At 67.8% G+C, this 55,137-nt stretch carries 54 protein-coding genes and 10 pseudogenes (1 of these 64 only partly in view); 32 read left to right on the top strand and 32 right to left on the bottom strand.

Annotated elements, in window-relative coordinates:
• Both ACFV8T_RS38435 and ACFV8T_RS38430 read right to left on the bottom strand, forming a co-directional pair.
• Positions 1-780, bottom strand: partial view of an MFS transporter gene (locus ACFV8T_RS38435; protein ID WP_385336563.1) — the 5' portion only. The gene continues 555 nt to the left of window position 1, outside the view; only the first 780 of its 1,335 coding nucleotides appear in the window; it begins with the start codon at positions 778-780; the stop codon falls past the left edge of the window.
• Complete coding sequence (locus ACFV8T_RS38430; protein WP_385336560.1) at positions 777-1,442, bottom strand: ArsR/SmtB family transcription factor; 666 nt, start codon at positions 1,440-1,442, stop codon at positions 777-779. The genes ACFV8T_RS38435 and ACFV8T_RS38430 overlap by 4 nt, the downstream gene beginning before the upstream one ends.
• A gap of 327 nt (positions 1,443-1,769) precedes the next feature.
• Here ACFV8T_RS38430 and ACFV8T_RS38425 point away from each other — a divergent pair, with 327 nt between their 5' ends.
• The 4 genes from ACFV8T_RS38425 to ACFV8T_RS38410 all read left to right on the top strand — a co-directional run bounded on the left by ACFV8T_RS38425 (position 1,770) and on the right by ACFV8T_RS38410 (position 4,205).
• The gene (locus tag ACFV8T_RS38425) at positions 1,770-2,054 is read left to right on the top strand and encodes a hypothetical protein (RefSeq protein ID WP_385336557.1); all 285 of its coding nucleotides are present in this window, start codon (positions 1,770-1,772) and stop codon (positions 2,052-2,054) included.
• A complete protein-coding gene (locus ACFV8T_RS38420; RefSeq protein ID WP_385336554.1) occupies positions 2,051-2,230 on the top strand; it encodes a hypothetical protein in 180 nt (59 codons plus the stop codon). The genes ACFV8T_RS38425 and ACFV8T_RS38420 overlap by 4 nt, the downstream gene beginning before the upstream one ends.
• A gap of 592 nt (positions 2,231-2,822) precedes the next feature.
• A complete protein-coding gene (locus ACFV8T_RS38415; protein ID WP_385336553.1) occupies positions 2,823-3,227 on the top strand; it encodes a nuclear transport factor 2 family protein in 405 nt (134 codons plus the stop codon).
• Positions 3,228-3,413: 186 nt separating this feature from the next.
• A complete protein-coding gene (locus tag ACFV8T_RS38410; RefSeq protein WP_385336550.1) occupies positions 3,414-4,205 on the top strand; it encodes a transposase in 792 nt (263 codons plus the stop codon).
• 61 nt (positions 4,206-4,266) lie between these two features.
• Here ACFV8T_RS38410 and ACFV8T_RS38405 read toward each other — a convergent pair whose 3' ends face one another.
• Entirely contained in the window at positions 4,267-4,713 is a 447-nt protein-coding gene (locus tag ACFV8T_RS38405; RefSeq protein WP_385336618.1) for a transposase, read from the bottom strand.
• A 991-nt stretch (positions 4,714-5,704) separates the two neighbouring features.
• Between ACFV8T_RS38405 and ACFV8T_RS38400 the strand changes: the two genes are divergently transcribed.
• Positions 5,705-6,901, top strand: a complete 1,197-nt coding sequence (locus tag ACFV8T_RS38400; RefSeq protein ID WP_385336548.1) for an alpha/beta hydrolase family protein — start codon at positions 5,705-5,707, stop codon at positions 6,899-6,901.
• Positions 6,902-7,524: 623 nt separating this feature from the next.
• Here the strand turns inward: ACFV8T_RS38400 and ACFV8T_RS38395 are convergent.
• Positions 7,525-7,704, bottom strand: coding sequence for a hypothetical protein (locus ACFV8T_RS38395; RefSeq protein ID WP_385336545.1), 180 nt, complete (start codon positions 7,702-7,704; stop codon positions 7,525-7,527).
• A gap of 650 nt (positions 7,705-8,354) precedes the next feature.
• On the bottom strand, positions 8,355-8,936 hold the full coding sequence (locus tag ACFV8T_RS38390) for a GNAT family N-acetyltransferase (protein WP_385336543.1): 582 nt from the start codon (positions 8,934-8,936) through the stop codon (positions 8,355-8,357).
• A gap of 95 nt (positions 8,937-9,031) precedes the next feature.
• Here ACFV8T_RS38390 and ACFV8T_RS38385 point away from each other — a divergent pair, with 95 nt between their 5' ends.
• Complete coding sequence (locus ACFV8T_RS38385) at positions 9,032-9,475, top strand: hypothetical protein (protein WP_385336541.1); 444 nt, start codon at positions 9,032-9,034, stop codon at positions 9,473-9,475.
• Positions 9,476-9,965: 490 nt separating this feature from the next.
• Here the strand turns inward: ACFV8T_RS38385 and ACFV8T_RS38380 are convergent, their stop codons facing one another.
• Positions 9,966-11,609: an alpha/beta hydrolase gene (locus ACFV8T_RS38380; protein ID WP_385336539.1), complete on the bottom strand. Its 1,644-nt coding sequence runs from the start codon at positions 11,607-11,609 to the stop codon at positions 9,966-9,968.
• 371 nt (positions 11,610-11,980) lie between these two features.
• On the bottom strand, positions 11,981-12,250 hold the full coding sequence (locus ACFV8T_RS38375) for a cupin domain-containing protein (protein ID WP_385336615.1): 270 nt from the start codon (positions 12,248-12,250) through the stop codon (positions 11,981-11,983).
• A 246-nt stretch (positions 12,251-12,496) separates the two neighbouring features.
• Between ACFV8T_RS38375 and ACFV8T_RS38370 the strand changes: the two genes are divergently transcribed.
• The 6 genes and pseudogenes from ACFV8T_RS38370 (at position 12,497) to ACFV8T_RS38345 (ending at position 18,146) form a co-directional block, all read left to right on the top strand.
• Positions 12,497-14,194 (top strand): amidohydrolase, encoded by a 1,698-nt coding sequence (locus ACFV8T_RS38370; RefSeq protein WP_385336612.1) that lies wholly within the window; start codon positions 12,497-12,499, stop codon positions 14,192-14,194.
• Between the two features lie 31 nt (positions 14,195-14,225).
• Positions 14,226-14,999 carry a LuxR C-terminal-related transcriptional regulator gene (locus tag ACFV8T_RS38365; RefSeq protein ID WP_385336537.1) on the top strand — a complete coding sequence of 258 codons (774 nt, stop codon included), beginning with the start codon at positions 14,226-14,228 and terminating at the stop codon, positions 14,997-14,999.
• Between the two features lie 50 nt (positions 15,000-15,049).
• A pseudogene (locus tag ACFV8T_RS38360) lies at positions 15,050-15,334 on the top strand (transcriptional regulator); the annotation flags it as partial.
• 1,137 nt (positions 15,335-16,471) lie between these two features.
• Positions 16,472-16,900 (top strand): DUF6083 domain-containing protein, encoded by a 429-nt coding sequence (locus tag ACFV8T_RS38355; RefSeq protein WP_385336534.1) that lies wholly within the window; start codon positions 16,472-16,474, stop codon positions 16,898-16,900.
• A gap of 157 nt (positions 16,901-17,057) precedes the next feature.
• Positions 17,058-17,330, top strand: coding sequence for a DUF6225 family protein (locus tag ACFV8T_RS38350; protein WP_385336531.1), 273 nt, complete (start codon positions 17,058-17,060; stop codon positions 17,328-17,330).
• A 528-nt stretch (positions 17,331-17,858) separates the two neighbouring features.
• Positions 17,859-18,146: a hypothetical protein gene (locus ACFV8T_RS38345; protein ID WP_385336529.1), complete on the top strand. Its 288-nt coding sequence runs from the start codon at positions 17,859-17,861 to the stop codon at positions 18,144-18,146.
• On the opposite strand, the gene ACFV8T_RS38340 is transcribed toward ACFV8T_RS38345, so the two are convergent.
• Positions 18,089-18,517: a hypothetical protein gene (locus tag ACFV8T_RS38340; RefSeq protein ID WP_385336527.1), complete on the bottom strand. Its 429-nt coding sequence runs from the start codon at positions 18,515-18,517 to the stop codon at positions 18,089-18,091. The two genes, ACFV8T_RS38345 and ACFV8T_RS38340, sit on opposite strands and share 58 nt — an antisense overlap.
• 51 nt (positions 18,518-18,568) lie before the next feature.
• Here ACFV8T_RS38340 and ACFV8T_RS38335 point away from each other — a divergent pair.
• Positions 18,569-18,757 (top strand): annotated as a pseudogene (locus ACFV8T_RS38335) (transposase family protein); the annotation flags it as partial.
• On the opposite strand, the gene ACFV8T_RS38330 reads toward ACFV8T_RS38335, so the two are convergent.
• The 3 genes from ACFV8T_RS38330 to ACFV8T_RS38320 all read right to left on the bottom strand — a co-directional run bounded on the left by ACFV8T_RS38330 (position 18,690) and on the right by ACFV8T_RS38320 (position 20,864).
• Positions 18,690-19,097: a hypothetical protein gene (locus tag ACFV8T_RS38330; RefSeq protein ID WP_385336626.1), complete on the bottom strand. Its 408-nt coding sequence runs from the start codon at positions 19,095-19,097 to the stop codon at positions 18,690-18,692. The pseudogene ACFV8T_RS38335 and the gene ACFV8T_RS38330 sit on opposite strands and share 68 nt — an antisense overlap.
• Positions 19,098-19,174: 77 nt before the next feature.
• Positions 19,175-20,008: a HEAT repeat domain-containing protein gene (locus ACFV8T_RS38325; RefSeq protein ID WP_385336525.1), complete on the bottom strand. Its 834-nt coding sequence runs from the start codon at positions 20,006-20,008 to the stop codon at positions 19,175-19,177.
• A 232-nt stretch (positions 20,009-20,240) separates the two neighbouring features.
• On the bottom strand, positions 20,241-20,864 hold the full coding sequence (locus ACFV8T_RS38320) for an SRPBCC family protein (protein ID WP_385336523.1): 624 nt from the start codon (positions 20,862-20,864) through the stop codon (positions 20,241-20,243).
• 245 nt (positions 20,865-21,109) lie between these two features.
• Here ACFV8T_RS38320 and ACFV8T_RS38315 point away from each other — a divergent pair, with 245 nt between their 5' ends.
• From ACFV8T_RS38315 to ACFV8T_RS38305, 3 genes are all read left to right on the top strand, one after another.
• Positions 21,110-21,763, top strand: coding sequence for a TetR/AcrR family transcriptional regulator (locus ACFV8T_RS38315; protein WP_385336521.1), 654 nt, complete (start codon positions 21,110-21,112; stop codon positions 21,761-21,763).
• A gap of 785 nt (positions 21,764-22,548) precedes the next feature.
• Complete coding sequence (locus tag ACFV8T_RS38310; protein WP_385336519.1) at positions 22,549-23,169, top strand: ArsR/SmtB family transcription factor; 621 nt, start codon at positions 22,549-22,551, stop codon at positions 23,167-23,169.
• Positions 23,166-24,482: an MFS transporter gene (locus ACFV8T_RS38305; protein WP_385336517.1), complete on the top strand. Its 1,317-nt coding sequence runs from the start codon at positions 23,166-23,168 to the stop codon at positions 24,480-24,482. The genes ACFV8T_RS38310 and ACFV8T_RS38305 overlap by 4 nt, the downstream gene beginning before the upstream one ends.
• Before the next feature lie 448 nt (positions 24,483-24,930).
• Here ACFV8T_RS38305 and ACFV8T_RS38300 read toward each other — a convergent pair.
• The 5 genes and pseudogenes from ACFV8T_RS38300 to ACFV8T_RS38280 form a co-directional block, all read right to left on the bottom strand.
• Positions 24,931-25,317, bottom strand: a pseudogene (locus ACFV8T_RS38300) (RidA family protein); the annotation flags it as partial.
• A gap of 85 nt (positions 25,318-25,402) precedes the next feature.
• Positions 25,403-26,584 carry an alpha-hydroxy acid oxidase gene (locus ACFV8T_RS38295; protein WP_385336515.1) on the bottom strand — a complete coding sequence of 394 codons (1,182 nt, stop codon included), beginning with the start codon at positions 26,582-26,584 and terminating at the stop codon, positions 25,403-25,405.
• Entirely contained in the window at positions 26,581-27,402 is an 822-nt protein-coding gene (locus ACFV8T_RS38290) for an amino acid ABC transporter ATP-binding protein (RefSeq protein ID WP_385336513.1), read from the bottom strand. Before ACFV8T_RS38290 ends, ACFV8T_RS38295 begins: the two co-directional genes overlap by 4 nt.
• Positions 27,399-28,346 (bottom strand): amino acid ABC transporter permease, encoded by a 948-nt coding sequence (locus ACFV8T_RS38285; RefSeq protein WP_385336511.1) that lies wholly within the window; start codon positions 28,344-28,346, stop codon positions 27,399-27,401. The genes ACFV8T_RS38290 and ACFV8T_RS38285 overlap by 4 nt, the downstream gene beginning before the upstream one ends.
• On the bottom strand, positions 28,343-29,221 hold the full coding sequence (locus tag ACFV8T_RS38280; RefSeq protein WP_385336509.1) for an ABC transporter substrate-binding protein: 879 nt from the start codon (positions 29,219-29,221) through the stop codon (positions 28,343-28,345). The genes ACFV8T_RS38285 and ACFV8T_RS38280 overlap by 4 nt, the downstream gene beginning before the upstream one ends.
• Positions 29,222-29,364: 143 nt before the next feature.
• Between ACFV8T_RS38280 and ACFV8T_RS38275 the strand changes: the two genes are divergently transcribed.
• Positions 29,365-31,023: a PucR family transcriptional regulator gene (locus ACFV8T_RS38275; RefSeq protein WP_385336507.1), complete on the top strand. Its 1,659-nt coding sequence runs from the start codon at positions 29,365-29,367 to the stop codon at positions 31,021-31,023.
• Between the two features lie 272 nt (positions 31,024-31,295).
• Here the strand turns inward: ACFV8T_RS38275 and ACFV8T_RS38270 are convergent, their stop codons facing one another.
• A complete protein-coding gene (locus ACFV8T_RS38270) occupies positions 31,296-31,757 on the bottom strand; it encodes a cupin domain-containing protein (protein WP_385336505.1) in 462 nt (153 codons plus the stop codon).
• A 185-nt stretch (positions 31,758-31,942) separates the two neighbouring features.
• Positions 31,943-32,128: a hypothetical protein gene (locus tag ACFV8T_RS38265; RefSeq protein WP_385336503.1), complete on the bottom strand. Its 186-nt coding sequence runs from the start codon at positions 32,126-32,128 to the stop codon at positions 31,943-31,945.
• A 1-nt stretch (position 32,129) separates the two neighbouring features.
• Here ACFV8T_RS38265 and ACFV8T_RS38260 point away from each other — a divergent pair, with 1 nt between their 5' ends.
• Complete coding sequence (locus ACFV8T_RS38260; protein WP_385336501.1) at positions 32,130-32,576, top strand: LysR substrate-binding domain-containing protein; 447 nt, start codon at positions 32,130-32,132, stop codon at positions 32,574-32,576.
• A 226-nt stretch (positions 32,577-32,802) separates the two neighbouring features.
• Here the strand turns inward: ACFV8T_RS38260 and ACFV8T_RS38255 are convergent, their stop codons facing one another.
• Entirely contained in the window at positions 32,803-33,081 is a 279-nt protein-coding gene (locus tag ACFV8T_RS38255; protein WP_385336499.1) for a hypothetical protein, read from the bottom strand.
• 386 nt (positions 33,082-33,467) lie between these two features.
• Between ACFV8T_RS38255 and ACFV8T_RS38250 the strand changes: the two genes are divergently transcribed.
• Together ACFV8T_RS38250 and ACFV8T_RS38245 are read left to right on the top strand one after the other, a co-directional pair.
• Entirely contained in the window at positions 33,468-35,081 is a 1,614-nt protein-coding gene (locus ACFV8T_RS38250) for an FAD-dependent oxidoreductase (protein ID WP_385336497.1), read from the top strand.
• 53 nt (positions 35,082-35,134) lie between these two features.
• On the top strand, positions 35,135-36,406 hold the full coding sequence (locus ACFV8T_RS38245) for a cytochrome P450 (protein WP_385336495.1): 1,272 nt from the start codon (positions 35,135-35,137) through the stop codon (positions 36,404-36,406).
• Positions 36,407-36,583: 177 nt separating this feature from the next.
• Here ACFV8T_RS38245 and ACFV8T_RS38240 read toward each other — a convergent pair.
• The 5 genes and pseudogenes from ACFV8T_RS38240 to ACFV8T_RS38220 all read right to left on the bottom strand — a co-directional run.
• Positions 36,584-36,857, bottom strand: a pseudogene (locus ACFV8T_RS38240) (IS630 family transposase); the annotation flags it as partial.
• A 40-nt stretch (positions 36,858-36,897) separates the two neighbouring features.
• On the bottom strand, positions 36,898-37,263 hold the full coding sequence (locus ACFV8T_RS38235) for a S26 family signal peptidase (protein WP_385336493.1): 366 nt from the start codon (positions 37,261-37,263) through the stop codon (positions 36,898-36,900).
• 594 nt (positions 37,264-37,857) lie between these two features.
• Positions 37,858-39,648 (bottom strand): glycoside hydrolase family 3 protein, encoded by a 1,791-nt coding sequence (locus tag ACFV8T_RS38230; protein WP_385336491.1) that lies wholly within the window; start codon positions 39,646-39,648, stop codon positions 37,858-37,860.
• Positions 39,649-39,688: 40 nt separating this feature from the next.
• The gene (locus ACFV8T_RS38225) at positions 39,689-41,014 is read right to left on the bottom strand and encodes an MFS transporter (RefSeq protein WP_385336489.1); all 1,326 of its coding nucleotides are present in this window, start codon (positions 41,012-41,014) and stop codon (positions 39,689-39,691) included.
• Positions 41,011-41,862, bottom strand: coding sequence for a tyrosine-protein phosphatase (locus ACFV8T_RS38220; RefSeq protein WP_385336488.1), 852 nt, complete (start codon positions 41,860-41,862; stop codon positions 41,011-41,013). Before ACFV8T_RS38220 ends, ACFV8T_RS38225 begins: the two co-directional genes overlap by 4 nt.
• A 189-nt stretch (positions 41,863-42,051) precedes the next feature.
• Between ACFV8T_RS38220 and ACFV8T_RS38215 the strand changes: the two genes are divergently transcribed.
• Positions 42,052-42,837, top strand: a complete 786-nt coding sequence (locus tag ACFV8T_RS38215; protein WP_385336486.1) for a GntR family transcriptional regulator — start codon at positions 42,052-42,054, stop codon at positions 42,835-42,837.
• A gap of 136 nt (positions 42,838-42,973) precedes the next feature.
• Here ACFV8T_RS38215 and ACFV8T_RS38210 read toward each other — a convergent pair.
• Positions 42,974-43,175 (bottom strand): annotated as a pseudogene (locus ACFV8T_RS38210) (IS21 family transposase); the annotation flags it as partial.
• 5 nt (positions 43,176-43,180) lie between these two features.
• Here ACFV8T_RS38210 and ACFV8T_RS38205 point away from each other — a divergent pair.
• From ACFV8T_RS38205 to ACFV8T_RS38180, 6 genes and pseudogenes are all read left to right on the top strand, one after another.
• Positions 43,181-43,585 (top strand): annotated as a pseudogene (locus tag ACFV8T_RS38205) (ABC transporter substrate-binding protein); the annotation flags it as partial.
• A 622-nt stretch (positions 43,586-44,207) separates the two neighbouring features.
• Complete coding sequence (locus tag ACFV8T_RS38200) at positions 44,208-45,782, top strand: N,N-dimethylformamidase beta subunit family domain-containing protein (protein WP_385336484.1); 1,575 nt, start codon at positions 44,208-44,210, stop codon at positions 45,780-45,782.
• Between the two features lie 187 nt (positions 45,783-45,969).
• Entirely contained in the window at positions 45,970-46,401 is a 432-nt protein-coding gene (locus ACFV8T_RS38195) for a hypothetical protein (RefSeq protein ID WP_385336482.1), read from the top strand.
• 40 nt (positions 46,402-46,441) lie between these two features.
• Positions 46,442-47,209, top strand: a complete 768-nt coding sequence (locus ACFV8T_RS38190; protein WP_385336609.1) for a transposase — start codon at positions 46,442-46,444, stop codon at positions 47,207-47,209.
• A 66-nt stretch (positions 47,210-47,275) separates the two neighbouring features.
• A pseudogene (locus ACFV8T_RS38185) lies at positions 47,276-47,440 on the top strand (IS110 family transposase); the annotation flags it as partial.
• A gap of 87 nt (positions 47,441-47,527) precedes the next feature.
• A complete protein-coding gene (locus ACFV8T_RS38180; RefSeq protein WP_385336480.1) occupies positions 47,528-48,076 on the top strand; it encodes a hypothetical protein in 549 nt (182 codons plus the stop codon).
• A 102-nt stretch (positions 48,077-48,178) separates the two neighbouring features.
• Here ACFV8T_RS38180 and ACFV8T_RS38175 read toward each other — a convergent pair.
• Positions 48,179-48,244: pseudogene (locus tag ACFV8T_RS38175) on the bottom strand (hypothetical protein); the annotation flags it as partial.
• A 185-nt stretch (positions 48,245-48,429) separates the two neighbouring features.
• Between ACFV8T_RS38175 and ACFV8T_RS38170 the strand changes: the two are divergent.
• On the top strand, positions 48,430-48,834 hold the full coding sequence (locus ACFV8T_RS38170; protein WP_385336478.1) for a hypothetical protein: 405 nt from the start codon (positions 48,430-48,432) through the stop codon (positions 48,832-48,834).
• Positions 48,835-49,372: 538 nt separating this feature from the next.
• A complete protein-coding gene (locus ACFV8T_RS38165; protein WP_385336476.1) occupies positions 49,373-49,999 on the top strand; it encodes a DinB family protein in 627 nt (208 codons plus the stop codon).
• On the opposite strand, the gene ACFV8T_RS38160 is transcribed toward ACFV8T_RS38165, so the two are convergent.
• The 6 genes and pseudogenes from ACFV8T_RS38160 to ACFV8T_RS38135 form a co-directional block, all read right to left on the bottom strand.
• The gene (locus ACFV8T_RS38160) at positions 49,938-50,591 is read right to left on the bottom strand and encodes an ATP-binding protein (protein ID WP_385336607.1); all 654 of its coding nucleotides are present in this window, start codon (positions 50,589-50,591) and stop codon (positions 49,938-49,940) included. The genes ACFV8T_RS38165 and ACFV8T_RS38160 overlap by 62 nt on opposite strands.
• A gap of 121 nt (positions 50,592-50,712) precedes the next feature.
• Positions 50,713-50,799 (bottom strand): annotated as a pseudogene (locus ACFV8T_RS38155) (hypothetical protein); the annotation flags it as partial.
• 125 nt (positions 50,800-50,924) lie between these two features.
• Complete coding sequence (locus ACFV8T_RS38150) at positions 50,925-52,061, bottom strand: hypothetical protein (RefSeq protein ID WP_385336604.1); 1,137 nt, start codon at positions 52,059-52,061, stop codon at positions 50,925-50,927.
• A gap of 222 nt (positions 52,062-52,283) precedes the next feature.
• Positions 52,284-52,346 (bottom strand): annotated as a pseudogene (locus ACFV8T_RS38145) (hypothetical protein); the annotation flags it as partial.
• A complete protein-coding gene (locus ACFV8T_RS38140) occupies positions 52,325-52,669 on the bottom strand; it encodes a hypothetical protein (protein WP_385336474.1) in 345 nt (114 codons plus the stop codon). The gene ACFV8T_RS38140 and the pseudogene ACFV8T_RS38145, both read right to left, overlap by 22 nt.
• Before the next feature lie 299 nt (positions 52,670-52,968).
• Entirely contained in the window at positions 52,969-53,289 is a 321-nt protein-coding gene (locus ACFV8T_RS38135; protein WP_385336472.1) for a hypothetical protein, read from the bottom strand.
• A 705-nt stretch (positions 53,290-53,994) separates the two neighbouring features.
• Here ACFV8T_RS38135 and ACFV8T_RS38130 point away from each other — a divergent pair.
• The 3 genes from ACFV8T_RS38130 (at position 53,995) to ACFV8T_RS38120 (ending at position 55,046) form a co-directional block, all read left to right on the top strand.
• Positions 53,995-54,066 (top strand): hypothetical protein, encoded by a 72-nt coding sequence (locus ACFV8T_RS38130; protein ID WP_322110728.1) that lies wholly within the window; start codon positions 53,995-53,997, stop codon positions 54,064-54,066.
• A gap of 30 nt (positions 54,067-54,096) precedes the next feature.
• Positions 54,097-54,378, top strand: coding sequence for an Lrp/AsnC family transcriptional regulator (locus tag ACFV8T_RS38125; RefSeq protein ID WP_385336470.1), 282 nt, complete (start codon positions 54,097-54,099; stop codon positions 54,376-54,378).
• A 284-nt stretch (positions 54,379-54,662) separates the two neighbouring features.
• On the top strand, positions 54,663-55,046 hold the full coding sequence (locus ACFV8T_RS38120) for a peptidase inhibitor family I36 protein (protein ID WP_385336468.1): 384 nt from the start codon (positions 54,663-54,665) through the stop codon (positions 55,044-55,046).
• Positions 55,047-55,137 lie beyond the last annotated feature (91 nt).

Below are 55,137 nucleotides of genomic sequence, written 5' to 3'. Positions count from 1 at the left end.
CAGGAGCACCGCAGTGAATCCTGCGTCCAGCAGGTTGGTAATCCCGACCACGACGATGACGGTGAACAGCAACGGCTCGCCACGCAGGAAGGTGAAGCCCTCGCTGAATCGTCGCCAGTAGCCCAGCCCCGCGCCGGCTCGGCCGGGGGCTTCCTCGGCTGAATGACCCATGCCACGAGGCAGGGCCAGTCCGATGATCACGGATCCCAGGGCAAAGCAGGTTGCGTTGACGATCAGCCCTGTCAGGGGGCCGACCAGTGCCACCAGGGAACCACCCGCCGCCGGGCCGATGGTGGAAGCGAGCCGCTCGGTCACGCCGGTGAGACCAGTGGCCCGCTCCAACGGCACCCCACTGCGCTCGGCCGCCTCCGGAACCATGACCTCCTTGGCGAGATCGCCGGGGCCGCGGGCCGCGCCAATCAGCGCGACCAAGGCCAGCAGCAGCGGATAGGACAGCAGGTCCAAAGCATGCAACAAGGGAACTGCGGCGGCGGCAGCTGCGCTGGCCAGATCGGTGGTCCAAGAAATGGCCCGCGGGCCGATCCGGTCCACCAGTGGCCCAGTGAACGCCTTGACCGCCACATAAGGAGTCATCTCACAGAAGGCGACCAGCCCGGTCTGGGTGGCGCTGCCGGTTGTGACGAGCACGAACCAGGGCAGAGCAACGGCCGAGACACGAGTGCCGGTCAGCGATACGGCCATGGCGGCCAGTACCCCGCCCAGCGGTCGTAAGGAGCGTCGGCCGGGTATGCCCCCGGTGCCTGGAACATCCGCCGTCACGGTGTCCCCGTTCCTACTGCTTGCTGAGGGGCGTATGTAACCGCTGACACGCTGGGCGCATCCAGTTCAGGAAGAACGTGTGTGATCACACCGACCCGCTCGGCTTCGGCTGGGGCACTTACTGCTGCCTCAGGGGTATCCGGCCGATAGCGGCTGAGGACTTCCCCCAACTCCAGGCGGAGGGCAGCAGTCTCCTCAGGGGTGAGCCGCAGGGCCCAGTCGCTCAAGTCGAGGTTGTCCCGCCACCTGCGGGGCATCGTCTGAAGCTCGTTGAGTGTCTGCTGGATACGCAAGGTGTAGGTGGCGGCGACCGACTGCAGGTAGGCCAGTACTGCCTCGGGCTCCCGGTCGGCCAGATTCGTATCGCTGAACCAGATCCTTTGGTGCACCGAACGCCACCAGCGCTCCCGTGCGTTGCCACGTTCGGTGTCTTCCTCGACGAACCCCGCCGCGCCGAGCTGGCGGAGATGGTAGCTGGCCGTGCCGGAATTGACACCCAGTCGCTCCGCGAGGCGGGTAGCTGTCGACGGGCCGTGCTTTCGCAGCAGCCCGATCAGTTGAACTCGTACCGGATGTGCCAGGGCGCGGAGGCCCTTGGCGTCCAGAACAACCGCATCCGCTTCGAGGTGGAGGCCATTCCGGCCCTCGCTGGTATCTGTCATACCCACACGCTAGACCACAAACAGTTCTTCGCAAAGACTACTTCGCGAAGAACTCTTTGCGATTTTCTCTGATACGGGCTCCGACGTCCACCCGGCATGCGGCGAGCAGTGCGGCCGACGGCCGAGTCGGGCTGGGCTTGGTCTGCTTGCCGACGCAGGACGCGATAGCCGGCAGGCAGCAGAGTGGCGGGCTGCGCGCCAAGGACCAAAGACGGCTCGTCGCTGCCGGTGACGGCGGTAGTAGTGAGTTCCGTGATGCGGGTGATCGGTGCCCCATGGGGCAGCATTACGGCGCCGGCCGCCCGGACGTCCGACAGGGAGCGTCTCGTGCGGCAGGAAGTGTTGCAGGTGTGCCCAGTGGTCGGCCTCGTCCCACCAGCGGTGGGGATCATCTCGGGGCCGGTCGGGGACCTTGTGGTCGCCGGTCAGGTTCCGATGATGCGCCCAGCGCGGAGAGTTCCGCAGTTGCAGGCGTCCCGGATGCTCGGACAGCCACCGGTCGACATCGACCTGCATGAGGTCGGCCAATCGGAGGTCCTGGTCGTTGAGCCAGGTGAGGAAGGCGGCGGCGCGGCGGATGGTTTGGAGCCGGGGCTGCAGATGTTGTCATGAAGGCCTGGGACCGGGGCGGCAATCTGGTCGACAACGACACTTTCACCGCCGGCCAGAACCACACGTTCAACCTCGGCACTTCCGACGGCAGCGGGGACATCACCGAGGGGTTCAAGGTCAGCCTCATCCTCGCTGCTGGAGCCTGCAGAACGCCCCCGATCGTCGGCATCGCCTGAACCCACACCGCTCGCCGTGACGTGGTAGGAGGGTCAGCTTCTCGATCGTCGAACAGTGCTCGACGACGATGCCCTCACCAACGGGCCTCGCGCTCATCCCTTCTCCGCGATGGAATTCGAACAGCACCACCACGGGAAGGCTGAACTCTCACTCGCAGCATGAACTCCGGTGTCCACACTCCGGGGGCCACCTAACTTGCTCACCCGGAAAGTGCCGCCGACCGGGGTGGGAACAAGGACCTGGACAATCCTCATCCCCGCTGATCAGAGGCCCTTTCTGTATTCTTGGTCACCCGCCGGATAGCCTGCTTCACGAAAGATCGAGGCCAGGCAGCGCAGAAGGTACCGCTCGACCCCATGCCGCGAAAGCGTTCTCGCCTGAACGTGTCGCCGGACTGAGCACCAAGCATTTCCACGCATCACGAGTTGTCCGATCTTGATCCGCAGCTGTCGTAAAGCCGACTCGCTGCGTTGGGCGTTCTACGCTGTCACCGTTGCCCATTACGTTCAACGGCCCAGCGACCTGGGAGGAAGCCTTGAAGCGTTCCCAGGTCCCCGGATCGCTCCGACCACTTGCAGAAGGGACAATGCGATGGATCCTGATATCCGGACCAGGGCTGCGATCGAGGAGCACTGGCAGGCATCGGAACGTGGGGATACCGAAGCCGAGCACGCCATCTACGCGGCGGACGCGATCCTCGACTACCCCCAGTCAGGTGAACGATTCCGGGGCCGCGCAACGATTTCGGCGCAACGTGGCGGGCACCCTGCCAGTCGGCACTTCACGGTCCACCGGATCGTTGGCAGCGGGGATCTGTGGGTGAGCGAGTGTGTCATCACGTACGACCGGGCGCCCACCTACTCAGTGAGCATTATGGAGTTTGCCCATGGGCATGTGGTGCACGAGACGCAGTACTTCGCGGACACTTTTGGTGCGCCTGAATGGCGGACAACACTCGCGGAGCCGATGCCGGGCAGGAATATCGCCAGGGCCTGACATTGACACTCGTAGCGGGTTCCGGTGGTCGTGGCTCAGGGTCTGACTGACGTCCTGCTGGGCTGTCCTGCGGCTGTTCTGTCCGACTGCTGGAACCCGTTCTCCATGGCTCCGGCCAGGTTGATCATGACCTGATTGGAGCTTGGCCAGAGGCCCCCTCAATGTCCTGTCTGACTCACCCGGCCGGTGCCACCTCCGGCCCGGGAGGGCAGCTCACAGGATGACAGCGATGACCATGCCCAACGCAGAACTGGATGCGGTGTTCGGCGGAGTGGACTCCCATGCGGACACGATCCCGGCTTCGCGCCCTTCCCTGCCTCCAGTGGCAGGACCAACCGCCACCGACTCTCCCGAGGAGGCGACCGCGGGGCCAACGCCGCCCTCTACCGGATCGCTCTCGTCCGCATGTCCAGCGACGCCCGCACCCGCGAGTACGTCGCCCGGCAGACCGCCGCCGGACGCACGAAGAAGGAGTTCATCCGCCTGCTCAAGCGGGCGATTGCCCGGGAGATCTTCCGCTACCTCACCACACCGGTCACCGTCCCGGACGTCTCCGACCTCCGGCCCGCACGCCAGGCCAAGAACATCACCCTCACCGCCGCCGCCGAGCACTTCGGCGTCTGGCCGGCCGTGATCTCCTGCATCGGACGCGGCACGCGCCGCGACGACGACCTCGTCAGAGCCTTACCGGGACCGGCTCACCGCGACCTGACCGCCCCAGAGGCGGATTCACTCATAGACGGTGGCCGCTTGAAGGGCTCTGGCCAGGAAGGTCCAGTCCCCTTCCTCGGGGAGCTGCTTCCCGAAGTTTCGATACCAGCCCGGCGAGGCATCCATCCACGCCGCGAGGGCCTCAAGGAAGTGATCAAGGCTCTGGTTCTCCCATTCGTGCCCCCGGCGGAGGTAGTCCTGGTGCAGTTGTCGGACGAAGGCGACCAGCTCGTCGCGGCTGCGGACCTCGCTGGCGGGAGTAAGTGACATGGAGTGAAGGTACCTTGCGCCTGCGAGCGGCTCCCCACGCTGACGATCAATAGGAGCATCAGGGTTGGCCTCGATCGTTCATGAGTCCTCGTCGGTTCGCTGACGGGGACTCTGCGGCGGGGTGCGGCTTTTGCGGGATCACGGCAGGCTGAGGGCCCGGTCGTCGCATCGGGTGGTCTTCGGATTCCACATCCCGGTGTAGTCGTTCGGGTTGTTCGGACGGACGAATTGGCTGGTCAGCCGGGTTCGGCAAGGCCTGGAGCCTGTCGATAGCGTCGGTGATGACGTCGGTCCGGGGCCATCGGGCGGGCAGGTGGATCCAGCGGCGGCGGCCGGTGCTCACGAGTTGTGCGGGGGCGGAGAACAGCCGGAGCTGGAGCTTCTTGGGTTCCCAGTGGCGGGTGTCGCCGGTCAGAGCGAGCATCGGCATCCGGGCCAGAAGGTCGAGCGCGTGGGAGACGGTCTCCAGCCGGACCTGGGTCTGCGCGCTGTCGTGCGGGGACAGGTTCCGCAGGCCGGTGTCGCGGGCGTTTCGGATGCGGTCCTCGCAGCGGGTTCGTCCACGTGACGCAGTTCGAGGTCGGCGAGTCGGCCGCCCTTCGTGTTGGTCGCGAAGGAGGTGAGACGGTTGCCATCGATGTCGGTGAAGCGCAACTGGGTTCCGGGGTGCGGACGTTCAGGCGCAGTCCTTTCGGCCAGGTACTCAGGTCAGGCATGTCTGTGATCTCCGCGAAGGCGCCGGGCCGCTCGGTGCCGCCCGCGTCACAGGCCGGCGTCCACGCTCTCTTCGGGACCTTCAGCTACAAGTAGCACCGCCCCGGCCTGCGAGACCACCGAGCGGCCACTGCCCTCGACACGGACAGACGGGTACGACCCACTACGCTACTTCACCTGAGGAGTGCAGCTTCCTTGACGACGATCAGGACCCTGGACAAGTCCCATCAGCTCAGGTCAGAGGCGCTCCTCGCCTCTTTTGATCACGCGTCGGACCAACCCGCTCGTGAAAGCCCGAGGTTGGCCCCGCCCCGGAAGACGGTGCGAAGCTGGGATGCTGTCCGTCGGACGGGCAGGCTCCTCGCTCTCAGGGTGAGCACCTCGAACCGGACCCTGTTCTCCCACACCGCCTCGCCCGCCGGCAGGCCAACATGCCATGCGCGTCTGGACGTTCGAATTCCGGTGGCGAGACGCGGTGCAACATGAACGGAAGCGTCCCGGCCAGTCGTGCGACCAGGCGGGGCGAGTCCTGTGTGTCTGCCGCTGCGCGCATGCCCGAACTCCTTCTGTGCGACGACGTGAGTGACAAATGTCAGCGAAAGAGATGAGAAAACACAGCAGGGCACCAACAGTGCGCTACCTAGCCTTTTGGTAGGGCACCACGTGCCTGTGCACCGCGCGCACCATCCGCGAAGGAGATAGCCATGCCGCGTCCGGCCTCGTTCCCATCGAGCAGCACCCTCACGACCAGCAGGACCACGGCAATCAGCAGGAGACGGATGATGACCACGGGCACCGCGCTCGCCGCGGGTCTCGGTGTGACCGCCGCTCTCGGCACGCCCGCCCTCGCATCGTCGCTCCGCCGGACGCCGGGTGATGTCCAGCCGCCCGTACGGCTCGTCCTTCCGCGACCGAGCGGTCCTCATTGCTTCGGCACCGTGACGCTGCATCTCAGCGACCGCAGTCGCCGGGACCCCTGGATCGCTGCAAGGCCGGTTCGGGAGCTGATGGTTCAGCTCTGGTACCCCGCACGCGCAGCCGCCGGCCTGCCCCTGGCACCATGGATGACCGAACAGGCCGCCAGGGTCTTCCAACAGACGGGGTATCTCCTCCCCGAGTACGTCACGCTGCCGGACACGCACGCCCGGATCGGCGCAGCGGCGGACACGCGTGGTGGCCGGCGTCCGATGATCGTCTATTCCCATGGACACGGTCAGCACCGCAGCTCCAGCACTGCGCTGGTCGAGGAACTCGTCAGCCACGGATACGTCGTGGCCGCCATCGACCACACATATGACGCCGGACAGGTCGAGTTCCCCGACGGCCGGGTCGAGAAGTACGCGATGCCACCTCTCACAGGGGAGGACGACGACCCGACGATCCTCAAGGCGGTCGAAGTGCGGGTGGCCGACACCCGTTTCGTACTGGAGGAGCTGTCACGGCGCGTACGGAGCCGCCGGGGCCCGCTTCCGCACGGACTCGGCGACATCCTCGACCTGTCCAGGACGGCCATGCTCGGCCACTCCCTGGGCGGTGCGACCGCGGCCTCGGCGATGGCGGCAGGGGTACCGATCGCAGCAGGCGCGAACCTCGACGGCAGTCTCTTCGGTCCGGTGGTTACCCAGGGACTGCACAAACCGCTCCTCCTGATGAGCGAGGACGCGGACAGCAATCCGAGCTGGGCGGAGATCTGGCCGCGGCTGCGGGGCTGGCGCCGGCACCTCCGGTTGACCGGTACCCGGCACTTCTCGTACACGGATTACGAGACGTTCATGCCGCAGGCCGCCGCGCGGCTCGGCGCGACCGACGAACAGCTGGCCGAGTTCATAGGCCCGCTCGACGGGACACGCGGAATCGACATCCAGCGGCACTTCCTGCTTGCCTACTTCGACCTTCACCTGCGCGGCCGTCGCGCCCCGATCCTCGAAGGACCGTCTCCCCGGTACCCGGAGGTGCGCTTCATCGGCGGTGCCGGATGATCAAGAGAGAATGCGCACCGTCGGTTTCGTACGCAGGGTAGAGCGCGACGTGTGTCCCGGGACCCGCGTGACGGAGAAGCACTTCTTTCTGAGCAGAGGTCAAGTCCGGCGTGAACCGGAACGCCGAAGCACCTCGGACTGCACGTGAACCACCGTCGCGCACTCGCCCGGTGCAGTTCTTCGAGCGCCTCGCAGCCGTCGCCGAACCGCTTCTCCGGTTCCCTGGCCTGCTCCTGGTTCCGCTGCTCGACGGCAGCCTGGATCGCAGGGGCCACGGCGGTGGTCTTTCTGGTGGCCCGGTGGGCTTCGAGCGCGCGGCGGTGGCCGACCGACGCGGTCTCCCGGGTCCGCACCGGGCGCTCGGGCGGGGCGGCGGCCGCTGTGGTGCTGGTGACCGGGTGGGGAGCGGGCGGCGGACTGTGGATCGTGAGGACCTGCTGGCAGTTGTACCCCGCTACCACCCATCTCTTGCCGGCCTGGATCGGGGCGGGGACGCCCTTGGGCCTTCTCCGATGGATCGGTCACATCCTGGGGAGTCAAACGACGGGCGGCTCGGCGTGGTCGGGGCCGGCCTTCATCAACGGTGTCTCGGCCGGGTCGCCGACGTACGACGGTCCGGCGGGTTACCGGGTGCTGATGTTGACGGCCTTGAGGTCGGCGAGGGTGATGTGCTCCGTTCCCGGCACGATCTGCTGGACGGCGGTCGTGCAGATGAGCAGGGACACGAGCGCGTTGTGGCCGTCGGGGGTCTCGTGGAGCTGCGTGGCATGGCGGGTGAGCGCATGACTGTCGAGCCTGTGCAAGGTCAGATTTTCCTGGAATCAGACCAGGACCTGGGGGAATGTCTCCGGATCTTCCTTGTCCCCATTCCGGGGGTCACCTCAGGTTGAGGGCATCGCGGTGCTTCGGTCCTTCGCAGAGAACTGTGCACCAGCTCAGGCAGCGCACCATGGAACACGGCAAGTGTGGGGGGCCATTCCTTCCGGACACAAGGTCTTGATCACTGCCTTGCGGATCGCTCGCCATGTCCGCAGGGAACACGCCAGGTGGACTCGCAGCTCAACCGCTTCCCGCTCGCCGCTGTTCTGGCCAGGATGTTCGAAGGCCCACTGTTCCACCAGACAGTCATAACTTTCAGCGGTCGTCAGGTCGCTGTCAGGGTAGGTGCGTGCGATGTCGGCCCTGACAATCCGGGCGCTCCGGGAATCCACAGTCCCGTTGACGAGTTCCCTGACCCATGCCAGCCCCTGCTCGTCTGCGTACAAGCCGAACCTCAGAATTCGCGTCCTCATGACGACACACACCTACTGATAGTTGTCCTTCAGTGACAACCCTTATCTTCCAACGCCGCAGGACATGAGCCGGGCATTCCGAGAGTTCCAACACCCGAGTGAGCCCTTACTCGGCGAGCAAGAGGCGCCCGAAGCGTCTTTCGACGCCGCCTCCGAGCAGGTCAAGTGGCTTTGGCGGCGACCCTGGCCCGCAGCCTGTCGCGAACGATGGGCCACTCGTCTGCGAGCAGACTGTAGTACAGCGAATCGCGGCGAGTGCCGTCCTGGCGCCGCATATGGCTGCGCAGAGTTCCTTCGTGAACCAGGCCAAGCCGCGACAGGGCTTGCTGGGAACGCACGTTGAGGTTGTCAGTGCGCAGGGCGAGCCTGGCGAGGCGCAGGTCATCGAAGGCATGGCCGAACAGCAACAGCTTGGACTCAGCGTTGTAGGGACCGCCCCAGCAGGAACGATCGAACCAGGTCGCGCCGATCTCAGCACGGCTCTCGGTCAAGTCGAGGTCGTACAGGCTGGTCGAACCGATCACGGCGTCGTCAGCGCAGCGTTGCACTGCGAAACATCGCCGCGCAGGATCCACGATCATCTCGCTGAGCAGCGCGTGCATCTGCGTCACGGTTTCAGGGCGCGGTCGGGGCATCCATCGCCATACCTCCGGGTCGGACGCAGAGGGCAAGAGTGCTTCGGCATGGTCGGTGGACAACGGCACGAGGCGGACAGCGTCACCGAGGAAAGAGTTGTTGTTCACCGCAACACGGTAGTGCCAGCGATCACCCACAGACCTGTCGGATCAGAAACAGGTACGGACTTTGCCGTTCAACCTCGTCTCCGTTGGAGGTGGGGATGGAGCAGGCGGTAGTGGAGCAGGCAGTTTTCGAATCCGTCAAGTACTCCGCTGCGTGCCAGGACTGCGGTGTGGAGCTGGAGTGCTGGGGGGTTCAGGGCCTGGTGGACGGCCGGTTGCGATGGGACGTTGAGTCAACCTGTTCCGCCTGTGGATTTGCGGTAGCCGTGTGCGGTGGCGACGTGCCGGTCGAACGGCGGGATCAGATGCTCTCCGAGCATGGACCCGCGAGGCTGCAGGTGAGCAGTGCGCCGGCGAAGAGCGTCGCCATCATGCGAGTGCTGCGGGCTGAACTCGGCATTGACCTGTTGAACGCCAAGGCTGTGCTGCGCCGCGTGCTGGACGGTGATTACTCAGGGACGCTTCCCGAGATGGAATACCTGGCCCGCACGCTTCGGGAGTCCGGCATCGCTGCTGCCGCTACTCGCTCTCAAGGCGTCTGATCCGGTGGCTCCGTGACGGTTCGCCTGGGCTTGGTGCCCTTCTTGTGGTGAGCGGGCCAGCTGTATGCCTTGCCGGTGGCGAGGACGCGGCCCAGGTCATGCCGGGTGGCCGGGCAGTGGTCCTTCGAGCCTGCTGGCCTCCTGGGGGCCTGGCCGTGAGGGCTTCGATGCACTGACCGGGGAGCCGGTATCCGTGCACAGGATCCTGAACACCCGGCGGATCCGGGCGGGCGTGAGGTTGTTCAGCGGAGCCGGTTTCTCCCAGGGCCCCGGAGATCGGTGGCGAGCGGGACGGGCGAGCTGGAGCGATCACGTACGAACCGTCGTCTGCGTCACCTGCGTCCGCTGGAACAGGAATCTCACGCAACGGTCCACTCTCGTCTGTGCCGCGAGCTCAGCCGGTCGCATTCACCAGGGAGGGCGGGACCCCGCCGGGAGGTCCCGCCCCCATTTTCAACGGGTCATGCGGAAATGGGCCACGCGACCGGGCTCAGAAACGGTCCGGGGCACGCTCCGTGAGCGGAGACCCGGGGAGCACGTCCCGCTTCTGGTTCTTCCGTGCCTCCGCGTTCGAGTCGGCCGTCGCCCTGCACGTCACGTCCTTCGCCGGGAGCTTGCCGGTGAGCAGGTAGGCGGTGACCGTGCCGTCCGTGCACGCGTTGCCGTTCGGGTAGACGCCGTGGCCCTCGCCGCCGAGGACAGTGACCATTTTCGAGCCCTTCAGGTCGGCGTGCAGGGCCTGACCGCTGGGCAGCGGAGTCTGCGAGTCCCACTCGTTCTGGACGACCAGGGAACCGACCTTGTTGTTCACCTTGGTTGCTGGTTCCATGGACTTGTCCCAGAATGCACAGGGCTTGATGCTGGACGCAAAGTCACCGTAGAGCGGGTAGCGGCGCTTGTCTTCGATGGCGTCCTGCCGGTAGCTCTCAGGATCGCGGGACCACGCCGCCGAGTTGTCGCCGCACACCACGGCCCAGAAGCTCGCCGTCATGTTGTCGGACGGCACCTCGGCGGCATCGGAGGCGCCTGAAGTCCCGGTCCCCTCCGATCCGGCGAACGCCGCGAGCTTCTTCGCGGAGGCGGGCTCACCGGCCGCGGCCCTCTTCAGCTCCACGATCCCCTCGGTGGCGTACTCCGGGCTGAAGACCGCCCCGCGTATACCACTCCGGATGTCATCACCGTTGATCGGCTGCCCATCTATCTCGATGGGCTTCTCGTCTGCCTGTGCGACCAGGTCCCAGAAGGTCCGGGCGACCTGCTTCGGGGTGTCACCGAGGCCGTACTTCTCTGAACGCTCGGCGGCCCACTCGGTCCACCGGACGAACGCGGGCTCGGCGCCCTCCGCCCACCACTGGATCATCCCTCGCCAGGCGCGCGCCGGATCGACCGCGCTGTCCAGCACGAACCGGTCGGTCCGGCCCGGGAAGAGCTGGGTGTAGACGGCGCCCAGGTAGGTGCCGTACGAGTAACCCACGTACGAGATCTTCTTCTCACCGAGGATCGCCCGGAGCAGATCCATGTCGCGTGCGGTGTTGCGCGTGGTGATGTGCGGGAGCACGTCGCCCGCTTTCTCCCTGCACTTGTTCGCGACATCGCGTGCCCAGGCGACGTCCTTGTCGAACGTCTCCTCCTTGTACGGCCGCAGCCAGTTCTCCTCCTCCGGCTCCAGATCGCAGGAAACCGGGCTGCTCTGCCCAACACCGCGCGGGTCGAAGCCGATGAAGTCGTACTTCTGCCGTGCGGACTCGGGGAGCCTCTCCTGCATCCCCAGCGGCATGTAGAGCCCCTGTCCCCCCGGGCCGCCGGGATTGGAGAACAGGACACCGTGCCGCTTGTCGGGCGCGGTGCTCTTGATCCGGGATATGGCTAAGTCGATCCGCTTGCCCCCAGGAACCCGGTAGTCCAGCGGAACCTTGATCGTGGCGCACTCGAACTCCGCCGGAGAGGCGGCTTCGCACCGCTTCCACTGCGGCTTCTGCTTCACGTACCGGTTCAGCGGGCCCGTGGCGGCGGACGAGGAGACGGTCGACGGGGTGGCGGCCGGAGCGGCGGTGGCCGTCGAGGTGGCGAGCGCGGGAGCCAGCGTTGCCGTGACACTCACGGCCAACAGGGGGGCGAGACGTCGTCTGCGCACGATATCGTTCCTTCCGGTCGAACGTTCGGACAGGAAAGATCTTTCAGGAACCCGCCAGGCCTGCGGATCCCTCGCCGGGCTGCACCTCTCTCCACCCTGGGGATGACACAACAGCCGTGGGTGGTCCCCGAGTTGTAGGGGGCGGACCGCCCTCGGCGATCCATCAGCCGATCGGGTGTCACCCAGGCGACCCCGACAATTCGGCCCCGGTGCCGAACCTGGTCCTCAGGAAAACAACCCTCTCGACCTCGACCAACCCGCCCGCCGCAACGCCGGTTTCGAATGCAACGCCCGCAGGGTGGCGGCCGTCATCCGGTCGCCCAGTGCGCCGGGCCAGGCTCCGCTGGTGGTCTCGGTCATCCAGGAGCGGATCATGTGGACGAGGAGGAGGTCGAGCAGGTTCGGGAGCGCCGGACAGGAGCCGGGCACTCGAAGGGCAGGCACCGCCTCCTCCCGGCCGCCGCATCGACGGGGGAATCGGCAAGCACATGGCCTGTGCCGTGAGGCGGCAGCGATGCGTCACCCACGCCGAGAGGCATGGGGGTGCCGCCGTGGGTCAGTGGCCAGCAGCTGCCCTTCAGTACGACGTAGAAGCCCGCGCCGTCGTACGGGTCCAGCCGCGCATGCCGGCTCCCGCTCATCCGCTGGTTCTGCTTGAGCCGGCGGATGAGTTGCATGTGCGCCGGTCAAGCCTCTGCTTTGCCTCCGGAAACCGTGTTCCCGAAGCCTGACGCGATCCGGAGGAAACGACATCGGCCTGCCATGACGAGAGTGCGTATCGGTGGGATGACCGATGTGCGGAGGGTAAGGGCACCGCCATAGTCCTTGGGAGATCGTTCGCGGGTGGCCGTGGTGCCCCCGATCCTTGAAAGGACCCTTCTGTGGACATGTATGCGGATCTGGTGTTTCTCGGTGGACGGGTGGTCACGGTCGATGCCGATTTCTCCGTCGCCTCGGCCCTGGCGGTGACCGGTGGGATCATCAGTGCCGTCGGTGGGCGGGACGACGTCGCGCCGCTCGTCGGACCCGGCACCCGCGTCGTCGACCTGCGGGGGGCGACACTGCTTCCCGGCATCAACGATTCCCATCTGCACGGATGCGCCTTCGGCATGGCGACGCCGCCGCTCTCCCTGGACCTCGGCCATCCCGCCGTTTCCTGCCTCGCGGACGTGGCCGAGGTGGTACGGGAGGCCGTCGGGCGGGTTCCCGGTGGGCAGTGGATCACGGGGCACGGCTGGGACCCCGGTTACCTCGACGAGTGCGTCTCCGATCCGTCGCGGCTGCCCTCTCGGCGCGACCTCGACGCCGTGAGCCCGGACCACCCCGTCGTCCTGTACTCCTTCTCCGGGCACGCCACCTGGGTCAACTCCAAGGCACTGGAACTCATAGGGATCGACCGGCACACCGTCGCGCCGCCCGGCGGAGCCATCGTCGTGGACGAAGCCGGGGAGCCGACCGGGCTGCTCCACGAGGGGGCCCAGGCACTTGTCCAGAACGCGCTGCCGCCGCTCAGTCGGCAGGAGCGGACCGACGCGATCCGGTCGGCCCTCACCACGCTCGCCCGCCTCGGTGTGACCAGTTACACCGAACCCGGGCTCGGCCCCGGCGGCGACGGCATCATGCGGGGCGCGCTCGGTGCGGAGACCCTCGATGTCTACCGTCGGCTGCTGACCGACGGCGAACTGACCGCCCGCCTCGGCGTCCTGCTCCTGCCCACCGGCATGGCCAGCACCGCCGAGGAGTTCACCCGCACCCTCGTCGCCCTCGGCGATTCCGGCGATGCCGATCCGCGCCGCCTCGCGATCCTCGGGGTCAAGATCTTCGCCGACGGCATCGTGCCCAACAAGACGGCCTGGATGCACGAGCCGTACGTCGGCGGCGGCTGCGGCTCCCTGTGTGTCGGCGGCGAGACCGACGTCGAGCGGACCGCCGAGATCGACGCCATGATCCGGTATGCCCACGCCGCCGGGCACCAGCTGGGCGTGCACGTCACTGGTGACCGGGCCATCGACACCGTCGCGGACGCCTTCGCCGCGGCCATGGCGGAGCACCCGCGGCCCGACGCCCGCCACTACGTCATCCACGGTGACTTCCTCACCGCACACAGCATGAAGGTGCTGGCCGCACATGGCTTCGGCGTCAATATGAACCCCACCATCAAGTGGACCGTCGCCGACATGGAGGAGGAGTTCGTCGGCGCCGGACGGGCCGCGTACGCATGGCCCTACCGTGACGCCATCGACGCCGGTGTGCGGGTCGCGAGCGGGTCCGACGCCCCCGTCACATACCCGGACTGGCGCCAGGGCGTCGCCACCATGCTGCTGCGCGAGTCGAAGGCCGCCGGCCGGGTCAGCGGCCCCGAGCAGTGCATCGGCCTGGCCGAGGCGATCCGTACATACACGATCGACGCGGCCTGGCAGGACTTCGCCGACGACTGGAAGGGCTCCCTGGAGCCGGGCAAGGTCGCCGATCTCTGTGTGCTCGACGGAGACCTGCTCACCGCCGACCCTCACGACATCCCGGAGATGCCCGTCGTCCTCACCGTCATGGACGGGCGGGTCGTGCACGACACCCTTCGCGATTGACGTATTCCGGGCATGTGATCATCCTTGGACGATGACAGCGGAGCAGAGTACGGCGGACATCCTGGACGCGGCCGTCCACGTCCGCGAGGCCGCCAGGAGCGCCACGAGCGGCGTGACCGGCGTCGACACGGTCCTGGCGGCGCTCTCGGAGGTGATGGAGTACGACCACGCTTCCCTGACCCGGTGGGACCCGCTGCGCCGGCGCCACACCACCCTGGCCGGGAGCTACCCGGACGAAGCCACGGCCTACATCGAGACCCGTCTCCACCACGATCCGATGTTTTCCGTGCTCCGCAGCCCGGCCCGAGGCGGTCTCTGGCTCAGGGACGTCCCCTGGCACCTCCTGGCTGCGTCCCCGGGCTTCCAGGAGGTGTTGTGTCCGCTCGGCATCGAGGACGGCGTGGCCCAGTGCCTTTTCGCCGCCGACGGCCGGTACGTCGGCATGCTGAACGTCAGCACCCGCAGGCCGCGGCGCACGTCCGATCCGGCGCGCGCCGTGGTCACCCTGCTCACCGAGGCCCTCGCCGCAGCCGTCGGCCCCTGCGCGGGCCCGCCACCCGGAGAGATCACCACAGCCGTCCCCGCCGTGGATGAGCGGCGGCCTGGCGGACTCTCGCCACGGGAGCTCCAGGTGCTGGCCGAACTGACCGTCGGCCGTACCAACCGGGAGATCGCCGCGCGGCTGCACATCACGCCGCGCACCGTAGGGACCCACATCGAGCACATCCTCGCCAAGCTCGACCTCCCCAACCGTGCGGCTGCCGCCGCCCGAGCCGCCGCCTGGGGAATCGAACCCTCCTGCTGACGCGGGCCCGGGGGCGCAGAAGGCTTGGACCGCGGGTGTGTTCCTGCGGCGCAGACATCCACCTGAAGCACGCCCGACAGCTCGGCGATCAAGTCGCGCGCGAGGGCGTCTGTCCGGGCACCGCGTTCGGCCCGGACTCGGTCCGGATCCACGAAGTGTCCGTCGCCGCCAGCCCTGGCCGCGACCACGTCGACCGCGCGCTGCGCGTGGCTACCGAGTGGAAGCCGCCCACTGATCTGCCGGCCGAGCGCCGCAGCGGTTTCTGCATCGAGCCGGCCCGCGCGCAGGACTGGTCCGGGCTCCGGGCGGATGCGTTCGAGAGCCTCAAGGTGGCGCACTGCGGTGCTGTTACTCGCCGTTGCGTGCCGGCTGGATTCGTCGTCCTGCCGGGCCAGACCCAGCAGCGGTCGATCGTCTCCTGCGGCTGCGTTCCTCCCACCGGCCAGGGAGCCGGTCGTGGCCACTGCTGAGGTCACTGTGGCGGATCCGGCGTCCCTGTCCGATGCGCAGCAATGCGGCGCGCATTGTGTCTGGTGCGGCACCCCGCCGTCCACCGGAGCGGCGCACGACCTCGGGCCCCGCCCGGTCGACACCCGCCCACGGAACGGCAGCCCACTGGTTCCGCCGATGCTGCTGAACCTGCTGGAACGCCCACCAGCGATCACCCTGAAGAAGCCGGCGTCAGATGCCGCATACCGCGTGCTCCTCGGCCACACCGTCACCCGTGCCGCCTGCCGTACAAGAGCCGCATTCGCCACAGCAGTCCGCCTCACCCGCACCTGGCGGGAGGCCCGTCGGCGATGTGGGAGCGCTGCCAGCAGCCCATGACGCCTGAGGAGTCGAACTTGTGCGAACTGCCCGGCGCGACCGGCCTCGGCGTCACAATCCACCTGCGCAGACAGCTGTGCTCGCTGCCTGCCCCCTCGCCGACACCGTACCCGCGCGAACGGCGGTTCTGATCTCCCGCCCGTACCCGAGGCTGTCGGCGGCAGGGGTCCGGGCGGGCACTACTCGCCTATGCGGTCGGCGAGCGGGACTTCGATCGCATCGGCGATGCGAATCAGGGTGTCGATGAGTGCGGCAGCGTAACCCTGTTCGATCCGGGGATCACCTCCGCAGGTGCGGAGACCTGCGGTCCGGTCTTCCCATGCGTGCTCATGGCACGATCACCGCGTGGCCTCCGTGACCGGCCGAGAGCCCGCTTGCCCATTCCGAGCCGTACGGGCAGGACGACGGCATCATCCGTACCGTTGCCCGAGGACGTGTCACCGCCGTCATCCTTCTCGGCCACGACACCCACACGCTCACCGCGCTGGCCGTTGCGTACGCCGGTTCAGCCTGACGCCGCGAAACCCCTGCGCCGACGTGCGCCTCGCAAGGCGCTCCACAACACAGTGATCCCGCTGTGCCCCATCCGGCACGGCTGGATTGTGCCTTACCCGCCCTGATGGCCCGTCCGGACCCTGAGAACCATGGGGGACACCGAAAGCACATCAGGTCCGTACAGTACCGACAACGCGTTCCACGCCCTCCTGGAAGGCGCTATCGCTCCACGACCGCCCACCCCACCGGACTGCCCGTTCTGCGACCTGCCGCAGGACCGCTATTCCACCCACTACGAAGGCCACTGGGTTCTCCTCGAACCCCGCATCATCGTCCCCGCCCACACCGTGCCCCCGCGTCGGCGCTGGATCATCACCCCGGACGGAGCCGCCATGAACCTGTGGGACGCCGAACCTCTCCCCGGTACCCAGTGCCGGATCGCGCACCGCACGGTCTGCCCCTACCTCCAGCCCGAAGACCCCTGGCCTTGGACCACCGCGCTCCGACAGGAGAACGAACGACGGGCACAGCGCCTGTTCAACCTCCCTGAGGACCAGGGCCTCTCCGGCACCGGCTGACCACAGGTTCAGCCGGTGCTGTGTGGCGCGGCTGGGTTCGTTCACCTCCGGTGATGCGTCCTTCACCCCGGCCCCCTGTACCCCGGATCAGCGTTCTGGCCCGGGGTACTGCCGTGTCGTCGCCAGGACTCCGAGCCTGGTCCTGCATCCTGTGCCCATGGCCGACACCTTTGACCACGCCCCGCATGTATGGAACGCGGCACAGCTCCGCGAAGCCATCAAGGACCTGCCCGACGACACACCCATCCACATCGGTGTCGCCGACGACCCCGGTGACTTCGACGGGTACCGGGAATCCGTCCTCGTTGACGCCCACCACGTCGAGAACTGGTGGCCGGCCACCCCCACCACACCCGAGCGCGCCGAGACGGAGAATGCGATCACCTTGTTCGCCGACTGGACAGCCGGCGAGTACAGCATCCTCGACTGAAGCGGCTGGTCGACGAGCGGGCCGGCCGGCCGACCAGGAGAAGGACGTGAAGTTCTCCGCTCTGGTGGTGAACTGAGTGACCTTCCACAACACCGTCGGCATCGCCCACGCGGTGCGCCGGCTACAGGCCGAGGGCCGGAACGTGGAGCCGGCAGAACTGGCCCAGGTCTCCCCAGTACCTGACCGAGCACGTCAAGCGCTTCGGGGAGTGCTCCACCCACGAACTCGCCGCCACTCCCGACGCCTACGAGACGCGGTGGACGTGGACTTCAGCGAATTCCACCCGGACGAGGAGGCGGCCTGACCGGGACACACATGGGTGCCGGACGTGGCGGAGCCCGGCGGTGCCCTCGGGGGAAGGACGTCCGCCGGGGCGGCTCTCGGCAGCGGCAGCCGCAGGCCGGGTAGAGCGCCGACAGTCGCCGGAGGCCATGCGTTACGCCTCAGCGACGGCTTCCAGCGGGCTCAGGGCGGCTGCTCGGCGGGGCGCCGCGAAGTGTTGCGGCCAGCCGCACGGTATTCGGACCGATGAACACCGAACTGCATGCCGCGTCCGTCGAGATGACCGTTGGGGATGCCTTCGAGGGACTGCGCCTCGCCGACCGGGCCGATGCCAGCAGGCTCCCGTCACTGGAGAGGCGCTTCAGCTACGGCCTGAAGGTTGCCGCGGGCTACGGTCTGCGCCGGGACGACGCCGCGGTCCTGGTCCACCTCCTGGAGCTGGAAGACCTCGCTCCCGATGCGGGGTGCATCAGCCGTCATGGAAGGTCGGTGCGGCCCCACCAGGTCGGCCGCATCGGCACTCCGTCCGCATAGCGTTCCACGGGCGGCGTCGAGGGCGGAGGCGGCACCGCGTCCGCCGGATCCGGTTCAGCCTCCGGTGGGGCCGCCTCTGCCGACGGCGGGGCCGGTGCGGCGCTGTCGTCCAGCAGTTCCGCCACTGTGAACCGCGTGCTGAAGGACTGCCAGGCGCCGTCGATCACCAGAAGGAAGCCGTCGCTTTCCCGGAAGAGCCGACGGCGCTTCGGACTTCTGGGGTGCTCCGGAGTATGTCCCCGGGCACGCCGCTCCAGCTCCACCAGAGCCTCTTCGCGCGTACCCTCCACGTGCGTCAGCACGTACGCCTCCGCGTGCTTGCGCTCCCCGAGTCCCACGGTCGTCTCGATGACCAGTCCCCAAATCGCCATGCTCCTGCCCCTCCCGTTCGAATCAAGGAAAAGCCTAAAGCGTGTCGCAGAAGGCCGTGGTGCCCTCCGCTGGCGGACCCGGTGCTGCCGGTGGCCGTCTACCACCGGACGAACCTCACGATGCGGAAGCTCGCGCCGCTGTTCGGCTGCTCCCCGGTCACCGTATGCCGGGTCATCCAGCGGCTGCGGCCACTCCTGGCGATCGAGCCAGCGGGTGCACATACGAGACGTCCGTGGATTTGGCGTGTTCGAACTTCACCTGCATGTCGGCCAGTTGAAGTCTGCCGTCGGTGATGAGGACCGAGCTTTCGTGCAGGGCGATCTCGGCCGGCTGCCTGATGAGGGCTCCGCGGTGCGGTGTGTGCAGTTGCTCCAGTTCGGACTCCGCCCGGCGGACCCGGCGCCGGTAGGCCCACTCGGCCCGCTTCCTCTCGGTCCGTGCCTGCCAGGTCTCACGACGGGCTGTGCCCCGCAGCTCTCGCACGGCACTGCGGGCATCAGCCAGGGCCTGCCGGTCCTCCTGGTGCTCGTCATGGTTACGTGTACGCCCGGTGCGTTCGGGTACCCGGGCGTCGAGCACCGTGTGGAAGGTGCGCAGCAGGGACGTGGTCGGTGCGTGGACACGGTTGCGCCGGTCGAGGTCGTCGAATGCGGCGGCTATCTGCGGCGGGACGTCCTGGGCTGTTGCGGGTTCGGCAGCAGGAGCGCACGCGCACCCGCCGGAACCGGACCGGCATTCGGCGTCGCCGGTCCCGCTCTTGGGCGCGGGGGTGATCTCACGGAGCAGGTCGATCGCGGTCGGTACGACATCGTCTCCGATGCCCTGCGGGGCGCAGCGGGCCCGGTGGACGAGGGCAGCGAGCCGGATGTCGGGGCCCGCCGCAGTGTCGTCGGCCAAGGTGTCGAGCCGGGCGGTGGCGGCCGTCCGCGCGGTCGGCAGCCGGAGCGCAGGTCGGCCATCGTCCGGATGACCAGCAGCCGTTCCTGGATCCCGCTCCCGGCAAGCAGCCGGCCGCGCAGGATCTCCACTGCGCGGTCGCCGTCGTCGAGGAACAGGCCCAGGCTCTCGATCGCCGCCCGCCGCACCAGCGGATCCGGGTCCGCCGCGTAGCGGACGAAGTCGTCGGCGTGTTCCCGCATCACCGCCACGCTGTCCGCGTAGGAAGCCAGCTCGGTGTCGTCCGGGCCGAAGCAGATGCCGTCGCAGCGGTTCATGGCTTCGCGTCCGATGCTGAGCAGCAGCCCGATGACCGAGACACGGCCGGGAGCCGCAGGCGCGTCCGCCATGTCGAACAGGAACGGCAGGCTCGCGGTGGTGCACGTATACACGGCCCCCTGATGATGGGCCGCGCTGCAAAAGCCGCTGAACGCCTTCTCCCGGATATCGGGGTCGGCCGAGCCCATCTCCCTCAGCCACACCGGAACATCGATGGCCGGGCCGTACGCATGGCTCATCGACGACCAGTCGATACTGTCAAGTCTGTTGAGCATGAACAGCACTATGAAGGGCAGCACTGACACCGACTCACCGGGTTGCGCGGACAGGCTGTCAGACGGCCGTGCCCCGGGCGAAGCTGCACGCGGTTCAATGGCGGGAGGCACTTCCCGGGTGTCGAGCCGCCGGGTGAAGCCGCCGCGGGGGTCAAGGACTTCCTCGCGTCGAAGTGGAACCCGGCAGGCCTCCCGGGGCATGGGCCCGGGAGGCCTGTAGTTCTTCACTCGTTCAGTTCCGCCGGTCGTCGGTGCGGGCCTCGGCGGCGGTCTTCAGTTCGTGCAGCCATGCTTCGAGGCCCTGGCGGAGAATCTCCGTCGCGGTGGGCACATCCGCGTCGACCTGGGCACCGGTGTGGGTTTCCTCGGTGCTCACGCGGACGCCGCCCTTGACCGCAGTGAAGTTCCATACATGGACACCATCGATGCGCAGTCCCTCACCGATAGCGGGGCCGGTCCAGCGGATGCAGGAGTTGGGCCTGAGCTGCTCGACGGTCGAGGTGATCTCCAGCTCGGTCGCCGGAGTCGCGGGGTTGGGGGGTATCGGGGTCATCCACCGGAACGCCGAGCCCTTCCGGAAGGGGCCGTGATCGAGGCGTTCCGCAGTCTTGACGGAGGCCTGCCAGGACGGCCAGCGCGCCACGTCCGTCTGCAGCTTCCAGACGGTACGCAACGGCGCGTGGATCAAGGTCTCGGTCCTGTAGCGGACACGCGCGTCGGGATCGACACCTTCCCCGTGGCAGGTGAGGGACGTGCTGGGGTGGTGGTGGTAGGCGGCTCCGGCGGGTGCGGCAGCGGTGCCGAGGACGGCGAGGGCGAGCGGGACGGTGAACAGGACGGTGCGGATGCCGGGCATGGTATTCCCCTTGTCGGTTGCCGGGTGGGAGCTGTCTGTCGAGTGCGCCCTGACTGTCAGGCGGATGTTTGTCGTCGGACGGGGCGGCGAGCGGGACGGCCACACGGCACACTCCGAACGAGCTAGAAGCTTGCGCGTTCGTTAGAAGTTATAACTAGCGATGTGATGGAGGGTCAAGGCCTTGCGTGATAGCTTCTAACGAAACCTTGAAGATGTAGCAGGGAGAGCGGGGAAGGTGGCAGGCCGTGGGGGAGTCGGATCCGAAGACGCCGCGGGAGCGGTACCGTGCCCAGGTCCGCGCGGAGATCAAGGAACACGCCTGGGGGCAGATCGCCGCGGCAGGAGTGCCCGCGCTCTCCCTCAACGCGGTCGCCAAACAGATGGGCGTGAGCGGCCCCGCGCTCTACCGCTACTTCGCCGGTCGCGACGAGCTGATCACCGAGCTCATCCGGGACGCGTACCAAAGTCTCGCCGACACCTTCCGCGCGGCCTTCGCCGCCGGCGCTGACGTGACCGGGCTGGCGCACGCCCTGCGCGACTGGGCCCTGGAGGACCCCCAGCGCTACTTCCTCATCTACGGCACCCCCGTGCCCGGCTATCACGCCCCCGAAGACACCACCAGGATCTCCTCCCAGATCATGGCCACCCTGCTCGACGCCTGTGCGGCCCTCGCCCCGGACGGTCCCGCGACACCGTTCGGCGCTCACCTGGAAGAACACCGGGACTGGGCAGGTGGTCACCCCGCCCCGCCCGCGGCCCTTAACCGGGCCCTGACCTTCTGGACCCGTCTGCATGGCGTCCTGTCCCTGGAACTCGCCGGTCACTTCACGGGAATGGGCCTCGACCCCGCCCTGCTCTTCGCAGCCGAACTCGATGACCTGCTCACACAGCGGGCTTGACGTCGGCAACTCGCGCCGCGCGCAGCTGCGGCCCATGGATCACGCCATGAGAAGTACAGGCAGACGCTCGGCTGGGGATTCCCGGCCGAAGCGTTGTCCACGGTCGGCTGTTGAGTTCGGTGGCGACGGCGTCCAGGTGCTTGTGGCTATGTCGGGAGAAGCCGGTGCTGGTCGGTGGACCGTTGGCGCTGTCGACGACTACAGGGCGGTCCGGAGGTCGGTCCGGCACCCGTCGTGGTCACCACCGGTGGGCGGCTCGGGCTGACTGTGCCCGGTCTGTGACGGCCGGGCCGAAGCCGGAGAAACCTGTGGCAGCCGATGTGGCGGCCCTGGGTGTCCCAGGGCATCACTGCGCGGACGCGGACGCGGACGCGGGCGAGGACGGGGACGAGGGTGATCAGCTTGTCCATGCTCACGTACCGGCGGTTGAAGGCGTCGTTCTGCGTGGCGATGGGCGGTGGCACCCCTTCAGTGGCACCCCCTCGCCGAACAGTTGTTTCGCTCGGGTGCGGATGCGTCGCAGGGGCGGGTTGTCCCGTTCGATCCGTAGTCGGCGCAGGCGTTCTGCCTGGTCGAGGAGGGCTGTTTTCTGGGGTATCCGTCCCGTGGCGGGCCGATGAGCAGGTGCAGTCGGCGAGGGTAGGACCCGCCATTTCGGCGTAGCCCGCCACTCGCCACCGCGGCCTGCGTGCTGTCCGCATGGCATGGACGTGTAACTAGGAGCTGCGTGACGCTGCAGATCTGAGAGTTGACTCTCACGAATTGTGAGAGGATGCTCTCACGTCATGAACTCCAGTAACCGCATGGGCGATATCGAGATCACCGATCCGCAAGCGATGCGGGCGTTGGCGCATCCGGTGCGGCTGGCGATCCTCGACCATCTGCACCGGAACGGACCGGCCACCGCGACCGAGCTCGCACCGGATGTGGGAGCCACGCCGTCGGTGACCAGTTGGCATCTGCGCCACCTGGCGACCTTCGGGCTGGTCCGTGACAGCGAGCCCGGACCGGACCGCCGACGCCGGCGGTGGGAGGCAGTGGCACGCGGCTTCCGGTTCGAGGAGTCGCAGGACCCGACGGACGAGGAGGGCCGGTCGGCCGCGCGCGAACTCTCGCGGCAGATGTTCCTGCGCTACGCAGACCTCCCGAGTCGCTGGGCTGCCGAGGTCGAGCCCGGACTCGATCCGGCATGGCGCAGGCAGGCCGGTCTGGCCCATACCCGCGTCATGGTCTCCGCTGAGGAACTCGCCGTCATCCAGGACGAGATCGAGCGCGTTCTCGCGCCGTACGTCACCCGGGACCCGGCCGACCGGCCCGCCGACAGTCGTGGCGTCCGGCTGATGCGCTATGTCCTGCCGGAAGGTGGCGGGGAACAGGGCGAGAAGCAGACAGGGCAGACATCATGAACGGCCTGGACCGGTCCCCTGCGATATCGCTGTGGCGCGATCGGCGGTTCGCCTGCTTCTGGGCCGGCAATTCGGTCTCACAGTTCGGCGACCGGATCACCGAGCTGGCCCTGCCCCTGATCGCGATCAGCGCGCTGAACGCTTCGGCCAGCCAGGTGGCATGGCTGACCGCGCTCATCTGGACCCCCAACCTGCTCGCGATCTTCCTGGGGGCCTGGGTCGATCACCAGGCACGTAAACGCCGTCTGATGATCCTCGCCGACCTCCTGCGCGCCGCAGTGCTGCTGAGCCTGCCGGCGGCCTACATGCTGGGGGTGGTGACGCTCACGCACCTGTATGCCGTGGCGTTGCTGACGGGCGCCGCCGGGGTGCTGTTCAACACCGCCTATCCGCCGTTCTTCGTACGACTCGTACCGCGTGCTTCCTATGTCGATGCGAACAGCAAGCTCAGCGCCAGCCGTTCGGCTTCCTATGTCGCCGGCCCTGCGATCGGCGGCGCTCTGGTCCAGGCGCTCACCGCACCCGTCGCCATCGTCGTGGATGCCCTGACTTTTCTGGCGTCAGCGGTCCTGATCGGCCGGGTCTCGGTCGAGGAACAGCCGGCAGCCGCCACCGGCGCAGCCGCAGCCTCACTGCTGCGGCGTGCCAGGGAGGGCCTGGCGTTCGTCGTCCGTCACCCGGTACTGCGGGCCGGTCTCGGTTGCGCGGCCACCGTAAACTTCTTCACCTTCGTCGCGGGCAGTGGGCTGATCGTGCTGTTCGCCAGTCGGAGCCTCGGACTGTCCGCGGGGGTGATCGGCATCGCGCTCGGGGCCGGTGCGACCGGTGCCCTGCTCGGTGCGGTGTCCGCTCCCGTGATCTCGCGACGGTTCGGTGTGGGACGCAGCATCGTCGTGGGCGCCGTGCTGTTCCCAGCGCCGATCGCCATCGCCGCCGCCGCGGATGGCCCTCCCTGGCTCCGCGCAGGGGCGTTGGCCGCGGCCGAGTTCCTCTCCGGCTTCGGCGTCATGATGTTCGACGTCAACCTCAACTCCCTTCAGGCCGCCGTGATCCCCGATCGCATGCGCAGTCGTGTCGCGGGTGCGTACGGCACGATCAATTACGGCGTGCGTCCCGTCGGTGCCATCGTCGGCGGCTTGCTCGCCACTCTCATCGGCCTGAGGTCGACCCTCCTCATCGCCGCTGCCGGAGGAGCCCTGTCACTGCTCTGGCTACTGCCTTCACCGATACCCCGCATCCGCTCCCTGGCCCCGAACAACACTGTGGACACGGTGGGCGACGCGGATGACGACAATCGACCAGTACCTCATTGACCGCCGGTCATGGGCCTGCCCGGATGCGGGCCGAGGAGGGCGATCTGGACGACGTGGAACGCTGGGCGTGGCTCGTTTGCGGATGTCGTCGAGCCACATCCCGAGCCTGCTCGCCCTCCCCAGCCGGTTCCAGACCCAGGACGTTCTGCAGGAGCCAACTGCTGCGCGGGCACCGACTCCTCCCGTCCGAACCACTGCGCCCTCGCCCGCCGTCCGAGGTCCTCGCCCTGTCGGGCTCGATCACCCGCAACTTCACGAACCGCCTTCTCGGTGTGAGGCCGCACTGGGACGCCGGGCGTCGGTCCGTCGAGCAAGAACTCCTCGGGCAGATGCATCAGGGCCCGGCCGGCTGCGACGTGGCGGGCTTGGCCACCGAAGAGCTGGTGCACTCTCGCGTCGGCGATGTTGCCGAGGCCGAATTGTCCTCGTAGGCGGCTGCGGCCCTGTGCGCCTGGGCGGCGAGAGCGGTCACTTCTACGCGCAATCCCTCGATGGCGAGTGCGGCGACTGCGACGCAACACCGCGCCGGATAAGGCCGTGGTACGACCTCGGCGTAGACCTCGTTGAAGATGTCGCGGTCCTCGATGTCGGTGAGATAGATCGTCAGGTGCAGCAGCCGGCTCAGGTCGCTGTTCGCCCGTCGGAGCGCGTTGGCCAGGTTGGTGAACGTCTGCCTGGTCTGCTCCCGCATGTCGCCCAGTTCGATCGAGCCGTCTTCGCGGTCCGGAATCTGGGTGGTGCACACCAGGCCGCCGAAGCCGGTGGCATCGGCGGACAGAGCGTCTTCGGACTCAACTGCTCCGGCCCCAGTGCGGCTGATGGTGCCAGGACTCATGGTGTTCCGTTCGTATCAGTACGGGTGGTGCGGAGTCTTGTCGCGGTGTCGGGTCCGACGGACCGTCGTCGTTGGGCGCTGGCATTCAGGGCGTGTGGAGCGTGTGCCTGGTGCACGGGTAGGCGTCGTTTTGGGTCCTGGGCGCCAGGGTCGAGGCGTTCAGGTTGCTCAGGGTGGTGTTGCCGGTGAAGGCGAGGGCTGTGGCCGTCTCGTCGCGCAGGATGTCGAGCACAGCGGCGACGCCGGCTTCGCCGGAGTGGACGAGTCCGTAGACGGCCGGCCGGCCGATCAGGCCGGCGGTCGCGCCGAGGGCCCGCATCTTGACAAGGTCACTGCCGCGTCGGATGCCGCTGTCGACCAACACCTCGGCCTGGCCGTCGACGGCCTGCGCGATCCCGGCGAGTGCGTTGACCGTTGAGGGCTGTGCGTCGAACTGTCGGCCGCCGTGGTTGGAGACGAAGATCGCGTCCGCGCCGGCGTCGACGGCCCGGCGTGCGTCCTGTGCGCTCATCACACCCTTGACGGCGAGTTTTCCTCGCCAGCGCTTGCGGATCCGTATCACGTCGTCCCAGGTCACTGCGTCATTGTCGTCGTGCATGAACTCGCCCATTTCGCGCAGGTTCATCGCCCGGCCGTCGATGCTCTGATCTCCGAACGTGATCCTGGGGCCGAACAGGAAGTTGGCGACCCACCGCGGCTTCGTCGCGGCGTTCAGCACACTCCGCGGCGAGGGGCGCGCCTGCATCGTGAAGCCGTTGTGGAGGTCGCGTTCGCGCTTGCTGGACACGGCGACGTCGCCGGCGAGGACAAGCACCGGGATGTCGGCCTCCTCGGCGCGGTCGAGATGCTTGTCGACCAGTCGCTGGTCCGGCCAGATCGCGGCCTGGCACCAGACGGAGCCCGGAGCTGCGGCCGCCACCTTCTTCAGCGGCGTGCCGGACCAGGCGCTGTGCACGAAGACGGTTCCCGCGTTACGGGCCGCTCGCGCGAGTGCGATGTCGGCGTCGCGGTGGAAAAGCGACAGCAGGCCCATCGGTGAGATCAGTACCGGCGTCCTCAGGGTCTGTCCCAGGACGGTCGTGCTGAGGTCGATGCCGGAGACATCGCTCATGATGGACTGTCGCAGGTGCAGCGCGGCGAGGTCGGTGATGTTGCTCCGCAGCGTGATCTCGTCGAGTGCGCCGCCTTCGAGGTAGTCGAAGACGATCCGCGGCAGGCGGCGCCGGGCGACGCGGCGGAAGTCGTTGATGTTGACGGGTGCGCTCATGATGTGGTGCTCCTGTCGTCGGAACCGATGGATGTGGTGGTGTCCTGGGCGGTCAGGGATGCCTTGAAGTGGCTCATAAAGGTGGTGACCAGCGGATGTGCCGAGGTCAGCCATTCCTGAGGGCGGGCGTCGTAGGCGACCGTGCCGCTGTCCATGAGCACGATGCGGTCGGAGACGTCGAGGGCGAACCGCACCTCGTGGGTGACGATCACCATCGTCATGCCGCTGTCGGCGAGCTGACGGATCACGCGGAGGACTTCGCCGACCAGGTGGGGGTCGAGGGCCGAGGTGGGCTCGTCGAAGAGCATGAGCTTGGGGTGCATGGCCATGGCTCGGGCGATCGCTACGCGCTGTTGCTGCCCGCCGGAGAGCTGGCGTGGGTAGGAGTCCGCGTGCTGGGCGAGGCCGACCTGCGCGAGCAGGTCCCGTGCTTCTTTCTCGACTCCGTCGCGTGGCCTTCCGAGGACTTTGCGCGGGCCGAGGGTGACGTTGTCCAGGGCGGTCAGATGGCCGAAGAGGTTGAAGTGCTGGAACACCATGCCGATGTCCCGACGCTGTCGGCACAGGGCCGACTCCTTGACCTCGTGCAGGTGGTTGCCTCGCCGGTCGTAGCCGACGAGTTGACCGTCGACGCTGATGGTTCCGGCGTCCACCGGTTCGAGATGATTCACACAGCGCATCAGGGTCGATTTGCCCGCTCCGGAGGAGCCCAGGATGCTGACGACCTCGCCGCGCTGGACGTCGAGTGAGGCACCGCGCAGGACGGCGGCCGGGCCGTAGTTCTTCTTGACGTTCCGTATCTCGAGCATGGCTGTCATGACTTACCGTCCGAGGTGAGGTTGGCGGCGGACCGCAAGGAGGCGAGGTGGTTCGCGGTGCGTGTGGTCCATGGCTGCGGCCGGACCCGGAGTACGACCTGTAGGCGGCGTTCCAGGCAGGTCTGCGCGAGGGTGGCGACGGTCGACAGGGCCAGGTACCAGATGCTGGCGACGATGAGCAACTCGATGACCAGGTAGTTGACCCCGTATATCTGCTGGGATGCGGTGAGTAGTTCGCGGGCGGCGATGACGCTGACGAGCGAGGTGTTCTTGAGCATGTTGATCAGTTCGTTGCCGGTCGGCGGAACGATCGTGCGGAGGGCCTGCGGGAGGATCACATAGCGCATGGCCTGGCCGCCGGTCATACCGATGGTGGCTGCCGCCTCGCTCTGTCCTTGTTCGACGGAGATGAGGCCGCCTCGCACGATCTCGACCATGTACGCGGCCTCGTTGAGGCCGAGCGCGATGATGGCCGCGGCCACCGGCGTGATGAGTGAGTTGGTCGCGACGCTGAAGCCGATCGAGGTGAACGGAATGTGCAGTGCGACGGCGGGGAAGATCAGAGCGAGGTTGTACCAGAAGATGATCTGGATGAGCACCGGTGTCCCGCGGAAGATCCACAGGTAGAGTCCGCTGATCATCTTGAGGACGGGGTTGCTCGACCTTCGCATGACGGCGAGGATGATGCCGCCGACGATGCCCATGCCCTGTGCCACCAGCGTGAGCAGGATGGTGAGGCCGATGCCGTCGATGATGGATCGGGCGGTCAGATAGGAACCGACCTCGCCCCACTGGAGGTTGGGTGAGCTTGCGAAGGCCCACACGATCGCGGTGCCGGCCGTCAGGGCGAGGAGTGCCGAGACCCAGCGCCAGGGGTGGCGTCGTGCGATGGTACGCAGCTCGTCCTGATGGGTGTTCAGTTCCGTGAGGGTGGAGTTGATCACTGCTTGCCTCCGTCGATGGTGGCTCTGGTGATCAGGGTGCTGCCGGTGATCCCGTACTTCGCGCAGATCTCGGCGTAGGTGCCGTCGGCGATGAGGGAGTCGAGTGCCTTGGCGATTGCCTGAGCCAGTGCCGGATTGTTCTTGTTGACCGCGAAGCCGTAGAGGAAGTCCGGCGAGATGTTGTCGAGGACTTCGGCATAGTGCCGGGGTTGGCTGCCGGCCAGGTGCTGTGCCACGACGCGGTCGACCAGGGCCACGTCCACACGCCCGCTCCGGATCGCCACCGTGGCTTCCCTGTCGGTGGGAAAGACCTGAGCGGAGACCGCCTTGCTGCCGTCCTTCACGCACCTCGCCGAGATGGTCTTCGCCACGGCTACGGTTGCCGAGCCGTTCGCGACGCCCACCGTCTTGCCGCACAACACGGAGGACTGCGGGTACTGGGACTTGTCAGCGGCCCGCACGATGCCGGCGATGCCGCCCTTGAGCATGTCGACGAAGACGACCTGCTTCCGACGCTCGGGGAAATCGCCGAACGACGACGCCAGCATGTCGTGGCGGCCGGCGTTCAACGCGGGGATCAAGCCGTCCCAGGAAGCGTTGGAAAAGCTCGCCTTGAGCCCGAGACGCTCTGCCACTGCTGTGGCCAGGTCGATATCGATGCCCGAGAGGGTCGCCCCGTCCGGTGCGTAGAACTCCATCGGCACAAACGGCACGTTGGTGCCGACGCGCAGCACCCCGGCCTGTTTGACCAAGCTCGACGCGGCGCCGCTCGCGGCCGTCGGCGGCTTGCTCGCGTCATAGCCGCACGCCGTGAGGAGGGTGGCTGACGTCGCGACGAGGACGGCGGCGACGTACCGCAAGGAAACAGGCGTCATCGTGGGCTCCTACGCCAGGGGGATTGTGGTCGCCAGGCCCCGGTCGAAGGGGGCGGCGTGGGATCAGCGTAGGAGGGCGAACCAGCCACCGGTACGGAGCGATCTACAAAGGATTCGGCTTCCTGCTGATAAAATCTCCAAACATGGCAAGCGGAACCCCGGACCTGACCGTGCCGGCCGCCGATGGTTTCCCACCGGCGTCTCTCTCGGAAGTGCTCGTGAACGTCGGAGCGGACCTGTGGCTGGTGCACCAGGATGACGACCCGCTTGTGCAGTCGATCGTGCTTCGCGAACCGGCCGACGATGACAAGTTCATCCCGCGGGGCGCGGTGCTTCTCGCAGTCGGCTTCCCCGCGCAGGGGCCCGCCTTCACCGAGCTACTGGTCCGAGCCGGCGAGGCCCGAGCCGCCGCATTGATCGCAAAGCCCGCCACGATCGATCCCGAGTCTCTGCGCGCGCTGGGCGAACTGCACAAGGTCAACACTGTGCTGGCGCGCCAGTCCGGCGATTGGCTGCAGCTGGCGACGCTCCTCAGGACCAGCGTGTCCATCTCCGCGGCCGACGGTGCCGCGGGGGCGCGGCTTGGCGACCTGTTCACCTTCGCCAACGCTGTGGCCACCATGGCCGGCGGCGCCACCAGCATCGTCGACCCTGCGGGCCGGGTGCTCGGCTTCTCCAACCTCGCCGATCAGCCCGTCGACGAGCAGCGCCGCAAGGCCACCCTCCTGATGAGCGAGGTCGATTCACCCTCGACCGACCCCGACTACCGTCTCATCTACGCCAGCACCGGGTGTGTCTTCGTCCCTGGCGACGCCGAGACCTACGGACGTGTCGCCGCCGCCGTCCGCAGCGACGGCGAAGTGCTCGGCACCATCTGGGTCATCGTGACCGACCCGCAGCAATGCCACCACGCCGTACGAGCCCTGGAGGAGCTGCTGGACGCCGCCTCCCTCCACCTCCACCACGCCCGCTCCTACGTCGACGTCAAACGGCGGCGGGAAGCCGACCTGCTCTCCAACCTCCTACGCGACCCTCAGCAGGCGTCCGCGTGCGCATTCGCGTTGGAAATCGCCGACAAGCAGTGGTACCGCCTTGCCATACTCACCTCGACCAACCCGCCCCCGCACACCACTGAAGTCGCCTCTCACCGGCTCATCCAACGTGTCTCGACCTGGCTGCACCTCATCCAGCCGAACGCGATCGTGGCGGAAGTCGACTCCCATCTCGTCATGCTCTTCAGCGGCCGACACAGCCAGGAGTGGACGACCCTCCAACACAACCTCGACGACTTCCTCCGCCGTGTCGAGCTCACCGCACCGTCACTGGCAGTCGTGGTGGGCCGTGAACTCCACGACACTCACGAGCTCAGCAACGACTACACCTACCTGCGCACCCTGGTACGGCTGACGGCACTCGGGCTCCTGACCCACCGCCCCAGCGGTGCCGTCGTGCTCATGGACGAGCACCTTCCCCAGCTCGACCTGGCCATGATCGCCGACTGGCACCGCTCGACGAGTCGACTACGCGTCCCAGTCCTCGAACGGATGAGGGAGATGGACCGTGCACGCGGCTCCGCGTACCTCGAAACCCTCAAGACTTATGTCGAAAGCAACAAGAACATTCCCGCTACAGCGGCTGCCCTGAACGTCCACGTGAACTCGGTCCGCTACCGCATCGACAAGCTGCAGACGATCTTCGATCTCGACCTCAACGACATCGACGTCTTCGCCTGGCTCCTCCTGCAATTTCGCTTCGCCGAATTCACCGCGCATACAGACCGCCCCCGCCCTTGGGGTGGTTGAGCCACTCCCGTGCAAAGACCGCCTGCGGCGAACCAGCACCCGCCGCCAGCGCGCGGAGCGGTCGCCGGTTCTGGAGCACGGAGCCGTTGGGCCACTGTCTCGCCAGCTCGTTCTCGGGGCACTGACCTGGACGGTTATTCTTCGATGGCACAAGCCGTCGTCTGTCAGTCTTCGGTGGCAATCGGTCGGGTTCGATGGCGCAGGACAGCGGGCGTCCTGCGCCATCGCAGCTTGATCATTGATGACGAAGACTGACCTTGCAGATTCGATCCCTACGACGTCGACCGGCTCGACTGGGTGTCTGCCTCTTTGAGCTGATACAGCTCGGGCACGGAGACCTTGATCGGCTCTTGGGTGGTCCGAGCGATCACGACGACTGCGGGCTCAGTCGGGTCGGGGTTCTCCTCTCGGTGCGGGACGTACGGGGGGACGAGAAAGAAGTCGCCTGGGCCGGCGGTGAGCCGTACCTCCTGTGTGCCGTCGTGGTAGACGAACACGGGGTGACCGCTGACCACGTAGATACCAGCCTCCGAATCGCCGTGATGGTGGTTGTCCGTCGAGCTCAGCGGCGGGTTCTCCACCAGGCCCATCCAGAGCTTCTTCGAGCCGACTGTGCCTCCGCTGATAGCGGCGTAACCGTCCAGTTCGCCAGATGCAACGTGGTGGACGCGGTTGTTGATCGGCGCGTGGTGACCGGAGTCCGGTGCGGGCCCGGGGCCTTCATGAGTACTCATTGTGCAGCCCTTCGGTTTCGATTGCTTTGACCGGAACCAGACTGCAACTTCCTTACTGGAGCGTGCAATTACTGTTGCTGTTCCGGCAAAGTGCACACGTTCGGCACATGGAAATCCGATCAGCCAACCCGGTGGTGGTCTCACCTCGAAGCCGATGCCACCACCGGGCACAATCGCTCGTCGCATCATCGAGAGACGCACAGGTCGACGATGTCGTCGGCGGTCCGGGGCGGGTGGCAGTCTTCGCCCGCTGCCAGGAGGAGCTCGCCGAGATCGGCGGCGTTCGGCTCTTTGTCCCGTGCATGCTGCAGGGCGACATGGACTTGCCACAGGGCGTCGGTCTCCCACGCGGGCACTGCTCGGAGGAACACCGTGTCGGTGGTGTTCCTGGGGCCGGTGGCGAGCGAGTCGGCGGGGGCTTGGGGAGGACGGTGGCGAGGTTGTCGATGGTGTCTGCCGCGGCCCGGTACGGAGCGGCTGAAGAAGGAGCTGCCCACGGCCGCGAAGGCCGCCGTCGGCCGCTCGGGCAAGCTGCTCGACGCCCATGCTGCTGCCGCGGGCGGTCCGCGAAACCCACCCGGATCTGAAAGTCGTCGCCCGCGAGGGCTGGGGCCCCAACTCGACGACGCTCTGCAGAACGGCGAACTGGATGTGGCCCTGTCCCACCCCCTCCCCGACAGGCCCGCATATCGCCGCAGGCCGTTGCGCCAGGAAAACTTCGTCGCGGTCGTCGACGCGAACCATCCTTCGCCCGGTGGCACTCCATCGCCCTGGCAGAACTCGCCGGCCAGACGTTCTGCTTCTACGCCCGTGACCTGACCCCTGTGTACTACGACAAGCTCACCGCGATGCTTGCCCGGACGGGCAAGCAGTTCGACTTCCGCGAGGACCGGTTTCCGGACTGCGCCACATCAGCCTGGGGGACGAGAGGAGCTCCACCTTCGTTCCCGCCTCCATGACAGAAGTCCTCGGACCGTTGACAGCAGCGCTCCAACTGACCGACGTCACCTCCGCCATGGATTTTCGACCTGGTCTGGCGAGACGATCAGGCGACGCCTGCCGTGCGGGCCTTCCTGGCCGTCGCGCTCCGGCTGCGGGAAGAGGCAGCATGGGCATGACGGACGGCCTCGACGCGGCGCTCGGTGCCTCGCCCGAGGGGGTCGCCGGGCTCGATCACCGCGATGCCCGGTGGTGCCGCGGTCGCAGCGACCCTGCTCCACATCTCCCCAACGGCCGTGGTCGCTTTGGCCTCCTCCTCGGTCGCGTTGACCGCCAGCGCCTTTGCGGTGGGGCGGTCGCCCAGGCCCGCATCGCGGCCGAGCACACCACGGGTGCCAGCACGTGGGCGTGCGTTCCCCGCCTCACCGGGCCCCGGTGGAAATCACAGGCCGTGTGAGACGGAAGCCCGCTGACAAGATGTGAGACACAGTAAGAAGCCACTGGTCAGTGGCCTGTCGCAGGAAACGGAGCGCGAGAACGTACACGATTTGTGCAGGGTCCGCGATCTGATGCGCATGGTCGGCGGTCGACGCGTACTGGATGCGCACATTCGGGTTTCGGTGCGCAACGACTACGGAACGTGAGTGCCGGTCTGCGGCGGGGTGCGGTCTAGGGTGTGCCGTGATCCACTGAAAGAGCAGACGTGATGGCGTCCGTACAAGGGCGTAGGACGAAACAGCCGACCCGCAGGGTGTCGGAAGGGGCGTCCACATGGAGATCGTGGTGGATCTTACGCGGTGCCAGGGATACGCCCAGTGTGCTTTTGCCGCTCCGGATGTCTTCGCGATGCGCGGGGACGAGGCGCTGCTGTACGACCCGGATCCGGACCCCGCGCAGCGGGAGAAGGTCGCGCGAGCAGCGGCGGCCTGCCCGGTCCAGGCCATTTTCCTCGACCGTGAGGACGCCGGGCACCGGCTGCCCGTGCCCGAGGCGCAGGTGGCCGCCCCACGCCCTGAGGCGGCGTGCAAGCAGACCGGCAAAATCGTCATTGTCGGGGCGTCTCTGGCTGGCCTGCGCGCTGGACTGGTGCTGCGCCGGGATGGCTTCACCGGCTCGCTGACCATGATCGGGGACGAGCCTGATCCCCCTTATGACCGGCCGCCACTGTCCAAGCAGGCTCTCATGGGACAGATCGATGCGCGTCGGACCGCACTTCCCCGCCGTGAGGAGTTCGACGCACATTGGCGGTTGGGGGTCGCGGCCACGAAGCTCGACCTGGGCGGCAAGCAGGTGGTTCTGGCCGGCGGCGAGAGGGTGGGGTTCGACCGGTTGCTCATAGCCACCGGGGTGCGGGCCCGCCCGTGGCCGAATGAGGCCGAGGCCGGGCTCGACGGGTTGTTCGTGCTGCGCACCCAGGCCGACGCGGAAGCGCTGCGGCGGCGGCTGGAAGCACGACCCGGCCGGGTGCTGGTCGTCGGTGGCGGCTTCACCGGCTGTGAGGTCGCCTCCGCCTGCCGCGAGCTGGATGTGCCGGTGACGGTCACGGAGCGGGGCCTGACCCCGTTGGTCGGGGCGCTGGGCGCGGTGATCGGCGGCGTCGCGGCGCAGATGCTGCGTGACCACGGGGTCGATCTGAGGTGCGGCGTTCAGGTCGAGGCGCTGGAAGGCGATGGGGCCGGGCGGCTGCGGCAGGCCCGGCTGTCCGACGGCAGCGTCCTGGACGTCGATGTGGTGGTGGCCGCGCTCGGCAGCCTCCGCAACGTCGAATGGCTGGAAGGCTCGGGACTGGCGGCAGGTGTGTGGGGTGTGGCGTGCGATGCGGGATGCCGCGCCGTCGACGTCAACGGCGTCGTCACCGACGATGTGTTCGTCGCGGGCGACGTGGCCCGCTGCCCGCACCCCGTCTACGACTACCAGTACCTCTCCCTGGAGCACTGGGGCAACGCCGTCGCCCAGGCCCAGATCGCCGCACACAACATGATCAGCGCCGAGGGCGAACGATGGCCGCACCTGGCACTGCCGGAGTTCTGGTCGACTCAGTTCGGCACCGAGATCAAGTCGGTCGGCGTTCCGACCTATGCCGACCAGCTCGTCATCGCCCAGGGATCGGTGGCCCAGCGCAGGTTCGTCGCCGTCTACGGCTACCACGGGCGCATCACCGCCGCAGTCGCCTTCAATCAGTCCAAGTGGCTGGAGTTCTACGCGGGGTTGATCGACCGGGCGGCGCCCTTCCCGCCGTCCTTCCGCATCACCGACCAGCCCACCGACGCATGGCCGGTCGCGGCCGAGGTTCCGGACCGGCCCACCCCTCACGCCACCGTCGTGGTGACCGGTCACGGACCGAGCGAGCGGCGGGCCACCTTGGTCCGCAGAACGTACCTGTGACCCATGCCCGAGCCGCTGCACGTCCGGACCTCCGAGTTGCGGGAGATGCCCCCATGACCCAGACCAGCACCTGGCAGCAGATCCTCGACTACTCGCACCGCGCCGACCCCTACCCGCTCTACGCCGAACTGCGCAAGACACCCGTGGCACGGATGGAGGACGGGAGCTATGTCGTGAGCACCTACCGGGAGATCGTCGCCCTGCTCCACGACCCACGGCTCAGCTCGGACATGCGAAACCTCCCCGAGTTGGCCGCCGACACGTCGGCCCAAGCGGCCGAAGAGGGCACTCCCACACTCCCGCCCACCTTCATCCAGACCGACCCTCCCGAGCACGACCGGCTACGGCGCCTGCTGACGCGGAACTTCGGCCCGCCCCACCGTCCCGATCGCATCGACAGCATGATTCCCCACCTGTTCGAGATCGTGACCAACGCGATCGACGGCTTCGCGGGGAAGGACCGGTCGGGCACGACCCGGGTCGACATCGTCGACGACTTCGCCTACCCCTTCCCGGTCACGGTGATCTGCCAACTGCTGGGGGTGCCGCGCGAGGACGAAGCACGATTCCAGGCAATGTCCGACGCGGTCGTGCGCGCCACCGACCCGACCACCGGAGGGATCGCGGAGCGGCAGCGCCGACGAGCGGAGGCCATCGCCGTCCTCGGTCAGTACTTCGCCGAGCTCCTCGGCGCCCGCCATGGCCAACGGGGCGACGACCTGCTCTCCGGGCTCCTCAGTGGCGACGGCGACGAGGCGCCGATGTCACCCGAAGAGATACTGAGCAACGCGGCTCTGCTGCTCGTCGCCGGCCACGAGACGACCGTCAACCTCATCACCAACGGCATGCTCACCCTCCTGCGGCACCCCGAGGTGCTGGACCGGCTACGCCGCCGGGACGAACCCGATCTGGCCGCCCGGGTGGTCGAGGAACTCCTGCGCTACGAACCACCGGTGCAGTTTCTGTCCAACAACCGGAACACCCTGGACGACATCGAGATCGCCGGCACCACCATCCCCAAGGGTTCACCGGTCACCCTCGTGCTGGCCGCCGGCAGCCGCGACCCCGACTTCGTCCCGGACCCCGACCGCTTCGACCCCGATCGCGAGCACAACGAGCACCTCGGCTTCGGCGGAGGTATCCACTACTGCTTCGGTGCCCCGTTGGCCCGCCCCGAGACGCAGATCGCCCTCGCCGAGCTGACACACCGGCTGAAGAACCCCCGACTCGTCGCCGACCCACCGCCCTACCGCGCGAGCCCCGGTCTGCGCGGCCCCCGCCACCTCCTGGTCGAGATCGACGGCGTCAACCCCGCCCACCCATGACCGCGCACCGCACCCACCTGGGCACACCCCGCCGTACGTCGACTTCTGGTCCTCACGATGAACGCGTACTGGTAGCCCACCGACCGTGACGTGCCGTCGAGGGTGACGTAGCGCAGGGCAGTGAACTGGGCCTCGATCCGATTCAGCCAGGAGGAGTTGGTCGGCGTGTGGGCGATCTCGACGTGGCAGCGTGAAAGTGCTCGGCCGGCCGCCGGAGTACGTGGGGCAGAGCGCGTCGCGAGGCGTTGAAGTCGTGGATCACATTGCGGACCGGGTCGTCACTGGGGAATGGCACCTCTGCGATCTTCGCGACCGGAATGCCCTGAGCGGACAGCAGCACCATCTGCGCGCCTCGCCAGGTCACCACCGAACCCGTGCCTCGGCGGACTGTCCGAAGCAACCGTCGGCCCTCGTCGTCATCGATCTCGCGAACACGCACTCGTATCGCCACCTGCACAGCTTGGTGGGCCGATGCCACTGGAGCGTCAGGTTCAGGAGGAGTCGTTGGAGCCGGCCGCGAGCGTCTTGCCCACGGCTCCCGACCGGGTGACGCCGTCGACTGCCACACAGATACCAAAGACACGATCGTGGCTGGTCCAGCCGTTGACGCGGCCACGGTTGTTGCTGATCTGCACCCGCTTCCTGGGGAGGTCCACGGACGACACCAAGTGCAAGTAGACCGTCCCTGCGACACGGGCGAGGACGATGTCCCCGACCTCCAACTTCGACGGGTTGACCGGAGCAACGACCACCTGCTGCCGACTGCGTATCAGCGGGACCATCGAGGAGCCGCTGGGCCGGAACGTCACGGTGGCCCCGCCAGCAACCCTGCCTGCCACTGCATCCAGTACGCCCATCCGATGATCGTGGCAGATTCCCCTGCATCACCCCACCGGTTTATTGCTCCGCACTCCACCAGCGAAGGGAATGTCGCCTGATACGGCACTAGCATCTGCGCGCGCAGGTGGTGGAGCGGTTTCTGGACGTGAAGAAGCTTCTGGTAGGCGGATTCAGGACCCAGATCGCCTGTCCTACCAGGAGCTTCCTCGCGCTATTCCATCCCACGGTTGATCGGCAGCAGAGCGCCGTCCAGCATTACGAACGCCTTCGTGTAGGCATCATCCCAGGCTGGGCACCATCCCGGATCGATCTCTGTACGTGAGCTGGGGTCTTCTCAGTTTTAGCGGTTGGCTGCGTTGTTGAGCGTGGCGGCTGGGATGGGCGGGGAGAGGTGCTTCGGGCTCTCGGCCTGGGGGGCTCTGCACTTTGTTCGGGTGGCGTGCAGGTGGTCTGGGCCGCTACTTGAGGAGTGGGGTGCTTGCGTTCTCGGTCGGTCTTGGTCAGGAGAGGGAGGCATGCGTCGCCTCCCTCTCCCGCAGTCTCGCCGGGGTGGCCGACGCCCGCTGACCGGCGCGATGGGGTCGTGTCCGTGAGGTCCCGTAGAGAAGGTGTCAGTGCGCGAGCGCGCTGTGCCCGTAGCTGAACAGCGGTTCGGCGGTGTCGAACGGGACGTCCTCGCGGGAGTCCTCGACGGCCCGCATGGAGGACGGGAGGTCGAAGGGGAGGGTTCCTTCGGCCACCGCGCGGCCGAAGGCCACGTCGAGGACGATGTCGTCGTCGGCGCCGAAGCTGCCCAGGAGCAGGGCTGCCTCGGTGGCGAGCCCGGTGAGGATCGCGGGCCGGTCGAGGTGCACGTCGACGACGGTGGGAACGGTCGCGCACAGCGCCCGCAGCCGGGCCAGTTCGGCGGCGGGAAGTTCGAGGGACCCGGCGTGGAAGTGCTGCTCCAGGAATCCCTCCCGCTTCTCGTACGGGGCGGTCAGGCGCAGCACCGCGAGGTCGGCCTCTTCGGGGCGGTCGACGAGGCGGCCGTACCGGGCGGCCGCCTCGGGGGCGATGTTCTCCACGTAGAGAGCCGGCACCTCGGGCAGTGTCCTCGACGTCTTCGCGCGGCCGGTGAGCTGGACGAGGGACCGCAGCTGGACCCGGCGGCCCAGGAGACGGGTCTCGGCCGCGCCGACCAGGGTGCTTGCCCTGTCGGTGTCGACATAGGGGTCGTCGAAGAGGCCGAGGCGGAACTTGTCGCGCAGGATGCGGCGTACGGAGGTGTCAATGCGTTCTTCGCTGACGGCGCCGGAGCGGACGGCATCGACGATCCAGTCGGGGCGGGTCTCGCCGCCGAGCTGGTCGATGCCGGCGTCGAGCTGCATGATGACCTGCTCGGCGAGGGAGAGGTGTTCCACTCCCCAGTTGCGGGGCGGGAGTTGGACGATGCCGGGGATCTCCATGCCGGTGAGGGAGTTGAAGTCGGTGCACACGACGCCGTCGAAGCCGTAGCGGCCGCGGAGCAGCCCGGTGATCACTTCGCGGTTGAAGTTGGCGGCGACCTCGGGCAGGCCCCTGCCGGTGGGGATCGAGTAGCAGGGCATGACCTGGGCGGTGCCGGCGGCGAACGCCGCTTCCCAGGGCCTGAGGTGGTATTCGAGGTTGTCGCCGGGGAACGCCTGGTACTTGCCGTAGGCGAAGTGGGAGTCCTCCCCGCCCGCCTGCGGGCCGTGGCCGGGGAAGTGCTTGGTCATGCAGGCCACGCTGTCCGGACCCAGGGTGTCGCCCTGCATGCCGCGGATGTAGGCGCCGAGCATTCGCGCGGCGCGGTCGGCGTCCTCGCCGAAGGTGCCGCTGATGCGGGCCCAGCGCGGTTCGGTGGCCAGATCGGCCATCGGATGGATGGCCAAGCGGATTCCGACGGAGCGCAGTTCCCGGGCGGCGGCCGCGGCGAACTCCTCGACGAGTGCCGGATCGTCGGTCGCGGCCAGGCCGATCGGTTCGGGACCCGGGCTGAATCCGCCGTCGGTGTGAGCCGTCATGGGGTTGGCGGTGAATCCGTGGCGGGGGTCGGAGGAGAGGGTCACTGGGATGCCGAGGCGGGTGGCGGCGGCGAGGTCCTGGACGTGGTTGTTCCACGCGGCCATGGTGCCGGCGGAGGGAACCTGGATCATCGCGAAGTGGGTGATGTGCCGCTCGGCTATGAGGTCGGCGCCGGACGGCATGAAGGTGTTGTCTCCGGCGGCCATCCGGCCGTGGCACATCTGACCGGCTTTCTCCTCCAGGGTCATCCGGCCCAGGAGGTCCTCGACGCGGTCGTCGACGGGCAGGCGGGGGTCCTCGTACGGCTCCATGGTGCCGTTGTGGTTGAGGTCGCGAAACGGTGTGCCGTCGGGGTGGAGGAGGTAGGAGGTCACAGTCGTGCCTTTCGTCGCGGGGCGTGGTGGATGGCGGGTGTCAGTCGCGGGTGAGACGGGGGTGCCGGATCAGCGGGGTGAGCGCGACGGCAGCGAGTGCGGCGAGGGTTCCGCCGAGGTAGAGGGCGAAGTAGTTCTTGCCATCGGCCGCCGGTCCGACCGGGTCCGTGCCGAGGCCCAGGAGGAGCGGGGCGAGCAGGGGGGCGATGGACTGAGGCAGGGATTTGGCGATGTTGAACACGCCGAGCCAGCGGGCGGCGTCGGTGCTGGTGGGCATGACGCGCAGGACCAGGGCCATGTCGACGGCGTAGAAAGCGCCGAGACCGATGGCGGCGACGGAGGTGGACAGGTAGATCGGCCACACGGACGCGGACAGCATCTTGATGGTCATGGCGGCAGCCATCAGCAGGCCGGACCCGACGACGAAGGCCCGGTAGGCGCCGGTGCGGGAGGCCAGCTTCCCGAAGACCGCTGCTGCGACGACGTTGCCGACGACGGAGAGCATGCCGGTGGTCGAGACGAGGGCGGCGGCCTCGGCCGTCGACATCTCCAGGCGGGACATCAGGTAATAGAGGCCGAACGTGCCGATCAGGGCGTTGGCGCCCTGGAGCAGGAAGCGCTGCAGCCAGACCGCGGTGAAGGCCGGGGAGGTGCGCGGGTCGAACAGCAGGCTGGTGAAGACCGAGCGCAGGCTCACCGGGGTCCGCCCCCCGGCGGGGACGGCCTTTTCGCCGCGCAGCAGGGTCCACGACACGGTGGCGCCCGCGGCACCGGCGATGCCGGGGATCAGCAGCAGGGCCGCGGTGTTGTCGGGTATGAGGCCGACGAGGAAGAAGGCGGGGAAGACGGAGGCGAACTGGGCGGCTCCGAACAGGCCGGACACGGTGGCCTGTTGCGCGGCCGGCACCCGGTCGGCGATCACGGCCGCGAGAGCGGCGAGCGCCGCGTTGTACGCGGCCTGGGCGAGGATCCAGCCCAGCATCAGCTGGGCGGGCGAGGATGCCGTGGCCATCACCACGGCGGCCGGCAGCCCGGCAACGAGACCGCCGAGGATCCACGGCCTGCGTCTGCCGAAGCGCCCTGTGGTGCGGTCCGACAGATGGCCGAAGACCGGGTTGAGGAGGAACGCGGTGACGGCCCCGGCCGCCATGACGGCGCTCAGCACGCTCTCCTTGGCGTCCGGTGCGATCTCGTTGACCTTCAGGCTGAGCGAGGCGACCAGCGGCATGGCGAAGCCGATCCCGATCAGGAGCTCGGTGAAGACCAGTCCGGCGATGACCCGGCGCGGAGCCGGTACCTCGTGCCCGGGAAGGCGGTCGGAAGGCGGTGGTTCCGGGGCGGGGGTCTTGCGCAGCATGTCGGTCATGCGAGGGGTTCTCCTGCCGGGCGGGAGGGCGACGGGGAGGGGGAGAGGGCGGGTCGAGGCGCCGCAGCGGTGGTCGCGGGCAGGGTGGCCTCGACGGCAGCCTTGGCACGGAAGTCGTGGATGGTCGTGGCCTCGACCCCGCAGCCCAGCAGGAAAGCCTCGGCGCTGCCGTGACGGACCCGCATGGTCTCCAGGAAGACCTCGATCGCTTCGCGCGGGGCCTGGAGCAGCGGCGCGGGAACGATCGGCCGTCCCGCCGCCCCGTACCCCTCGTCGTCGCCCGCGCCGTCGTTCAGGGCGATGCGGTGCCGGCTGGCGAGAGCGGAGAGGATCTCCGGGAGCGCCGTGGCCGTACGGACGTAGTCGTCGGCGATGTTGTCGTCGGGCACTCCCGCGAGTTCCAGCAGCAGCGCCACCAGGAGGCCGGTGCGGTCCTTCCCCGCGGCGCAGTGCACGAGTGCCGCGCCCGGTCCGGCGGCGGCCCGGACCGCGTCGGCCAGGGCCGAGGGGGCGGACTCGGCGAGGGCGGCGTAGAACCGGCCCAGATCGGCGGAGGTCCGCAGGGAAGCGATTCCCGGGCCGGCGACGGCGTCGGTGTCGTCCGGAGCGACGGGAGCCCGGACGACGGTGATGCCTGCCTCTTCGGCGGCGGCCCAGTCGTCGTCGCCGCGCTCGTCGGGGCTGCGCAGGTCCACTACGACGCGGATGCCGTGGGTGTGCAGCTCCCCGACGGTGTCGGCGTTCGCGACGGGATCGGGCTGGGCTGAGCGGAACAGGATTCCCGGGCGGATACGGTCGCCCCGGGGGTCGGCGACGGAGGCCGGGTCGCGGAAGTTCAGCAGCGGCATGGGAGCCTTCCTGAGTCGGGAACTGCATAGAGACGAGTAAGACATCTAGATGTCTATATGCCCTGGGTGGGGTTCCGTGTCGAACTCAGTGGTCGCTCTGCTGAACCTTGGATGAACGGGCAGTTCGCCGGGCCCCCTTCGTACGCGATCACGCAGGTCGCCCGCCATCCCGGCTCGTAGAATCCAGGGGTGTCGAACCGCAGAAGAACCGCCCCGATCTACCTGCAGCTCGCCCGGAAGATCCAGGACCGGATCGACTCCGGCGACCTCCCGGCCGGCTCCCGGCTGCACAGCGAGCCGGAACTGTGCGAGGAGTTCGACGTCAACCGGCTGACAATCCGCCAGGCCATCGCCGAACTCGAACGCGCCGCTTCCGTCGAGATCCGCAGGGGAGTGGGAACGTTCGTCCGCGCCCCCATCGCGCGCGTCTCGATCGCGGTCGACCCGCGAAGCCAGCGCTTCGACCTGGGCAGCCTCACCGCTGCCATCCCCCGCGGGGCGGCCGACGCCGGTGACACAGCGGACAGCGGCGAGCGGATCACCGCCGTCATCCCCGCGCCCCGCACCCCGGCCGACACCGAGGCCGCCAGTCACCTGCGGTGCGACCCCGCCGAACTCTCACGCCTGGAGAGCATCATCGTCATCGGCCCCGAGCCGTGGGGCATCAGCAGCTACTGGCTGAAGTCCTCTCTCCTGCCCGAGGAGTTGTCCGTCCCCGGACGAGTGGACAACGTCGTCCGAGTCCTGGCCCAGAGCGCCGGCATCGTCCTGGAATACGACTGGCGGGCCTTCAGCGCCATCGGAGCCGACATCGGCGACGCCGATCTCCTCGGCGTCCCGGCGGGCACCCCGCTCCTCGTCCGCGAAGGCGTGAGCTGCACCCCAGACGGAGAGCCCGTGCTGTTCGTACGGCGCCGCATCAACGGCGAACGCGCCCGCTTCGTCCTCAACTTCCGCCCGGACGCCGAGGGCTGAGGGAGGGAGCGGACGGCGGTCTGTCCCACAGGCGCGGACCAGGGCGCCCTCGGCGAGCTCCAGACCGAGCGGGAGATCGCCCCGGGAAGTGATCCGGGGCCTGCGGCAGACCCGCGTCAGATGCTGCTCGACCGTACTCACCCGGCAGGCACGTGCGGATGGTCGTGCCGTAGCGCCGCGCCGGGCGACCTCGATGGTCTCGGGGTTGCGGATGGCTGTGCCGGCGAGTGGTCGGTGGTGACCGTCTTCTCGTTGTCGGTGAGTACGTAGGCCGGGATCCCGCCGATCCGGTGGAACGTGGCGTCCGGACACGCGGTGAGCGCCGGGAGCGTCGTGTCCCGTGATCGGTGCTCCGGCCGGGCAACCGGAGTTCGCCGAGTGGGCGGCTTTGCTGGGCGACGACGGCTCAGCGATCCCGTTCTTGCGCTACCTGCCCGAGCGTCTCAGCCCACTCGGTGCACGAGTCGAGACGGCCCTCCGTGAGCGGCTGGGCGAAGCGCCCTCCTTCGTCGCCTTCGAGGGCTACGACACGGTCGCCGTCCTCGCCGATGTGCTGCGTTCTCACGGCACGGACCGGGCGCGCATTGCCGAATCCTGGCCGCGCGTCGCTGTCGAAGGCACCCGCGGGGAGATCCGGTTCTCCCGCACACCGGACATCGGCGTTTGGCAATGGGCTTGGACGTCAGTCCAAGTCGTTGACCGGTATCCGGCGGAACCCGATCGCTTTCGGATCCTTCACGCCAGCTGAGAGAGCAAACAGGTCCGACTGCCAAGACCTGTCCGACTTGAGGCTGTCTACCTGTCGCGCGGGTAGAACCACAGCTCGAAGTCGTATTCGGTCGTCACAGGTACTCCTGGATGGTCGGCCGCTGTAGCACGCGCGGCAAGGGCAGATCGCCGTCAGTGGTGATCACGAGCAGCCCCATCGTCGGATCAGAGGTGCCGGGCAGCTCTTGCTCAACACGCCGGACCTGACAGAGAAGTCGTCACTGACCACGCCGCGCGCAGACCATCGGGGGAGAGCGCCTGTGAGGCCGGCCACGTGCGGGCCAAGGTGGACTTGCCTGCGCCGGAAGCGCCGATGAGCGCGATCAGCCCGTTCTCGATGATCCGGAAGACCTTGGCCCCGATCTTTCATGACTGGCCGTCAGCACTGGTCGACGGCCGATCTGCGTGTGGCGGTGTTCCTCGGGCGTGACGGCGGCCGGACTGTCGCGTCGGAGGGCCGCGCGGGCACCTGGGAGTCGGGAGATTTGCGATGCCGCGACACGACGCGGCCGCCCCCGGTTCGGCCCTGCCTCGTCGTCCCCGAGCACGTGGCGGGGGACGATGGCCGGTGTCAGTGTTGCGGAACGGGATCGGCGGGCGACATGAAGCACGGTGAGGGGCAGGACGCCGGGATCCCTGGTCGGCTGGACCGCAGACTCTTCCTCGCTGCGGCAGCGGGCGGGGCGATGGCTGGCGGTGTGGCAGTGACCGGTTGCCACTCCTCCGGGACCGGCGGGTCCACCCCGCCCGGCGCCGGCCGCCGCGCCGAGAGAGGGGAGAACGCCCGGACGGGGGACTCCGACTGGCGGGTCCGTTCGATGGGACCGCCCGGGGCCATCGAGGGCTATGCCGACAAGGTGAGTGTGTTGCCGGGCGAGGAGCTCGGCCTGCACGTCTCCACCACCGCCCCGGCGTTCCGGGTCTCCGCCTACCGCGTCGGCTGGTACGACGGGGCGCAGGCGCGACTGGTCTGGCGTTCGCACCGTGTTGCCGGGTCGGTCCAGGGCCGTCCCCGGCTGCTCCAGGCCACCCGTACCGTACGGGCGGATTGGCAACGCACACTCCCCGTCCGCACCAGCGGCTGGCCGGAAGGAGCGTATCTCCTCCGGCTGGACTCGGAAGATGCCCACCAGCACTATGTGCCACTGATCGTCCGCTCGGCGAGCGCCGTGGGCAGAATCGTGTTGATGCACGCCCCGGCAACATGGCAGGCGTACAACCTGTGGGGCGGCTACAGCCTTTACCAGGGCGAGAACGGCGCGTACGGCACGCGGTCGCTCGCTGTTAGCTTCGATCGGCCCTACGACGGCAACGGCGCCGAGAAGTTCATGGTTTACGAACGGGCGGTGGTGGTCCTGGCGGAGAAGCTGGGTGTCCCGCTCGCCTACACCACGGGCCTGGACATCCATCGCGACCCCGACATCCTCCACAACGCGGCCGGGGCTGTCTCGCTGGGACATGACGAGTACTGGACGCCGCAGCAACGGGCGTACGTCACCCGGGCGCGCGACACAGGTACGAACGTGGCCTTCCTCGGGGCCAACGCCTGTTTCCGCAGGGTCAGGCTGGAGCCGGACGCCACCGGCGCCGACCGCACCGTCGTCTGCTACAAGACCAACTACCGGAACGACTCGTTTCTCGCCGACCACCCGGACATGCCGACCAACGACTTCCGCCAGCCGCCCGGCGCCTCCCCCGAGTCCTCTCTGACCGGTGTTCTCTACGAGGGCTATCCCGTGGACGCCCCGTATGTCGTCCGCCGGAGCGACCACTGGCTCTTCGAGGGGACAGGCGTGAAGCGAGGAGCCTCCTTCGACCATCTGGTCGGGGTGGAGTACGACCGGGTCACTCCCGGCATGCCCACCCCGGCACCGCTCGAGATCATCGCCCATTCCCCCCTCGTCTGTAAGGGCCGGCCCAGTTACGCCGACTCCGCCTACTACACCGTGCCGAGCGGGGCGGGCGTCTTCGCCTCCGGGACGATGCGATGGGTCGAGGCTCTGATGGCGGGAACCCGCGAGAACGGACGCAACCACGGCATGGACGCTCGTACGGGAGCTTTCGTCACCCGCAGCACGGAGAATCTGCTCCACGCCTTCGCGGCGGGCCCGTGCGGCCGGAACAGGCCAAAGCCCAGGGATGATGTGAGAGACGTGTACGCGTCCGCACCACGCTGACACCCAGCGGTACCACTCCGCCGTAGAACACCTTTCGCCACGGGCGAAGTCGAGCACAGCCGGATCGTGCGGCCACAGGCTAAGGGCTGTCCCGCTTTCCCACGACAAGTCTTATCAGGCCACTTGGTAGGGTTTGCGTTTTGAGCGGCTGACAGATCTGCGGCCCTTGGACTCCGGGGAGGGCCAGATGACATTGAAGCTCGTGTACGAGAATGTGGGTACACCGGATCTGTACCGGCGTGGCCTCCGCCCTGAAACGGCGCCGCTTGGGGTGCTGCTCGTAGACATCGAGGCCGACCTGGTCATCCGGGATGGTGACCAGGTGGTGATGGCGGAGGGGCTGTTCCCCGTGGCTGAACTGGCGCGCGCCCTGGTGGGCTGGCTGGACGGCGACCGCGATGACTTCGAGTTCGACTCGATGTCCTACGCGGAATCGGGCGAGGTGCGGATCGCGGGATCTGCCGAGGGATGGCGGGTCGGCTCCGTCTCCGCGCCAGGCTCGTGGACCTCGCCAGTCGGCTGGGATGTGCTCGTGGCGGAGATCGCACAATTCGTGACGGCCGTCCGCAAGGACGTGGTGGCGCTTGGCGTCGAGCCCGGCCTGATCCCCGTCCTTTGAGGCAGGCCCGGTAGCGCTCCGACCGATGGATGATCTTGCCATGTTGGGTGTGATCACTGCGTCGGAGCCGTCATGGATAGTGCCGTTCACGGGAATGAGTCCGTGCTGCTTCAGCAAGTTGGTATCCGCGTTGCAGCGTGAGGGTGCCGACGAGATCCGGCGAGGACGCCCCTGTAGCCTGCCACTGTCGGATCGCATTCTGCTGGTGGCGACTTACTGGCGCAAGAATCTGACGATGCGGCAGCTCGCCCCGCTCTTCGGTGTCTCCGAGTCCGCAGCCGGCCGCATCATCGACCATCTCGGCCCGCTGCTGGCCCTGCGACCCCGACGCCGCTTCGCCAAGGACACCGTCCTGATCGTCGACGGCACCCTCCTACCCACGCGCGACCACACGGTTGCTGAGCAGTCGAAAGACTACCGGTACTCCACCAACCACCAAGTCGTCATCGACGCCGGCAGTCGCTTGGTCGTCGTGGTCGGCGAACCTTTGCCAGGCAACCGCAACGACTGCAAGGCGTGGGCGGAGTCCGGGGCCAAGGCCGGCGTAGGCAACACGACGACGATTGCCGACGGCGGCTACCCGGGCACCGGGCTCGTGATGCCCCACCGACGCCGGAAAGTCGAAGACCTGCCCGAGTGGAAGCAGGCGCACAACAAGTCCCACAAGCAAGTACGCGCCCGCGTCGAGCATGTCTTCGCAAGGATGAAGACCTGGAAGATCCTGCGCGACTGCCGCCTCAATGGCGACGGCGTCCACCACACCATGAGTGGTTTCGCGCGACTGCACAACCTGAACATCACCGGATAGGGGAGCGAGCCGTCAGCGCAACGGTGTTCGCACCCCTCAGGTGATCATTGCGGGACAAGCCTCGCCGCCCTCGCCGACCCACGATCGAGGGCCTACTACGACAAGAAGATCAGCCAGGGCAAACACCACACCCAAGCACTCCTCTGCCTCGCCCGCCGGCGAGCAGACGTCCTCTTCGCGATGCTCCGCGACGGCACCTTCTACGAACCCCGACCTGCCCCATCACCTTGACCAAACCCATAGGGGCACCCCCGGGCGCTGCGCCGCGAGCAGCGCACTGACAACGGGCTGTCGGTGCCGTGTGCTTGGATCGCCGCCATGACGAAGGACGACGACATCCAGCAGACCCCGGAGGGCTCCGCCGAGCTGTGGATCGGGGCGGTGCCCTCCCTCGGGCCCGGTGGGCGTGATGTGTTTCTGGGGCTCGGTTCGCACGCCGACGAGCCCGGAGCCCGGCTGGCGCGGCTTCTTCTCGACCGGGGGCACGAGGGTGAGGAGGGCGTTTTCTATCTGCTGCCGGAAGATCTGGCCGCCCGCTACGAGCGGACCGGTGACCGGCTCGCGGTGACGCTCCTCGCCCGCCGGGACGTCCTCGCCCACAGCCTCCGGGCGCGCCCGGAGGAGGGGCGCGTACTGCCCGGAGCACTGCCCTCCGATCCGCTCGACGCCGACCGGGTCGTCCTGCTCCGCCGCGAGCTGACCACCGGCTTCGTCCCCGTCGAGCAGGGCGGGGAGTTCCAGCCGGTCCTCCTCGTCGACCACACCGCCGGTCCGGATGCCGGGCCCGAGAAGCTGATCGCCCTGTTCGAGGAGGGCGAGGCGGGCATCGCCGTACTCAACGCGGAACTGCTGCCGGACCGGGCCTGACGTTCCAGTGCAGGACGGTTCGGTCGGGGCCGAAACGTCCCGTCGGTAGCGTGCCGAACGCAGCCCGCCGGCAGCGAACCGGCCCCGCCAGGTGCGCACCGTGTCGACGTGCATGCGCGTCTGCGCGGCTATCCGGGCGTTGGAGCGCCCGCGGGCCGCCAGCAGCACGATGGTTGCCCGCTGCCGGGCCTGATGCGGTCTTGCGGCCGTAGGCCATCTTCTTCAGCCGGTGGCGCTCGCAGCCGCGCCAGACCCGCTACTGAGCCGAAGCACGGTAGGCGTCACAGAGGCAGGTTTCTGTCACCAAGGTCGATAGCGGAGGCAGGGTACCGGGCAGGGGGTAGCGTTCCGGCATGACGTCAGCGCTGCCTCGGTTCCCGCTGTATCCGATCCGTGGCGTGTGTGTCCTGCATCAGAAGCAGAACTGCGCGCCACATTTCGCGGAGATAGAGGTGGATTTCGAGCCCGCAGCCGAGGGTTTCGCCTTCGAGGTAGCCCAAGAGCTGACGGTGGAGTACGAACCTGTCGAAAACTTGCCACGCTTCTTCGCCGCTGCTGCTGTGGGGATCGAGGAGCAGCTGAGCTTGCCCGAGCACGGAGTTGTGATCGCCACTCGGGTGGTGCTGCGGGGTGCCCGCGCTGATACGTTCGGCTCTCACGAACTGGCGTTCAAAATCGCGGGCTACCTTGCCGCCCGCAAGGCTTTGGCGCGCGCGTTGCCCGCGACTCTGAGCGCTGTTCCTTGCGACGGCGGGTAGCTCAGCCCTCACTGTCAGCCGGACCTCAGGTGGCAACAGGCGTGCCGTCGTGGACGGGGTGACAAGTAGCGCGCCGACTTGGTGACCACTCCCGTGCTTCGGTCAAGCGAAACCCCAGGTCAGTACCAACCTTGGTGACAGCTTTCGTGCTTCGGCACAGCAGGTGAGCCGAGTCGCGATGGTTGTCACAGAGGCAAGCTTGTGGGGACCACGTTGGGCCCTTCGTGACGGCGGTGGACACCCGTGCTGGAGCATGATCGGCAACGAGAAGGGGGCCACCCCTGTCGGGTGACTTCTTGCCCGGCTCTGTGCGGGATGTGAGTGTCCCAGCGAGGGGCACTAGGGGGGCCGATAGCGTGTGCGTCACCGGGCCCTGCTGGCCCGTGTCCCTGACAGGCGCGGTTCAGAAGGGCCCGGCCCTTGTGTGATGGCAGGCCAGGTTTCTTCGTCCAGCAGGAAGTACGGTGTCGATGGCGGTTGTGGGCTTCGCCCTCACCAGCCTGCTCGCACCCGGTGACGCACTACGAGGCGGCGGCAGTTGACCGAGCCGACCGACCCGTCGATCCTGATCATCCCGACCGACCCGGAACCACCGTGCCCTGGAGCTGACATGGCTGACATGATCGTGCCCGACCCCGTCACGCGCGACATTCTCGCGATCTTCGAGAACGTGCGATCCCGGCTGTTCGAGCGTGTGAAGGACCTGACCGACGCCGAGTACCGCTGGGAGCCGGTGAGCGACTGCATCAGCATCCGCCCCGGCGACGACGGCGTCTTCCGCGTCGCCACGCTATTTCCGGAATCGAGTCCGGAGGCACCGGACCCCTTCACGACGATCGCCTGGCGCATCTGGCACATAGGCAGCCTCTGCCTGCGCGGCTATGTGATCCACTTCTTCGAGGACGTCCCCGAGCTCGGCGACCGCCACGAGTGGCCGGGCACCGCGAAAGAGGGCGTCCAGGCGCTCGCCGAGGACTGGGAGCACTTCATCTCCCGTATCGCAGCCCTCGGCGACAAGCGCCTGCTGGCGCCGATAGGCATGGGCCCCGGCGGTTGGGCCGACGAGACCTATCTGAAGCTCGCGCTGCACGCTCTGAAAGAGGTCACACATCACGGCGGTGAGATCGGCCTGCTGCGCGACCTGTACCTGCGTGAAGGCGTCTGATTTGGCGGTGGGCGACCTTGTCCGGCGGCCGGGGTGCGGATGGCCAGGTCGTCGATCCGGTGGCGCTCGTCGAGATCGATGACGTCGTGGGGCACCGGGTGCCCTGGGCGCTGTGGTCGGCCTCGGTGGCCTGGAACCGGTAGGAGTCGGTGCCGGTCTGGATCAGAGTGCATCGGAAGGTGATCCGGTCGGCGATGGCCGCGCAGAGCCGGGGTTCGATGAAGATCGAGTCCCACTCGTTGAACGGGGAGTTCGTCGCGACCGCGGTGGCCTTGTGTTCCTCCCGCTCAGTGAAAATCTGGAACAGTAGTTTGGCGCCCTTCTTGTCCAGGTTCAGGTATCCGAACTCGTCCAGACACAGAAGGTCGACCTTGCTGTAGCGGGCGATCACCGAGGACAGGCGCTTGGCCGCATCCGCCTCGGCGAGTTCGTTCACCAGCGCAGAGGTGGTGGTGCAGCGGACGGTCAGGCCGGTTTCGGCGATCACCGTACCGATCCCGATCAGCAGATGGCTCTTGCCCGTACCGGAGTCGCCGATAAGGACCAGCGGGCGCCCGTCCTGCACCCAGGTCGGGTTCTTCAGCTCGCCGATGGTCTCGGGTGTGACGTTGGGGTTCTTCTCGAACTGAAAGAGCTCCAGCCGCTTGGGGCGGGGGGAACTTCGCCTGCCGGATCAGCCTCTGCTGGCGGCGGACATCCCGGTCGGCGCGCTCAATCTGCAGCAGGTCCAGCAAGAACTGCTTGTAGGAGGTCTGCTCGCGCCGCGCGGCGGTGGCGGCCTCGACGAACCGTTCCCGCATGGCCGGAAGCCGAAGGTCCCGGCAGAGCCCGTCGATGGCCGCGTCCTCGGGATCGCCCAGCGGCATCCTGGTCGGCGGGACCTGCCCGTCCACGGGCGTCTCGGTGTCGGCGGTCTTGGTGGGGGTCATGCGCTTGTGCCCTTCTGCTTCGGCGGCGACGCCGCCGTGCGCGTGGTGGTGACCGGCTTCAGCAGCCGGTCGTACTTGCTCATGTCCGGCAGCCCCGGCCGTAGATCCGGCGGCATGCGTTTGGTGTGCAGGGAGATCACCTTCGCTCCGGCGCCCGCCTGCTCACCCCGGCCGCTTTCGTCTTCCACGGCGTCGCTGCCGGTCACAGCGACGATGTCGGCGGCAGAGCCTTCGGCTTCCTCGGTGTTCTCGATCGCCTTGCGGGCCTCGATCGCCACCAGGTCGGTGCTGATCGCGCCAACCTTCAACACGGTGGCCATACCCGCAATCACCGCCGCCGCGGGCAACTGACGGTGCAGCAACAGCACCTCGATCAGCATCCGGGTGCCCTCGCGGTTACCGCACCGCTTCTTCGCTGCCGCCCAGAACGCCTCGTGGGTCTTGGTGAACACACCCTCGGCGCGGGCCTGCGACAGTGCTGCTGCACCGGCGAACGCACCGGGCTTGACCAGCAGGATCTTCAGGTAGTCGTCGAGGATGTCATGGCAGGTGTAACGCCTGGTCAAACGCGGGTGGCGGGCGACGACCTTCCGCCCGTCGAAGATCCACACCTCGTTTGCCTTCAGCTTCACCCGCACCTTCATGCCGATGAACCGGGCCGGCACCGAGTAGTAGCACTGGCGCACGGTGACACGGCCGTTGCGGTGCACCACCGGCGTCAGGTCGATCCCGGTGTCGTACTCGTCCGTCGGCAGCGGGCTCAGCAGCGGCCTCTCGGCCTCGAAATCGAAACCGATCGAGGTCGGACGCCCGTGGATGTGCCGGGCGTCCTCCTCGGCGTCGATCGCCGCCAGGAGCTCGTTCAGCTCGGCGAGAGACTCCACCTCCGGGGCCGGGACCAGGTGACGGCGGCGGAAGCGTCCGCCCTCCTGCTCGACGCCACCCTTCTCGTGGGCGCCTTCTTCTCCTGGGACGCAGTAGAAAGGCGTGAAGCCATACCACGACCGGAACGCAGCCCAGCGCGCCGACTTGGTGCGCGAACAGCCGAACAACACCTGATTGACCGCCGGCTTGAGGTTGTCGTAACGGATGCGGACCGTCGGCGTTCCTCCGAGCGCGGTGAACGCCTCCACGTGTCCTTCCAGGAAGGCTTCCTGCGAGCCGGTCGCGTAGACACTTCTCTGTACTTCACTCCGACGAGTGAAGTACAGAGCAAGGTGCCGCCCCGGTCCAGTCCGGGTGGGCTGGACCAGGGCGCATGCGGGATCTGGGCGGCACCGCGCCCGTGGGCACACTGTCTTTGTCGCGCCTCCGTCGATGATGTGGTCCGCCCCGGTGGTGCTGCCGGCGAGGGGCGAGGCGAGGTAGGCGACGAGGGCGGCGACCTCGTCGGGGCTTACGAGCCTGCCGGTGACCATGCCCATTGCGGTCGGCGGGTTCGCAGGATGGCGGGCACGTCGGCGGCAGTCACCGTGCCCTCGGCCGCCAGGACGGCCAGCAACTTGTCGTCGCCATGCACCAGGAGCCGGCCCCGCAGTCGCTTGGCAGACGTCCGCACCAGCAGTGCGGGGAGCGCGGCCTTGAGGGCTTCCTCCCGCCACTGGTGGGCCCGGGAGTCAAAGTCGTCTGGGCTCTTCGCCGGGGTGCACAGGGCCTCGATCACCGTCTTGAGGGCTTCCTTGGGGAGGTCCTCGCTCATCGCGAGATCCCGCCACAACGGGTACGTACGGGCATTGACCATCCTCGGACCCCCTCCCACTCCTGACCCGGCGTCATCGCCCGGTCGCTATCCGTGGAATGACCGTACGGCGCAGCCGGGCCCGAGCGGGCGCGGTCCATGAAGTCGCCTCGCTCTCGTGTGCTGACCCGGGCCGCGGCGGGTCAAGAGCGGGGGATGAGTTCGGGCTTCGAGGAGACAGCGGTGTGCGGCCACATCACCGCGCCAGGAACCCGAATGTGACCGGCATGGCCGTGCTCTGCCTGGTGGGCCGCGTGGACGCGGTCCAGGAGCGCGGTCAGGGCAGTCGGCTCGAAGGTCGCTCAGTGGCTTTCGGTCAGTTCGTGGATCAGGGTGCTGACCCAGATGCAGCCGAAGGTGCGGTGGGCGTAGTCGATCGCGGCGAGCACCAGGGCCTGGCAGGCGGTCATGTTGGCGGCCGCTACAGGGCTCAGGGCCCGGCGGGTGAGGTCGTCGTCGTCCAGGGTGAGGCGGCCGCAGTCGCAGAACCCCATGCGCTGGGCCAGAGCGAGGGATTCCTCCTGGAGGAGGAGGTCGGCGATGGCGTCGACGGCCACGAAGCCGAAGTCGATCGCGACCTGGTAGGCGTGATGGCACACGGTCGGGGTCGGCGGCGAACTCATTGGTCAGCGGTGCGTGGGGGCGGGTGACAGCTGGCGGCCGCGGTGCGCGACGGCGAGGGCGTGAGGACGGCATACCGCGTTCAACAGGTCCGACGCGCGGACGGACACCGCTGCTTCCCCCGCTTGGCCCACCGCGCACATCTCGCCTGTCTCGGGACCATCCCCGCGGGTGTGGGGAGCAGCGCTTGATCGCCCGGCGCGGGGGTGCGCTCGCCGCTGCTCCCCGTACCCGCGGGGATGGTTCCTTGGCACGGCTTGTGGGCAGCACGGGACGACGAGGGTGTCTCCTTCGCCGAGGGAGTCGAGCGCCTTCCGCAGTTCCTCGCGCTCGGCATTCTTACCGAACTTCGTTCTTCTTCTTTCGGGTGTTCTGCCGCTCTGTGACGTAACTTAGGGATTCTTGAAGCGTTCTCACCTCGTCCGACCGATCCACAGTCTGACTGAAGGCGAGGAGGCTCGGGTTGGCAGCGCTGGCGGTCGTACGAGACCTGCGCGAGCACTGGGCGCCCGCGTCGGCGGAGGAGCTGGAGCAGTACGAGACCGACGTGCTGTCGGGGTTCGTGCTCGCGCGGGCCTCGGCGGTCCTGGCGGACGGCACGACCCGCAGGAACGTCGGGCACCTGAAGCGGATCAGGACCTGGTTCGGTCGCCCGTTGTGGGACATGGAGTCGGCCGCCGCCGACGCGTACTTCGGTCATCGCGGAGTTGGAGCGGGACGGCCGGTTGACCAACGTGGAGCTGGCCAACCGCATCGGGCTCACGCGGGTCCTAGTCTGAGGCGGGTGCAGCGCCTGGAGGCCGACGGGGGTGATCCGCAGCTACCGGGCCGTCATCGACCCAGCGGCCATGGGGCACTCCTTCGAGGTGCTGATCAATCGGACGCTGGAAGCGCAGGATGCGGAGACCGTGGAGCGTTTCGAGGGAACGCTCGCGCAAGCGGAGGAGGTGCTGGAGCTGCGCAGGTTGTTCGGCACGCCCGACTACTTCGTCCGTGTAGCGGTCGCCGACCTGGGTGCGTACGAGGCGTTCCTTAGCCGGCGTGTGATGACCATCCCCGGGTCAAGGGCGACACATCGCACTTCACGATGAAGACCGTGAAGCCGGGATTTCTTTGTCATTCCAGCGGCGTCGTCATGGTGGGTAGGGCCAACGCAGCAACTGCGGTTCTCGCGCGCGGTACGGGGCGGCACGGCCGCCGCCTGCCACCCGACGCCGGTTGCACACGGCTCGCTCCGAGCGCTCCCTTCGTCGGTGTCGACCCGCTGCAAGGACGGGAGAGTGATCGACTTTAACCAACGCCCCATTAGTCGACACGATCGTCGAGCAAATCTGGATAAGCTCGTTCGCTCCAACTCGAATAGGAGTTAGGTCACATGAAGAAGCGTTTCTTGCTGAGTCTCGTTACGGCCACAGTGGCCGCCTCGGCATTGGCCACAGGGGCTGCGGCCACGGCTAACGCAACCGGTCCCCGCAACTCGCCCGCTCCAGCTATGACCCCTGCCGGTGACGGTGCCTGCGACCTGGGATATGTGTGCGGATGGCAAAACCCCTTCTTCGAGGGGCCAAGGAACCTGTACACCACGACACCCACAGATTGCGTCAATACGGCGGCCGTGGTGCAATCAATCACCAATGCGACCGGGAGGCCGCTGAGGGTGTGGAGCGATTCGAACTGCACGGGTGCTAGCGATGTGGTAGATCCGAACCAGTCCGTTGGGAATTTCAGCTACACCATCTATTCGGTTTCCAACGCCTAACCTCGAATTTTCGTGACGGTCCGCCGACGGGGTCGGTGGACCGTTTTCGTGCCGTGGGCTGAGGTTGTGCAGGCCGAGGGCCCGAGTGTCG

Origin of the sequence: Streptomyces sp. NPDC059832 (assembly GCF_042731715.1) — a bacterium.
In the GTDB taxonomy this organism is placed as follows: Bacteria; Actinomycetota; Actinomycetes; order Streptomycetales; family Streptomycetaceae; genus Streptomyces.
Note: the sequence above shows the minus strand (reverse complement) of the source record. Positions and strands in the feature narration are given on the sequence as shown.

Bases quoted from the DNA above. Each gene is read 5' to 3' on its own strand.
- ACFV8T_RS38430 (WP_385336560.1), bottom strand. From the start codon at position 1,442: ATGACAGATACCAGCGAGGGCCGGAATGGCCTCCACCTCGAAGCGGAT.
- ACFV8T_RS38420 (WP_385336554.1), top strand. From the start codon at position 2,051: ATGAAGGCCTGGGACCGGGGCGGCAATCTGGTCGACAACGACACTTTC.
- ACFV8T_RS38415 (WP_385336553.1), top strand. From the start codon at position 2,823: ATGGATCCTGATATCCGGACCAGGGCTGCGATCGAGGAGCACTGGCAG.
- ACFV8T_RS38400 (WP_385336548.1), top strand. From the start codon at position 5,705: ATGACCACGGGCACCGCGCTCGCCGCGGGTCTCGGTGTGACCGCCGCT.
- ACFV8T_RS38385 (WP_385336541.1), top strand. From the start codon at position 9,032: ATGGAGCAGGCGGTAGTGGAGCAGGCAGTTTTCGAATCCGTCAAGTAC.
- ACFV8T_RS38375 (WP_385336615.1), bottom strand. From the start codon at position 12,250: ATGAGCGGGAGCCGGCATGCGCGGCTGGACCCGTACGACGGCGCGGGC.
- ACFV8T_RS38370 (WP_385336612.1), top strand. From the start codon at position 12,497: ATGTATGCGGATCTGGTGTTTCTCGGTGGACGGGTGGTCACGGTCGAT.
- ACFV8T_RS38365 (WP_385336537.1), top strand. From the start codon at position 14,226: ATGACAGCGGAGCAGAGTACGGCGGACATCCTGGACGCGGCCGTCCAC.
- ACFV8T_RS38355 (WP_385336534.1), top strand. From the start codon at position 16,472: ATGGGGGACACCGAAAGCACATCAGGTCCGTACAGTACCGACAACGCG.
- ACFV8T_RS38350 (WP_385336531.1), top strand. From the start codon at position 17,058: ATGGCCGACACCTTTGACCACGCCCCGCATGTATGGAACGCGGCACAG.
- ACFV8T_RS38345 (WP_385336529.1), top strand. From the start codon at position 17,859: ATGAACACCGAACTGCATGCCGCGTCCGTCGAGATGACCGTTGGGGAT.
- ACFV8T_RS38340 (WP_385336527.1), bottom strand. From the start codon at position 18,517: ATGGCGATTTGGGGACTGGTCATCGAGACGACCGTGGGACTCGGGGAG.
- ACFV8T_RS38325 (WP_385336525.1), bottom strand. From the start codon at position 20,008: ATGCTCAACAGACTTGACAGTATCGACTGGTCGTCGATGAGCCATGCG.
- ACFV8T_RS38320 (WP_385336523.1), bottom strand. From the start codon at position 20,864: ATGCCCGGCATCCGCACCGTCCTGTTCACCGTCCCGCTCGCCCTCGCC.
- ACFV8T_RS38310 (WP_385336519.1), top strand. From the start codon at position 22,549: ATGAACTCCAGTAACCGCATGGGCGATATCGAGATCACCGATCCGCAA.
- ACFV8T_RS38305 (WP_385336517.1), top strand. From the start codon at position 23,166: ATGAACGGCCTGGACCGGTCCCCTGCGATATCGCTGTGGCGCGATCGG.
- ACFV8T_RS38295 (WP_385336515.1), bottom strand. From the start codon at position 26,584: ATGAGCGCACCCGTCAACATCAACGACTTCCGCCGCGTCGCCCGGCGC.
- ACFV8T_RS38290 (WP_385336513.1), bottom strand. From the start codon at position 27,402: ATGACAGCCATGCTCGAGATACGGAACGTCAAGAAGAACTACGGCCCG.
- ACFV8T_RS38280 (WP_385336509.1), bottom strand. From the start codon at position 29,221: ATGACGCCTGTTTCCTTGCGGTACGTCGCCGCCGTCCTCGTCGCGACG.
- ACFV8T_RS38275 (WP_385336507.1), top strand. From the start codon at position 29,365: ATGGCAAGCGGAACCCCGGACCTGACCGTGCCGGCCGCCGATGGTTTC.
- ACFV8T_RS38270 (WP_385336505.1), bottom strand. From the start codon at position 31,757: ATGAGTACTCATGAAGGCCCCGGGCCCGCACCGGACTCCGGTCACCAC.
- ACFV8T_RS38250 (WP_385336497.1), top strand. From the start codon at position 33,468: ATGGAGATCGTGGTGGATCTTACGCGGTGCCAGGGATACGCCCAGTGT.
- ACFV8T_RS38245 (WP_385336495.1), top strand. From the start codon at position 35,135: ATGACCCAGACCAGCACCTGGCAGCAGATCCTCGACTACTCGCACCGC.
- ACFV8T_RS38235 (WP_385336493.1), bottom strand. From the start codon at position 37,263: ATGGGCGTACTGGATGCAGTGGCAGGCAGGGTTGCTGGCGGGGCCACC.
- ACFV8T_RS38225 (WP_385336489.1), bottom strand. From the start codon at position 41,014: ATGACCGACATGCTGCGCAAGACCCCCGCCCCGGAACCACCGCCTTCC.
- ACFV8T_RS38220 (WP_385336488.1), bottom strand. From the start codon at position 41,862: ATGCCGCTGCTGAACTTCCGCGACCCGGCCTCCGTCGCCGACCCCCGG.
- ACFV8T_RS38200 (WP_385336484.1), top strand. From the start codon at position 44,208: ATGAAGCACGGTGAGGGGCAGGACGCCGGGATCCCTGGTCGGCTGGAC.
- ACFV8T_RS38195 (WP_385336482.1), top strand. From the start codon at position 45,970: ATGACATTGAAGCTCGTGTACGAGAATGTGGGTACACCGGATCTGTAC.
- ACFV8T_RS38190 (WP_385336609.1), top strand. From the start codon at position 46,442: ATGTTGGGTGTGATCACTGCGTCGGAGCCGTCATGGATAGTGCCGTTC.
- ACFV8T_RS38180 (WP_385336480.1), top strand. From the start codon at position 47,528: ATGACGAAGGACGACGACATCCAGCAGACCCCGGAGGGCTCCGCCGAG.
- ACFV8T_RS38170 (WP_385336478.1), top strand. From the start codon at position 48,430: ATGACGTCAGCGCTGCCTCGGTTCCCGCTGTATCCGATCCGTGGCGTG.
- ACFV8T_RS38140 (WP_385336474.1), bottom strand. From the start codon at position 52,669: ATGGTCAATGCCCGTACGTACCCGTTGTGGCGGGATCTCGCGATGAGC.
- ACFV8T_RS38135 (WP_385336472.1), bottom strand. From the start codon at position 53,289: ATGAGTTCGCCGCCGACCCCGACCGTGTGCCATCACGCCTACCAGGTC.
- ACFV8T_RS38120 (WP_385336468.1), top strand. From the start codon at position 54,663: ATGAAGAAGCGTTTCTTGCTGAGTCTCGTTACGGCCACAGTGGCCGCC.